Source organism: Vibrio sp. S17_S38 (assembly GCF_014694375.1).
Taxonomy (GTDB): Bacteria; Pseudomonadota; Gammaproteobacteria; order Enterobacterales; family Vibrionaceae; genus Vibrio.
Genome location: NZ_JAAUWW010000003.1, coordinates 1 through 57,671, shown reverse-complemented (window position 1 = coordinate 57,671; position 57,671 = coordinate 1). Strand labels below are relative to the sequence as shown.

Annotated in this window: 53 protein-coding genes and 1 tRNA gene; 25 read left to right on the top strand and 29 right to left on the bottom strand. The window is 39.9% G+C overall.

Annotated elements, in window-relative coordinates; translation table 11 throughout:
• Window positions 1-143 precede the first annotated feature (143 nt).
• Both glnB and HC725_RS03270 read left to right on the top strand, forming a co-directional pair.
• Complete coding sequence (gene glnB / locus HC725_RS03275) at window positions 144-482, top strand: nitrogen regulatory protein P-II (RefSeq protein ID WP_190330353.1); 339 nt, start codon at window positions 144-146, stop codon at window positions 480-482.
• A 103-nt stretch (window positions 483-585) separates the two neighbouring features.
• Complete coding sequence (locus HC725_RS03270) at window positions 586-1,470, top strand: endonuclease/exonuclease/phosphatase family protein (RefSeq protein ID WP_190330352.1); 885 nt, start codon at window positions 586-588, stop codon at window positions 1,468-1,470.
• An 82-nt stretch (window positions 1,471-1,552) separates the two neighbouring features.
• Here the strand turns inward: HC725_RS03270 and HC725_RS03265 are convergent, their stop codons facing one another.
• Window positions 1,553-3,091, bottom strand: coding sequence for a lytic transglycosylase (locus HC725_RS03265; protein WP_190330351.1), 1,539 nt, complete (start codon window positions 3,089-3,091; stop codon window positions 1,553-1,555).
• Window positions 3,092-3,360: 269 nt separating this feature from the next.
• Window positions 3,361-4,143 (bottom strand): hydroxyacylglutathione hydrolase, encoded by a 783-nt coding sequence (gene gloB, locus HC725_RS03260; protein ID WP_190330350.1) that lies wholly within the window; start codon window positions 4,141-4,143, stop codon window positions 3,361-3,363.
• Between the two features lie 38 nt (window positions 4,144-4,181).
• Between gloB and HC725_RS03255 the strand changes: the two genes are divergently transcribed.
• Both HC725_RS03255 and csdE read left to right on the top strand, forming a co-directional pair.
• Window positions 4,182-4,937, top strand: coding sequence for a methyltransferase domain-containing protein (locus tag HC725_RS03255; protein ID WP_190330349.1), 756 nt, complete (start codon window positions 4,182-4,184; stop codon window positions 4,935-4,937).
• 63 nt (window positions 4,938-5,000) lie between these two features.
• Window positions 5,001-5,426 carry a cysteine desulfurase sulfur acceptor subunit CsdE gene (gene csdE, locus HC725_RS03250; protein WP_190330348.1) on the top strand — a complete coding sequence of 142 codons (426 nt, stop codon included), beginning with the start codon at window positions 5,001-5,003 and terminating at the stop codon, window positions 5,424-5,426.
• 2 nt (window positions 5,427-5,428) lie between these two features.
• Here the strand turns inward: csdE and HC725_RS03245 are convergent, their stop codons facing one another.
• From HC725_RS03245 to HC725_RS03215, 7 genes are all read right to left on the bottom strand, one after another.
• Window positions 5,429-6,694: an aminotransferase class V-fold PLP-dependent enzyme gene (locus tag HC725_RS03245; protein WP_190330347.1), complete on the bottom strand. Its 1,266-nt coding sequence runs from the start codon at window positions 6,692-6,694 to the stop codon at window positions 5,429-5,431.
• Window positions 6,695-6,796: 102 nt separating this feature from the next.
• On the bottom strand, window positions 6,797-7,702 hold the full coding sequence (gene panE / locus HC725_RS03240; protein ID WP_190330346.1) for a 2-dehydropantoate 2-reductase: 906 nt from the start codon (window positions 7,700-7,702) through the stop codon (window positions 6,797-6,799).
• A gap of 126 nt (window positions 7,703-7,828) precedes the next feature.
• On the bottom strand, window positions 7,829-8,647 hold the full coding sequence (locus HC725_RS03235) for a nucleoside-specific channel-forming Tsx family protein (protein ID WP_190330345.1): 819 nt from the start codon (window positions 8,645-8,647) through the stop codon (window positions 7,829-7,831).
• A gap of 350 nt (window positions 8,648-8,997) precedes the next feature.
• The gene (locus tag HC725_RS03230; protein WP_190330344.1) at window positions 8,998-10,338 is read right to left on the bottom strand and encodes an AmpG family muropeptide MFS transporter; all 1,341 of its coding nucleotides are present in this window, start codon (window positions 10,336-10,338) and stop codon (window positions 8,998-9,000) included.
• 93 nt (window positions 10,339-10,431) lie between these two features.
• Entirely contained in the window at window positions 10,432-10,977 is a 546-nt protein-coding gene (locus HC725_RS03225) for a peptidylprolyl isomerase (RefSeq protein WP_190330343.1), read from the bottom strand.
• Complete coding sequence (locus HC725_RS03220) at window positions 10,977-11,576, bottom strand: YajG family lipoprotein (protein WP_238928413.1); 600 nt, start codon at window positions 11,574-11,576, stop codon at window positions 10,977-10,979. The genes HC725_RS03225 and HC725_RS03220 overlap by 1 nt, the downstream gene beginning before the upstream one ends.
• 5 nt (window positions 11,577-11,581) lie before the next feature.
• Window positions 11,582-12,733, bottom strand: coding sequence for a methyltransferase (locus HC725_RS03215; protein WP_190330342.1), 1,152 nt, complete (start codon window positions 12,731-12,733; stop codon window positions 11,582-11,584).
• Between the two features lie 199 nt (window positions 12,734-12,932).
• On the opposite strand from HC725_RS03215, the gene bolA reads away from it, so the two are divergent.
• The 10 genes from bolA to dinB all read left to right on the top strand — a co-directional run bounded on the left by bolA (window position 12,933) and on the right by dinB (window position 22,231).
• Window positions 12,933-13,241 carry a transcriptional regulator BolA gene (gene bolA / locus HC725_RS03210; protein ID WP_190330341.1) on the top strand — a complete coding sequence of 103 codons (309 nt, stop codon included), beginning with the start codon at window positions 12,933-12,935 and terminating at the stop codon, window positions 13,239-13,241.
• 493 nt (window positions 13,242-13,734) lie between these two features.
• A complete protein-coding gene (locus HC725_RS03205; protein ID WP_190330340.1) occupies window positions 13,735-15,075 on the top strand; it encodes a Na(+)-translocating NADH-quinone reductase subunit A in 1,341 nt (446 codons plus the stop codon).
• A gap of 3 nt (window positions 15,076-15,078) precedes the next feature.
• Window positions 15,079-16,323 carry an NADH:ubiquinone reductase (Na(+)-transporting) subunit B gene (locus HC725_RS03200; RefSeq protein WP_190330339.1) on the top strand — a complete coding sequence of 415 codons (1,245 nt, stop codon included), beginning with the start codon at window positions 15,079-15,081 and terminating at the stop codon, window positions 16,321-16,323.
• Window positions 16,313-17,086, top strand: a complete 774-nt coding sequence (locus tag HC725_RS03195) for a Na(+)-translocating NADH-quinone reductase subunit C (protein ID WP_190330338.1) — start codon at window positions 16,313-16,315, stop codon at window positions 17,084-17,086. Before HC725_RS03200 ends, HC725_RS03195 begins: the two co-directional genes overlap by 11 nt.
• Entirely contained in the window at window positions 17,086-17,718 is a 633-nt protein-coding gene (locus HC725_RS03190; RefSeq protein ID WP_190330337.1) for an NADH:ubiquinone reductase (Na(+)-transporting) subunit D, read from the top strand. The genes HC725_RS03195 and HC725_RS03190 overlap by 1 nt, the downstream gene beginning before the upstream one ends.
• A 5-nt stretch (window positions 17,719-17,723) precedes the next feature.
• Entirely contained in the window at window positions 17,724-18,320 is a 597-nt protein-coding gene (gene nqrE / locus HC725_RS03185) for an NADH:ubiquinone reductase (Na(+)-transporting) subunit E (protein WP_190330336.1), read from the top strand.
• Between the two features lie 32 nt (window positions 18,321-18,352).
• Window positions 18,353-19,579 (top strand): NADH:ubiquinone reductase (Na(+)-transporting) subunit F, encoded by a 1,227-nt coding sequence (nqrF, locus tag HC725_RS03180; protein ID WP_190330335.1) that lies wholly within the window; start codon window positions 18,353-18,355, stop codon window positions 19,577-19,579.
• A gap of 192 nt (window positions 19,580-19,771) precedes the next feature.
• Window positions 19,772-20,764, top strand: coding sequence for an FAD:protein FMN transferase (locus HC725_RS03175; protein WP_194687862.1), 993 nt, complete (start codon window positions 19,772-19,774; stop codon window positions 20,762-20,764).
• Window positions 20,765-20,781: 17 nt separating this feature from the next.
• Window positions 20,782-21,015 (top strand): (Na+)-NQR maturation NqrM, encoded by a 234-nt coding sequence (gene nqrM / locus HC725_RS03170; protein WP_190330333.1) that lies wholly within the window; start codon window positions 20,782-20,784, stop codon window positions 21,013-21,015.
• 157 nt (window positions 21,016-21,172) lie between these two features.
• Window positions 21,173-22,231: a DNA polymerase IV gene (dinB, locus tag HC725_RS03165; RefSeq protein WP_190330332.1), complete on the top strand. Its 1,059-nt coding sequence runs from the start codon at window positions 21,173-21,175 to the stop codon at window positions 22,229-22,231.
• 98 nt (window positions 22,232-22,329) lie between these two features.
• On the opposite strand, the gene HC725_RS03160 is transcribed toward dinB, so the two are convergent.
• Window positions 22,330-23,802 (bottom strand): beta-Ala-His dipeptidase, encoded by a 1,473-nt coding sequence (locus HC725_RS03160; protein WP_190330331.1) that lies wholly within the window; start codon window positions 23,800-23,802, stop codon window positions 22,330-22,332.
• Window positions 23,803-24,426: 624 nt separating this feature from the next.
• Here HC725_RS03160 and HC725_RS03155 point away from each other — a divergent pair.
• The 7 genes from HC725_RS03155 (at window position 24,427) to HC725_RS03125 (ending at window position 31,055) form a co-directional block, all read left to right on the top strand.
• On the top strand, window positions 24,427-25,722 hold the full coding sequence (locus HC725_RS03155; protein WP_190330330.1) for an NCS2 family permease: 1,296 nt from the start codon (window positions 24,427-24,429) through the stop codon (window positions 25,720-25,722).
• A gap of 106 nt (window positions 25,723-25,828) precedes the next feature.
• Complete coding sequence (gene gpt / locus HC725_RS03150; RefSeq protein WP_190330329.1) at window positions 25,829-26,293, top strand: xanthine phosphoribosyltransferase; 465 nt, start codon at window positions 25,829-25,831, stop codon at window positions 26,291-26,293.
• A 97-nt stretch (window positions 26,294-26,390) separates the two neighbouring features.
• Window positions 26,391-26,669 carry a GNAT family N-acetyltransferase gene (locus HC725_RS03145; RefSeq protein ID WP_190330328.1) on the top strand — a complete coding sequence of 93 codons (279 nt, stop codon included), beginning with the start codon at window positions 26,391-26,393 and terminating at the stop codon, window positions 26,667-26,669.
• 79 nt (window positions 26,670-26,748) lie between these two features.
• Window positions 26,749-27,993, top strand: a complete 1,245-nt coding sequence (gene frsA / locus HC725_RS03140) for an esterase FrsA (RefSeq protein ID WP_190330327.1) — start codon at window positions 26,749-26,751, stop codon at window positions 27,991-27,993.
• Between the two features lie 82 nt (window positions 27,994-28,075).
• Window positions 28,076-28,465 (top strand): sigma factor-binding protein Crl, encoded by a 390-nt coding sequence (gene crl, locus HC725_RS03135; protein ID WP_190330326.1) that lies wholly within the window; start codon window positions 28,076-28,078, stop codon window positions 28,463-28,465.
• Window positions 28,466-28,640: 175 nt separating this feature from the next.
• Window positions 28,641-29,768, top strand: coding sequence for a glutamate 5-kinase (proB, locus tag HC725_RS03130; RefSeq protein WP_190330325.1), 1,128 nt, complete (start codon window positions 28,641-28,643; stop codon window positions 29,766-29,768).
• Window positions 29,769-29,807: 39 nt separating this feature from the next.
• The gene (locus tag HC725_RS03125) at window positions 29,808-31,055 is read left to right on the top strand and encodes a glutamate-5-semialdehyde dehydrogenase (protein WP_190330324.1); all 1,248 of its coding nucleotides are present in this window, start codon (window positions 29,808-29,810) and stop codon (window positions 31,053-31,055) included.
• A 269-nt stretch (window positions 31,056-31,324) separates the two neighbouring features.
• Here HC725_RS03125 and lipA read toward each other — a convergent pair whose 3' ends face one another.
• From lipA to leuS, 12 genes are all read right to left on the bottom strand, one after another.
• Complete coding sequence (lipA, locus tag HC725_RS03120; protein WP_190330323.1) at window positions 31,325-32,290, bottom strand: lipoyl synthase; 966 nt, start codon at window positions 32,288-32,290, stop codon at window positions 31,325-31,327.
• Window positions 32,291-32,295: 5 nt separating this feature from the next.
• A complete protein-coding gene (gene lipB / locus HC725_RS03115; protein ID WP_190330322.1) occupies window positions 32,296-33,003 on the bottom strand; it encodes a lipoyl(octanoyl) transferase LipB in 708 nt (235 codons plus the stop codon).
• 247 nt (window positions 33,004-33,250) lie between these two features.
• Window positions 33,251-33,520, bottom strand: coding sequence for a DUF493 family protein YbeD (ybeD, locus tag HC725_RS03110; protein WP_190330321.1), 270 nt, complete (start codon window positions 33,518-33,520; stop codon window positions 33,251-33,253).
• Window positions 33,521-33,802: 282 nt separating this feature from the next.
• Window positions 33,803-34,990 (bottom strand): serine hydrolase, encoded by a 1,188-nt coding sequence (locus HC725_RS03105; RefSeq protein WP_190330320.1) that lies wholly within the window; start codon window positions 34,988-34,990, stop codon window positions 33,803-33,805.
• A 127-nt stretch (window positions 34,991-35,117) separates the two neighbouring features.
• A complete protein-coding gene (locus HC725_RS03100; RefSeq protein WP_190330535.1) occupies window positions 35,118-35,900 on the bottom strand; it encodes a septal ring lytic transglycosylase RlpA family protein in 783 nt (260 codons plus the stop codon).
• A gap of 4 nt (window positions 35,901-35,904) precedes the next feature.
• Complete coding sequence (rodA, locus tag HC725_RS03095; protein WP_190330319.1) at window positions 35,905-37,026, bottom strand: rod shape-determining protein RodA; 1,122 nt, start codon at window positions 37,024-37,026, stop codon at window positions 35,905-35,907.
• Window position 37,027: 1 nt separating this feature from the next.
• Window positions 37,028-38,929, bottom strand: coding sequence for a penicillin-binding protein 2 (mrdA, locus tag HC725_RS03090; RefSeq protein ID WP_190330318.1), 1,902 nt, complete (start codon window positions 38,927-38,929; stop codon window positions 37,028-37,030).
• 6 nt (window positions 38,930-38,935) lie between these two features.
• The gene (gene rlmH / locus HC725_RS03085; RefSeq protein ID WP_190330317.1) at window positions 38,936-39,406 is read right to left on the bottom strand and encodes a 23S rRNA (pseudouridine(1915)-N(3))-methyltransferase RlmH; all 471 of its coding nucleotides are present in this window, start codon (window positions 39,404-39,406) and stop codon (window positions 38,936-38,938) included.
• A 99-nt stretch (window positions 39,407-39,505) separates the two neighbouring features.
• On the bottom strand, window positions 39,506-39,823 hold the full coding sequence (gene rsfS / locus HC725_RS03080; RefSeq protein WP_190330316.1) for a ribosome silencing factor: 318 nt from the start codon (window positions 39,821-39,823) through the stop codon (window positions 39,506-39,508).
• 119 nt (window positions 39,824-39,942) lie between these two features.
• A complete protein-coding gene (gene holA / locus HC725_RS03075) occupies window positions 39,943-40,965 on the bottom strand; it encodes a DNA polymerase III subunit delta (RefSeq protein ID WP_190330315.1) in 1,023 nt (340 codons plus the stop codon).
• Window positions 40,966-40,970: 5 nt separating this feature from the next.
• Window positions 40,971-41,714, bottom strand: coding sequence for an LPS assembly lipoprotein LptE (locus HC725_RS03070; protein ID WP_190330314.1), 744 nt, complete (start codon window positions 41,712-41,714; stop codon window positions 40,971-40,973).
• Between the two features lie 203 nt (window positions 41,715-41,917).
• The gene (gene leuS, locus HC725_RS03065) at window positions 41,918-44,512 is read right to left on the bottom strand and encodes a leucine--tRNA ligase (RefSeq protein ID WP_190330313.1); all 2,595 of its coding nucleotides are present in this window, start codon (window positions 44,510-44,512) and stop codon (window positions 41,918-41,920) included.
• Window positions 44,513-44,660: 148 nt separating this feature from the next.
• Here leuS and HC725_RS03060 point away from each other — a divergent pair, with 148 nt between their 5' ends.
• From HC725_RS03060 to HC725_RS03050, 3 genes are all read left to right on the top strand, one after another.
• Complete coding sequence (locus HC725_RS03060; RefSeq protein ID WP_190330312.1) at window positions 44,661-45,143, top strand: zinc ribbon-containing protein; 483 nt, start codon at window positions 44,661-44,663, stop codon at window positions 45,141-45,143.
• 223 nt (window positions 45,144-45,366) lie between these two features.
• The gene (gene dcuC, locus HC725_RS03055; protein ID WP_190330311.1) at window positions 45,367-46,734 is read left to right on the top strand and encodes an anaerobic C4-dicarboxylate transporter DcuC; all 1,368 of its coding nucleotides are present in this window, start codon (window positions 45,367-45,369) and stop codon (window positions 46,732-46,734) included.
• Between the two features lie 393 nt (window positions 46,735-47,127).
• Window positions 47,128-49,089: an LTA synthase family protein gene (locus HC725_RS03050; protein WP_190330310.1), complete on the top strand. Its 1,962-nt coding sequence runs from the start codon at window positions 47,128-47,130 to the stop codon at window positions 49,087-49,089.
• A 117-nt stretch (window positions 49,090-49,206) separates the two neighbouring features.
• Here HC725_RS03050 and lnt read toward each other — a convergent pair whose 3' ends face one another.
• From lnt to miaB, 5 genes are all read right to left on the bottom strand, one after another.
• Entirely contained in the window at window positions 49,207-50,715 is a 1,509-nt protein-coding gene (lnt, locus tag HC725_RS03045; protein WP_190330309.1) for an apolipoprotein N-acyltransferase, read from the bottom strand.
• 22 nt (window positions 50,716-50,737) lie between these two features.
• Window positions 50,738-51,646: a CNNM family magnesium/cobalt transport protein CorC gene (gene corC, locus HC725_RS03040; RefSeq protein WP_190330308.1), complete on the bottom strand. Its 909-nt coding sequence runs from the start codon at window positions 51,644-51,646 to the stop codon at window positions 50,738-50,740.
• Between the two features lie 120 nt (window positions 51,647-51,766).
• The gene (gene ybeY / locus HC725_RS03035) at window positions 51,767-52,231 is read right to left on the bottom strand and encodes an rRNA maturation RNase YbeY (RefSeq protein ID WP_190330307.1); all 465 of its coding nucleotides are present in this window, start codon (window positions 52,229-52,231) and stop codon (window positions 51,767-51,769) included.
• An 8-nt stretch (window positions 52,232-52,239) separates the two neighbouring features.
• Entirely contained in the window at window positions 52,240-53,376 is a 1,137-nt protein-coding gene (locus HC725_RS03030; protein ID WP_190330306.1) for a PhoH family protein, read from the bottom strand.
• A gap of 70 nt (window positions 53,377-53,446) precedes the next feature.
• Window positions 53,447-54,871: a tRNA (N6-isopentenyl adenosine(37)-C2)-methylthiotransferase MiaB gene (gene miaB / locus HC725_RS03025; RefSeq protein WP_190330305.1), complete on the bottom strand. Its 1,425-nt coding sequence runs from the start codon at window positions 54,869-54,871 to the stop codon at window positions 53,447-53,449.
• A gap of 268 nt (window positions 54,872-55,139) precedes the next feature.
• Here miaB and HC725_RS03020 point away from each other — a divergent pair, with 268 nt between their 5' ends.
• Window positions 55,140-56,321: a 2-octaprenyl-3-methyl-6-methoxy-1,4-benzoquinol hydroxylase gene (locus HC725_RS03020; protein WP_190330304.1), complete on the top strand. Its 1,182-nt coding sequence runs from the start codon at window positions 55,140-55,142 to the stop codon at window positions 56,319-56,321.
• 28 nt (window positions 56,322-56,349) lie between these two features.
• Here HC725_RS03020 and HC725_RS03015 read toward each other — a convergent pair whose 3' ends face one another.
• Both HC725_RS03015 and HC725_RS03010 read right to left on the bottom strand, forming a co-directional pair.
• Window positions 56,350-57,408, bottom strand: a complete 1,059-nt coding sequence (locus HC725_RS03015; RefSeq protein WP_190330303.1) for a beta-propeller fold lactonase family protein — start codon at window positions 57,406-57,408, stop codon at window positions 56,350-56,352.
• Window positions 57,409-57,573: 165 nt separating this feature from the next.
• Window positions 57,574-57,658, bottom strand: a tRNA-Leu gene (locus HC725_RS03010).
• Between the last annotated feature and the right edge of the window lie 13 nt (window positions 57,659-57,671).

Below are 57,671 nucleotides of genomic sequence, written 5' to 3'. Positions count from 1 at the left end.
GTAGACAAGTATTTGATTCAATTATCTTCAATGGAATGAGAACTAAACGTAATTATTATTCTTTTTCAGATAACGCTCTCTTTTCAGTAATCTATAGTATGAGTATACTGAACCAATATTTCAGGAATTTAGGGATAAACATAATGAAAAAAATTGAAGCAATCATCAAACCATTTAAGTTAGATGATGTACGTGAAGCGTTAGCTGAAGTTGGCATTACCGGTATGACGGTGTCAGAAGTGAAAGGATTCGGCCGCCAGAAAGGGCATACAGAGCTTTATCGTGGCGCTGAGTATATGGTCGACTTTTTACCAAAAGTGAAACTAGAAATCGTTGTTTCAGATGATGTATTGGACGATTGCATTGATTGCATTATGAAAACGGCACAAACGGGTAAAATTGGTGACGGCAAAATTTTTGTTTCAGAAGTCTCACGTGTAATTCGCATTCGTACTGGTGAAGAAGACGACGAAGCGGTTTAAATATAGATCACCTCTATGTACTTGACGAAGGGAGCATTACGCTTCCTTTTTGTTTATCTACCACCTGAAAATTACCTTCCTCAATTATTAAAGGTTATTGGGTATGAAAATAAAACGCATTAAATGGTCGTTGGCTGTGATTACGGCATTGGTTTTAATTGGGTTTACTGCGTTTTCGTGGGTGTTTTCCGTACCAGATAAGCCGCAACTTATTTCTATTAACCATGATACTGAGCGCAGTGATTGGTATTGCCATCAAGCCAAGCAAACTGAAAAGTCTCAACAATCCCAGCCATCGATTGATCAAAATGGTGATCTTCATGTTTTAGTCTGGAATATTCATAAGCAACTTGATGAAGGTTGGCAGCAAGCATTGACGGCTTATAGCCTACAAAGTCAGCTGATGTTATTACAAGAGGCGAGCTTAACACCTGAGTTGAACCGTTGGATTGATGATCAAGTTTGGGGAGCCAGTTATGTTAATGCTTTTAAGATTTTTGATGTTAGTGCGGGAGTATTAAACCTATCGCAATCATTACCTAATAATGCTTGTGCTTATACCGCGCTTGAACCGTGGATCCTTCTTCCTAAATCTGCTTTGTATGCGCAGTATTCTTTATCAAATGGTCAGCAACTAGGTGTGGTGAATTTGCATTCCATTAATTTCACATTGGGGACGAAAGACTTCCAATCACAAATTACCCATTTGAGTAAAGCAGTGAAGAAGCACATCGGGCCTTTAATTATTGCGGGTGATTTTAATACTTGGAGTGAGACTCGAACTAACGAGGTGGGGAGATTAATGATTAAGCTCGGAATGCATGAGGCTCGCTTTGCTCCTGACAATCGTCGCCGATTTATTAATGGATTAGCGTTTGATCATGTTTTTTATCGAGGATTAAAATTGATAAAAGCGACATCGCCTCAGACTACTGCTTCAGATCACAACCCTATGTTGGCTCATTTTCGATTAATCAACGATCAATAAAATACAAAAATCCCCAATATTGGATTATGTGCCAAGGATTGGGGATTTTTAATTTATGTTGTATAGGTTTTCTGTCGATTGTCTAAACGCTACCAACTTTGGTTACATCTACATAAAGTTTCAATTTTTGACCCGGCTTTAAATACTTTTCTTCTGCGATTCCGTTCCATTCAACAATATCTGTTGATTTAACTTTAAATTTCTCTGCAATATCGCCAATGGTATCGCCAGAGCGAACATTGTAATAAACGGTTCTTATTATTGAACCATTCTTATTGCCTTTCCAGATGACTAATTTTTGCCCGCTTCGCAATGAATCCTTTGGTGCCATGCCATTCCAGCGAGCTAAAGCATCGACTGTTATATTGTTTTTATGAGCAATAGACCAAAAACTATCGCCCTTGGTAACGATGTAATTCGTTTTATATTTTCCGCGAGTAACGGATTGAGTTTTGGCTAAACGATTTTGAGCACTTAATGCGTAGGCTTGATTATTTTGAGTCGAACGCGGCACAAGTAAATACTGCCCAATACGAATGTTCGCACCTTGTAAGTCATTTGCTTGTTGAATGACTTTGGTCGTAGTTTGATTTTTTTGTGCAATGACACTTAATGTATCACCTGATTTTACTTGGTAACGTATTAACTTGATGCCCTTACCGCGGTTTTCGGCAGCTTTTTGGTTAAATTGATCGACGTTATCAATCGGGATTAAAAAGTCATGCGGTCCATCAGGCGCTGTGGCCCATTGGTTAAAACCAGGATTATAACTTTGCAACTCTTTGACTGAGATACCTGCATACTGCGCGGCAATCGCGAGATCGAGCTGCTCTTTCGGATCGACACTGGCTAATACCGGTTTGTTATCAATGACCGGAATTTGCACTCCATATTCTTCTTCATTTGCTAAAATATCGGCTAAAGCAAGTAACTTGGGTACATAGCTACGAGTTTCTTTTGGTAAGTCCAATGAGAAAAAATCCGTTGGTTTCCCTGCGTTTTTATTTTTTCGTATAGCACTAGATACTCGACCACCACCGCTATTGTAAGCTGCAATGGCATTCTCCCAGTCTCCATCAAATCGATTACCTAAGTAGGTCATATAATCGAGCGCCGCATCGGTTGCCGCACTAACATCACGTCGGCCGTCATACCAATAATTTCGTTCTAAACCAAATCGGTCGGCCGTCATCGGAATGAACTGCCATAAACCTGCGGCACTACCGAAAGAGTAAGCAAATGGGTCAAATGCACTTTCGACGACAGGAAGTAAGGTTAGTTCTAACGGTAGTCCGCGATCTTCAATGCGCGTCGTGATCATATATAGAAAAGGCGCGGCACGTTCTGAGACAGTTTTTAGGTGATCCGGGTGAGTTAAATACCAAGTACGATAATAGTTAACTGTTGGATCATCATCTGGGATCGGCAGTGTAAACTGCATTGATATGCGTTTCCAAAGATCAGCTTGTTCTTGTGGCGTGAGCTGCTTTGGTGGCTCAAACGGTACTGCTTTAGTCGCAGTGGTTGCTTCTTTATCCGAAATTGTAGCGCTATCATTGTGAGAAGGAGCGGTTTGGCAGCCCGCTAATAGCAGTACCAGTATCCAGATAAACGGTTTCATTCATGTCGCCTTTTCAGAAATGGTTGCAAATAATACTTGTGTTAGTGATTTGCTGGCAAGTGAGAAAAGATAAAAATAGCATAAATTTTTATTTATTCAGCATATTCAATCGTTACTGATTGTTTTTATTTATCTAGAAAATGTTCAGGTGTAAGAGGATGCATGGAGATGAAGTATTAATGGAAGTAAATTGTTATCGATATGAAAATCCAATGTTGCTGCTTTGCTTGCAGTAACATTGGATGGTTTATGCGTTTAAACGTAAAGATTTAGAATTCATTTTTCCAATCACGTAATGCACTAAAAACAGATAAGGCTGAAAGATCGCTGGTTCTTTTTGAAACTGCCTTCATGACATTAGGTTCTTGGCAACGCAAAAATGGATTGACCCATTTTTCTTGACGCAAGGTAGTTGGAATAGTCGGTTTTTCTTGTGCTCGTAGACGGTTCACTTCATCACGATATTGATGTAATAAATCATTTTCGGGTTCGACAGCGAGCGCAAAAGAGAGGTTAGAAGAGGTGTATTCGTGAGCGCAATATACTTCTGTTTCTTGCGGTAATGATGCCAGTTTTTGCAACGAATCGTACATTTGTAGGTAAGTCCCTTCAAATACACGACCGCAACCAGCTGAAAATAGTACGTCGCCACAAAAAAGCTTACCATCCCCCACATAGGCAATATGACCATTCGTATGCCCTGGGACGTCGATCACTAGAAATGTTTCCCCAAAGATATCAATATAATCGCCACCTTCTACCGATTGGGTCAACATCATAACAGGATCATTTGCAGGTCCAATGACTTTTGCTTTTGGATAATGACGTAGAAGTTCTGCGACACCGCCAACATGGTCAGCATGATGATGGGTTATAATAATCGTATCGAGTTGTAAATTTTGACTCTGTAATTCGGCAAGAGCTGGTGCAGCTTCGCCCGGGTCAACTAGTGCGCAACGTTGATCATTACCTTGAATTAACCAGATGTAATTATCATTAAACGCTGGGATGTTTTTAATCGTTAGTCCAGCCGTATTTGTTTCTGTTAACATGGGTAAAACTCCAATCTTGCCGCGAAGAGACGTATTGTATGAAGCCAGCACGAAGTCAAAAATCTTTTTCTCAGCCGTATTCATGGCAGCAATTGAAAAGTGCTGAATGGGCTTTTGACTCGATCCAAACTCGTCTTGATGAATGGTGTCCAAAACTGTTTGGCTACCATATGTTAAAGCTTGGCGGTTTAAGTTGTGAGCTTGAAACAAGTAATTGTAATATTAAGCATCAGATTCATCTTGATATTACTAACTCTCGTCATACCGTCATTGCAGATGCTTTTGACTTACCTTTTGTTGAAAAAAGTATCGATACAGCCTTGATTTGTCATCAGCTTGACTATTGTAGCGATCCTCATCGCTTGTTGCGAGAAGTTGATCGAATAATTATTGATGACGGTTATATGATCCTAACAGGCTTTAATGCTATGAGTATTTTAGGCTTTGCAAGAATGCTTCCTTGGCGGAAAAATAATCTGCCATGGAGCGGTAGAATGTTTACACCTTATCGTATTAAAGATTGGTTGGGCGTTCTTAACTATGAAATTATTGACTCTGATTGCTATGGATTATTCCCATCACGAAAAGCAAATAGCCCATTGAGAACATGGCTAGAGCATAGTTTAGGTCGTTGTGCTTCTTCATTTGGAAGTGCTTATTTTATTGTTGCTAGGAAGCGTACTTGTCCACTTCGCCCAGTGAAGCCTAATTGGAAATCAAAACGGCGTTTAGCACCTGCAAGTGTCAGCTTTAATAACAACGTTGCGGATAGTTCGACGTTTGATGAAAAATAGGCATGGTTGAATGCTGCATTCTGGTTTTAAAATCTGGCGAGAAATATACATTAAAGGTAAAAAATGATTTGTTCTACTCATCCATTTGGGACTGAAATTACGTCTCAATCTGTTATTGAAACCATGCAATCTTTGACTAATTGGGAAGATCGTTATCGCCAAGTCATTATATGGGGAAAGTTATTGCCTAAAATGTCTCAAGATATGAGAGTTGATCAAGATTTGGTGTCAGGCTGTGAAAGCCAAGTATGGTTAATGTCTGAATTTGATGGCAGCGTTTGGCATTTTATCGCTGACTCAGATGCTCGTATAGTCCGAGGTTTGATTACTTTGGTTTTAGCTGCTTTTAATAATCAAACACCTCAACAGATTTCAAGCTTTGATACTCAAGCATATTTCGAACAATTAGGTTTAGTTGAGCATTTGACGCAAACCCGAGGTAATGGCTTGCGTGCCATTGTCGATAAAATTCAGGCAATAGTTCAATAGGTTTAAAGTAAATCAATACTCTTGGTTAGTGCGTTGAGAAAGGCGCTAATATCTTGTTTATTATTATAGATGCCTAATGACACACGAACTGTACCATTTATCCCTAGTGCCTCCATCAGTGGGTGAGCACAATGGTGACCAGAGCGCACCGCAATATTTTGTTGATCTAATAATGTCGCGATGTCTTGATGATGAACTTCTTCATGATCAATCGTGACTTTAAAGCTGATCACGCTACTGCTGGTTTGTAGCCCTATAACTGTAACTTCTTCGATCTCATTTAATCCATCGACTAATTGCTGGTGTAAAGCATCCTGATAGGCGGTGAGTTCCGCATGATTAAAATGTTGTAACCAGCCGATCGCGGTGGCTAAAGCAATCGCACCTGCCACATTCGGTGTGCCAGCCTCAAATTTTGCTGGAAGCTCTGCGAAAGTGGTGTGTTCAAAGCTGACGTGTCGCACCATTTTTCCTCCACCGTGCCAAGGCGGCATGGCTTCTAATAAATCGAGCTTGCCATAAAGCACACCAATACCAGTTGGCGCATAAAGTTTGTGGCCAGAGAATACATAGAAATCACAATCAAGATTTTGCACATTGACGGCTTCATGAACTATGCCTTGAGCGCCATCAATAACAACGACCGCGCCATATTCATGTGCTGCTTGTGTTATTTTCTCTATGGGTTGACGTGTACCCGTTACATTGGTGATATGAGCTGCGGCGACAATTTTAGTTCGTGTACTTAATAGTGATTCAAATACCGACATATCCCAGTGGCAATCCTTCGTCATCGGCACTTTTATGACTTTGGCACCGGTTTGTTTTGCCACAATTTGCCAAGGTACGATATTAGCGTGATGCTCCATTTCGCCAACTAAAATTTCATCATCTGCTTGTAGTGTGCTGCGGGCATAAGTTTGCGCGATAAGGTTAATAGCTTCAGTTGCTCCACGTGTCCAAATGATTTCTTTACTATGCTGAGCATTAATAAAATGTTGAACTTGGTTACGAGCTTGTTCGAATTGAGCGGTGGCATTGGCAGTTAAGCTATGACTTCCACGGTGTACATTGGCATTTTGTTGGCGGTAGTAGTGACTAATGGCGTTGATCACACAAAGTGGTTTTTGAGTGGTAGCTGCACTGTCTAAATACACTAATGGAGACGTTGTATTTTGTTCTATGGAATTAAATGCAGGAAACTGGCGACGAACAGCCTCTATATCAAAACAGATATTGCCACTATTAAACGTATTCTTACCATCCATAAAACTCTAACCATATACACAAAAAAGCTAAGACGGCGAGTATAAATCAAATCATGGAGCAGCCCAATATAAAGCCGTTTTTTATGTGGATTTATTGTCAAGTTATTGAGTTGAGTATTGTGCTTCAAGTTGTTTGATTTGGGAAAAAAGTTGCTGATTCATTGGGGTTTCAATAGCATGCAATTTTGCTGCACGGATCAAGTGGCCAGTTATGTAATCAATTTCAGTTACTCGCTGATGAGCTACATCTTGTTGCATGGAGGAGTAATTATCAGCGGTAGTTAAAATGACATGATTGATAATTTTGGTCAGTTGATCGGCGGAAACCTTAATACCTTCGGCATTCATTACTGGGACTATTTCTTGTATTAAAAGATCTAAGGTTGGCGTGAATTGCCTTTGTGTTAATTCACCATTTTTACATTGATGAATTGCAGTAACAGGGTTGATGACACAGTTAATAGCAAGCTTATTCCACAACGCGGTTTGAATGCTTTCTTCCCAATTAACGGGTGATAATGCGTTATTTAATGCCTTAAGAACATAGTGGCTGATTATGTTCGAGTTATAAGGACCAATCAATGTTCCCCCTAAACCTGTGTGTTGAACATGGTTGGGTTTTGGTCGAAAGGCAGCTTGAGTTGTGGTGGCTAGGTAAACCGGAAAATCAGCAAGTTGGCTTTGTAGATTATCAACCGCACCCATTCCATTGTGAATAAAAATAATTGAGGTAGTGATTGGTAAATAAGTCAGCAAAGGAGATATAGCTTGAGTAACTTGAGTTGACTTCACTGTTATCAGCAGGCATTCACATTGTGTTAGATAGTCATGTTGATTGGTTGGAAATGTGTAAACAGAGTCATTGTTAGAATTCATGTCGAGAGTGACTTGGGCTGTTTGTTGGTCTGGGTTTCTGGTGAACACACAAACTTGATGACCTGCTTTTTGTAATTTTACTGCCCACAACGATCCAATCGCGCCTAATCCTACAATGCCTATGTTCATCATATCTTCCTTGAGTAATTATCCATCAGCTTAACATTGTGATCGCGTTATTTTAATCAAATCCAGCAAGAAAAAAAGCGCAGGCTATAGAGCCTGCGCTATTTTAAGTATTAACCAATAAAAGATTGATTAGAACTTGTAAGTCACGTCGAAGTAGTGAGCAAATCCATTAGTATCTAGACCATATGCGCCATCTTTAATACCGTAAACATTGTGGTAAGCTTTTAAGCCATAACCAACTGCGTAATGTTGGCTGTGCCAGTAGATGCCATTAAACATCGCACCACCATTGCTTGCAGTTGAATACTCATCTTTCATGCCAAATTGGTAATCGATATAACCTTGGTAAGAAATGAAAGTATCATTGCTGAAAGTATAGAAAGGTTTAAACCAGTTAGTAGAAATTTGGTAACCATTCCAATCTTTTTGATTAGAATCGTAAGTAGCGTATAGATTTAGGCCCATTTTACCAAACCAAGGCACATTTACGTCTGAACCAAGACCGATTTTTTGGGTATTAACAGCGCCATCATTTTTTGTGCCGCCATCCCATTCCATTAACGTTGCGACATATAGCTCTTGAACTGGACCAAATGATAAATCTTTACCTGTAATGGCATCAATTGACATACGAGGTGCAAATTTCATAAAGATTTTTTGCGAGTCATCGCTGCCTTTATCGTTATCGCTATTATCATTACTCGTTAGGTTGAAAACATCAACGTAGCCATAAAGATCAAAAATTCCAGAGCGACCACCAAATTCCATTTCTAGATAATCATGGCCAGAATTACTATCTGATTTAGCCTGAGGTTTCTCATTTAAAGCGTACATCAAATTAAACTGAACGAATTTATAATCATTCTTATGGATATCATCAGAGTAGTCAGCAGCTAACGCAGGGGCAGAAGCGGCAACTAAACTAAGAGCTAAAAGTGTCTTGCGCATAAGTGGGCTCTCTTATTAGTAAATGGTGGTTTGCATCTATCCGTGATGCAGTGTTCCTTTAATGGCGCTGATAATATAGTTTTAAATCCCATTTGTAAGTGATAGATCATGCAAAACCACATTTTTATTGTGATAAAGATCACGGTTACGTGATCTCATTGGAACTTACCCTAGAAAAGTGACTGTAAAACTGAACAAGTAACAAAAACGCCCAAAGCAAGCGATTGCATTGGGCGTTTTGTATTTAGGGGGCTGAGTTTTTATATTGATATTGTTCAGTGTGTGTCTTGGTTTTTTATATCAATTTTCTGAATGCTACTGTTTTGTTGAAGACTATCGTTTTTTGAATATCAGCGTTGGTCTTTGGCCTTTTCTAGCAAGTTATGAAAATAGTGTCGTAACGAATACAGCATGATCAAACTTGGTATCACCATTAAAGCGGTAATGATAAAGAACAGTGGCCAGTTATTTAAGTAGTCCACTAATTCACCGCTGAAGGACGCTAGAGTTGTACGGCCAAAATTACCTAAAGAAGCGAGTAATGCATATTGAGTCGCAGAAAATGCTTGGCCTGTCAGCACGGTTAAGAAAGAGACAAATGCGACGGTTGAAAATGCAGTGGTGAAGTTATCAACCAAAACAGTGGCCAGAAATAAATGCTCGTTTGGCCCAACCGATGCCATCCATGCAAACATTAAATTACTGCTCGCCATTGCGATACCACCGATCATTAATCCTTTTACAATGCCAAACCGAACGTTAAACATACTGCCAATAAAAGTGAACAGCATGGTTGCACCCCAACCAATCAGCTTGGAATAATCACCAATTTGTTCGTTGCTAAAACCGACTTCTTTGTAAAAGACAATCGACATACGACCAAGGAAGGCTTCACCAATTTTGAACAGAAAAACAAATAGCAAAAGGGTCACTGCGACTTGGGCACCATTACGACGAAAGAAATCAAGGAAAGGTTCAATTAAGGTGACGGATAACCAAGCAGTGATTTTCGACTTAACTACTTTATTATGGCGTTGTTCTGCTTGATGTTGAAGCTCATCGCGTTGGGTAATGGGTTCACGAGTGAACAGAGTAAATAGCATGAGTAGAATAATAACGGCAGTCATACCATAGTAAATATTATTCCAACCTAAAATATCTGCATTGGCAAAGGCAAAATAGCCGGGCAGAGAATAGCCGGTCCACCATCCAATTACAGACATGGCAGAAGCTTGAGGGAGTTTGCTGTGACTTTTTGAAAAACTATCAATCCGAAAAGCATCAATCGCAATATCTTGTGTGGCAGATGCGGTTGAAATCGCCAGCGCAATTGCTGACATCAAAATAAGGTCATTAGCAGGATTTAGCCCCGCGATATAAAAAGTGCAAATTAAAATGATCGTTTGACACAGAAATATCCAGCTGCGACGTTGGCCGAGGAATGGGTATAGAAAAGGTAATTTAACGCGATCAACTAAAGGTGCCCACAAGAAATTAATCGCATAAACGGCAAATACTGAACCAAAATAACCAATAGCAGTACGGGTTAGCCCTGCATCGGTGAGCCATCCGGACATGCTTGAGCCAATTAAAACCCATGGGAAACCACTCGAGCAACCTAACATGAAAATCCATAATAGGCGCTTGTCTAAATAGGATTTAAAGGTTTCTTTCCATGTCATTGAAGCCATTCAATACTCCTTAATGGGCGAGCAGATAAAATAATCGAGCCATCAAAGTTATCGATGATGGCTCGATTGAAATCTATAGTGGATACGAGAGGGCTATTTCACTACTGTCATGTTAGTGATCAGAATTGGAGTGACAGGAACATCTTGCATGCCGCGTTGTGAGCTAGTTGGTTTTTGTGCCATTTTTTGAACGACATCAAAGCCTTGAGTCACTTTACCAAAGACGGCATAGCCTGGGTTGCTACGAGCGTAATTTAAAAAATCATTATCAGTCAGATTAACAAAAAACTGACGAGTCGCTGAATTTGGATTATTAGTACGAGCCATTGCAACGGTTGCCGTATTATTTTCTAGGCCATTGGAGGCTTCGTTACGAATTGGTGAGTATGATGATTTCTGGTTAAGATCCTCATCAAAACCGCCACCTTGAGCCATAAAGCCCGGGATCACACGGTGAAATTGAGTGCCTACATAGCTGCCATCATCGACATAACGTAAAAAGTTTTTAACCGAAATAGGCGCCATCTGCTGATTAAGATCAATGGTGAAGTTACCGACAGTGGTTTCAACTTTTACCAGAGGCGCGGCAATGCTTGATACGCTAAATAGTATTAAAAGAGAAAATACGATCTTTTTCATTAAAAGTTACCTTTCATATAATTAGTCAGTTCAGAATCTTTGGCAATATTGGCTAACACGTTACTTGATACGCGGTTAATGACTTCTTCAACATCAGCAATGCTGGCTGTAAATGATCCTGTTTTGTTCCCTGTTCCTTGGTAACTTTTTACAAATTTACCATTAGGTGTCTCCGCGGTAATTTGAATCACAACTTTTCCGCTAATCGCAAATTTCATCGATTTTTGATCGACCTTTGCAACGGCATCCACAATTTTGATGTTTAATGTGTTGTTGCTGTTTTTGGTTTTTGCAAAGCCTTGAGAGTAAAACTGTTGATAAATAGCGCTAGTATAAGCTTGACGTACATTTTGCTTGGCATGCAATGGTTGTACTTGTTCTTGGCCATCCATTTTTATTTCAGCAATATATTGCGCGGTGCGGATATCTTGGCTAGTTAGCGTAAAGGTTTTTCCGTTAACTATTTGTTTAGCACTCAATGTTGATGATGGCGTGAGATTAACCAAATCATTTTGAGATACGCTGGCACAAGCCGATAATAATACGCTTGCCGTAACGATGAGTATGGTTTTTAATTTTTTAGCAGAGTACATTTTCATTATTACTATCCTTTATTAAGGTCATTGTTTTTAATGGCTTCAATGATCATGAATTTCGAATTTTCAGCCACAATAGAGACTTGAGAGTCGCCAAATAATCTTTCCAGTTTTATATGGTAATCAAGATGACGGTTACCTACGACCAATAATTTGCCATCATGGTTCAATGTATCTTTGGCATCACAAAACATTTGCCAAGCAATATGATCGGTAATCGCATTTTGTTGATGAAAAGGAGGGTTACAAATAACCAAGAAGCTGCTGTTTTGTTTCATGCCATCTAAGCAGTTGTTGGCTAATACTTGGATGTTACGCTCAGAACCCAGATTTCGTTCAAGGTTTTTCTTGGCCGATGCCACAGCCATAAAACTTTCATCTATACAGGTGATTCGAGCTTGGGGATTAAGTTGCCCAGCCTTAATTGCCAAAATACCATTACCACAGCCTAAATCGATAATATGACGTAGATCTTCGATTTGTGGTAAATGATTTAGCATGAAGCGCGCGCCAAGATCTAAGTTTTCACCTGAATATACATTGGCGTAATTAGACAAGACTATATCTTCACCATCAACCGGCCACTCACATTCTGCCGCAACAGGTAAAATGGATTTGCAGTTTGCATTTGAGAATACAAGCCGATGCTTTTTCCATGCAAGGGAGGTTGTGGTGACACCGAGGTATTTTTCAAATAAGTCTAAAGTAGAGGTATGGATCTCTTTAGCTTTATTAACGCCAATAATACGGCAGTCGGCAGGTATTGAAGCTCGCAGTTTTGAAAGCTGCCAAGTCAGTAGACGGTTACTTTTAGGTAACTGCATGATCACGAGATTAATGTCGCTTGGGATGTCATCAAGGCAATTGAGGAACTGTATTTTATTACATTGATTTCGTTGTAGATTTTTTAGTGTTGCTTTGTGAGATATGAACGAGTCACTCATCATAGTGACATTATGTTTATCTGAAAACCAACATGACAACGCGCCAAAGCTATCATTTAAAATGAGAATGTTTTGCCCTAAAGAAAGGGGGGCTTCAGTTATATGATTGATGAGATATTCGTCGCCAGCATCCCAAGCCTGTAGCGTTTCATTAGATCGCTTAGGGAAGCGATAAAGGTCAAGTTTACGATCGTGTAAAGTTAATAGTGTTTTCATCTTCAATCTATAATAATTAGCCGTAATGGGCTGCGTTATGTGGGCACAAACAGTATGATAACACGTTAGAGATAATGAATGCGTATCTCGATTATTGAATCATAACGAAAAATGACATTGTGGCTATTTAGACATTGGTGCGAGCTAATCGTAATAAAGCATCGATGAATCTGCGCATTAACAGAAAGAAGGGACAGATATGATCCAAGATACGATAGAGAAAAAACTGCAAGCTTCTTTTAACCCTAAGTACCTTGAAGTACTGAATGAAAGCAATATGCATAATGTTCCACCGGGATCAGAGAGTCATTTTAAAGTTGTTATCGTAAGTGATGAGTTTGAAGGTAAACGGTTGATTATGCGTCATAGGGCTGTCAATACCGTACTTTCTGAAGAGTTAAGCAATCATATTCATGCCTTGTCGATGCATACCTATACCAATACAGAATGGGAAGCATTAACTAGTGGAATCCCTGCATCCCCTAAATGTGCTGGTGGTGGGAAATAAAGAGGTATTTTTAGAATAAATAAAACGATATCAATGTGCTAAAAAATTTATTCAGCTATTATTATGTGCATTGTTCACAAGGTGAGCGTAGTGACTGATTTTTATACACAGCTATGCAGTAAAATAACCTAATTTGTCTTGATGTTTGGGTTATCGCCAATTTTTTCTCACAACTTAAATCGTTTATTATATTTGTGCAGCGCCTCAAAAATATGAATTTTAGGGCATTATTTATGTCTGGTTTGGGTCAAAAAAGAGTAGGAATAATGTGAATCATCATGGCGTGCCATTCTAAAAAAGTGTTAGAATATGACCCCTGTGGGTTTGTTTATCTCAAAAACTTATCCAAAAGGCCTCAAGTAGACCTTTCTATGCGGATGTTGCGATTCTGATCACATAGAGTCAGAACTGGACACAATAAAATAAAATGTCGTGTCTCAAGTCGCACAATACAAAGAATCCTATTTCCTAAAATAAAGTAGTGCAACTGCGTATGATTACAATAAAAAAGGGTATGGACCTTCCAATTTCTGGAACTCCAGCCCAAGTGATTAGTGATGGTCCTACCATCAAAACTGTCGCCTTGCTTGGCGAAGAGTACGTAGGCATGCGTCCAACAATGCATGCTCGCGTAGATGATGAAGTGAAAAAAGGCCAAGTTCTTTTTGTTGATAAAAAGAATCCTGGCGTTCAGTACACTTCACCTGCAAGCGGTAAAGTTATCGAAGTCAATCGTGGTGCAAAGCGTGTGCTTCAATCTGTTGTGATTGAAGTGTCGGGTGATGACCAAGTGACTTTCGAAAGCTTCACTATCGATCAACTAGCGAAACTTGACCGTAAGGTTATTGTGTCGCAATTAGTTGAGTCTGGTATGTGGACTGCTCTGCGAACTCGTCCGTTCAGCAAGGTTCCTCTCATTGAATCCAACACTCAGGCAATTTTCGTAACAGCCATGGATACTAGTCCATTGGCTGCGGATGCTGCGGTGATAATTAATGAACAACCAGAAGCATTTAAAGCAGGTTTAGATATTCTTTCTGTTTTAACTGCTGGTAAAGTTTATGTCTGTAAAGGAAATCAAACGTTACCAAATTCTTCTCAATCGAATGTTGAAGAGCACGAGTTCTCTGGTGTGCATCCTGCTGGTTTAGTCGGTACGCACATGCATTATTTATACCCAGTAAGCCTAACTAACGTTGCGTGGAGTCTAAATTATCAGGATGTGATTGCATTCGGTAAGTTATTCCTAACTGGTGAAATTAATACTGATCGTGTTATTTCTCTAGCGGGTCCTGCAACTAAAAATCCTCGTCTTATTCGTACTCAAATTGGCGCAAGTCTAGATGATGTTACTGAAGGCGAAGTATTGCCGGGTGAAGTTCGTGTTATTTCTGGTTCTGTATTGTCTGGTACTCAGGCTTCAGGCCCACACGCGTATTTAGGTCGTTATCACATGCAAGTTTCAGTTTTGCATGAAGGCCGCGAAAAAGAGTTCTTAGGCTGGGCAATGCCTGGTAAAGATAAGTTTTCAATTACTCGTTCATTCTTAAGTCACTTATTTCCAAGTCGAGTTTTCAATATGACGACAACGACCAATGGTAGTGACCGTGCAATGGTGCCAATTGGTAATTATGAGCGTGTTATGCCTTTGGATATCGAACCAACATTGTTGCTTCGTGACTTATGTGCTGGTGACTCTGACAGTGCTCAACGCTTGGGTGTGTTGGAACTTGCAGAAGAAGATTTGGCATTGTGTACCTTTGTATGTCCAGGCAAATATGAATATGGCGAATTACTTCGCGATTGCCTAGATAAGATCGAGAAGGAAGGGTAATTCATGGGCCTTAAGAAATTTATTGAAGATATTGAACCGCATTTTGAACCAGGCGGTAAGCATGAGCGTTGGTTTGCTTTATATGAAGCGGCTGCAACTTTAGCTTATACACCAGGTACTGTAACAAAACGCAGTTCTCATGTTCGTGATAGCGTTGATTTGAAACGCATCATGATCATGGTATGGCTTGCTGTTTTCCCTGCAATGTTCTGGGGGATGTACAACACAGGTCATCAAGCTATTGATGCTTTAAATCACATGTATTCTGGTGATCAATTTGCATCTATCGTTGCGGGTGACTGGCATTACTGGTTTACCGAGATGTTGGGTGGCACATTAGGAGCAGGAGCTGGTTGGGGTAGCATGATGATGCTAGGCGCAACTTACTTCCTACCTATTTACGCAACCGTATTCATTGTGGGCGGCTTTTGGGAAGTATTGTTCTGCATGGTACGTAAGCATGAAGTCAATGAAGGTTTCTTTGTTACTTCTATTTTGTTTGCGTTAATTGTCCCACCAACGCTTCCTCTTTGGCAGGCCGCTTTAGGTATTACCTTTGGTGTTGTCGTTGCGAAAGAAATTTTTGGTGGTACAGGTCGTAACTTCTTAAACCCTGCACTTGCTGGTCGTGCATTCCTATTCTTTGCTTATCCTGCTCAAATTTCAGGTGATGTAGTTTGGACTGCGGCTGATGGCTTTTCAGGAGCAACTGCTTTAAGTCAATGGGCTCAAGGTGGTCATGGTGCTTTGGTTAATACGGTAAGTGGCCAGTCTATTACTTGGATGGACGCTTTTATCGGTAATATTCCAGGTGCAATTGGTGAAGTTTCTACTTTGGCACTGATCCTTGGCGGCTTGATGATCGTTTATATGCGAATTGCATCATGGCGTATCATTGCAGGTGTGCTGATCGGAATGGCAGCAGTAGCAACAATATTTAATGTTATTGGCTCATCGACGAACCCAATGTTTGCAATGCCTTGGTATTGGCACCTTGTTTTAGGTGGTTTTGCTTTCGGTATGATTTTCATGGCAACCGATCCAGTTTCGGCCTCGTTTACCAATAAAGGTAAGTGGTGGTACGGTATTTTGATTGGTGTAATGTGTGTGTTAATTCGAGTGGTTAACCCTGCTTATCCTGAAGGGATGATGCTGGCAATTCTATTTGCTAACTTGTTCGCACCATTGTTTGATTACTTTGTCGTTGAGAAAAACGTCAAAAGGAGATTAGCTCGCTATGGCAAATAATAACGATAGCATTAAAAGAACGCTGATTATTGTTATTGCATTGAGCCTAGTGTGTTCAATCGTAGTATCAACGGCAGCGGTAGTGTTAAAACCAAAACAAGTCGCAAATGCTAAACTTGATGTGCAAAGTAATATCGTTGCTGTTGCTGGCTTTGAAGCTAAAGATGCGAATGATATACAAGCTATTTACCGTCAGCACATTGAACCGCGTTTAATCGATTTTAAAACGGGTGAGTTTGTTGATGGTGATGCGACTAAATTTGATGAACGCGCTGCAGCTAAAAATGTAGATGAATCAATCAAGTTAACACCAGAACAAGATAAGGCCAAAATCATTCGTCGTGCGAATCATGGCATTGTTTACCTTGTGAAAAACGACGATAAAGTGACGGAAGTTATTTTACCGATGAATGGCACTGGTTTATGGTCGATGATGTACGCTTTTGTTGCGGTTGAGACTGATGGTAATACAGTTAAAGGTATTACTTATTACCAACAAGGTGAAACTCCTGGGCTTGGTGGTGAAGTTGAAAACCCTAAATGGCGTGATCAGTTTATTGGCAAGAAACTGTTTGATGAAAACAATCAGCCAGCCATTAAAGTTATTAAAGGTGGCGCGCCACAAGGTTCAGAACATGGTGTTGATGCGCTTTCTGGTGCAACATTAACCAGTAATGGTGTTCAACATACTTTTGATTTCTGGTTAGGCGATATGGGTTATGGTCCATTCCTTGCAAAAGTACAAGCGGGAGAACTTAACTAATGGCGAGTATTAAAGAATTTAGAAAAGTCGTTATTGCTCCGATTGTTGATAACAACCCGATTGCACTTCAAGTGTTGGGTGTGTGTTCAGCGTTAGCCGTAACAACGAAATTAGAAACCGCATTCGTTATGACGATTGCAGTAATGCTAGTAACAGCATTCTCTAACTTCTTTGTGTCCTTGATGCGTAATCATATTCCAAATAGTGTGCGTATAATTGTCCAAATGGCAATTATTGCATCTTTGGTAATCGTGGTTGATCAGGTTCTACGTGCTTACTTTTACGATATTTCAAAACAGTTATCTGTTTTTGTTGGCTTGATTATTACCAACTGTATCGTAATGGGGCGTGCTGAAGCGTTTGCAATGAAGTCACCTCCAATTCCTTCTTTTGTTGATGGTATTGTTAATGGCTTAGGTTACGGCTTTGTATTGATCGTGGTTGGCTTTTTCCGCGAATTACTTGGTTCAGGAAGATTATTTGGTATGGAAGTATTGCCATTAATTAAAGACGGTGGCTGGTATCAACCTAATGGTTTGATGTTACTTGCACCTTCTGCATTCTTCTTGATTGGTTTCTTGATTTGGATTATCCGAACTGTGAAACCTGAACAAATTGAAGCGAAGGAGTAGTTGTCGTGGAACATTATATTAGCTTACTAGTTCGCTCTATTTTTATTGAGAACATGGCACTGTCTTTCTTCTTAGGCATGTGTACTTTCTTAGCAGTATCGAAAAAAGTTAAGACGTCTATTGGTCTTGGTGTTGCGGTTGTTGTGGTTCTAACGTTATCGGTACCATTGAATAACCTTGTTTATACCTATGTACTTAAAGATAGTGCACTAATTGACGGTGTTGATCTTAGCTTCCTTAATTTCATTACTTTTATCGGTGTGATCGCGGCTTTAGTACAAATTTTGGAAATGGTGCTTGATCGCTTTTTCCCACCTTTGTATAACGCATTAGGTATCTTCTTACCGTTAATTACTGTGAACTGCGCCATTTTTGGTGGTGTATCTTTCATGGTTCAGCGTGATTACAACTTTACTGAGTCTATTGTATATGGTTTCGGTTCTGGTTTAGGTTGGATGCTTGCAATTGTTGCTTTGGCTGGTATTCGTGAAAAAATGAAATATTCAGATGTACCACCAGGACTTCGTGGTTTAGGTATTACCTTTATCACTGCTGGTTTAATGGCGCTAGGCTTTATGTCTTTCTCTGGTATTCAACTGTAGGGTAAGCACCCAATAAATAAGGAAAATAGTCAATGGACATTATTCTTCTTGGTGTCGGATTGTTTACTCTGATTGTACTAGTTTTAGTTTTAGTGATTTTGTTTGCTAAATCGAAATTAGTACCAACAGGTGACATTACGATTTCCATTAATGGAGATCCAGCGAAAAGTATTATTACTTCTCCTGGTGATAAGTTACTAAGCGCAATGTCGAGCAAAGGTATCTTTGTATCGTCTGCGTGTGGTGGTGGTGGTTCATGTGGCCAGTGCCGCGTGAAAATTAAATCTGGTGGTGGTGATATTCTGCCAACAGAATTGGATCACATCAGTAAAGGTGAAGCTCGTGAAGGTGAACGTTTAGCCTGCCAAGTAGCAGTGAAAAACGACATGGAAATCGAACTTCCTGAAGAAATCTTCGGTGTTAAAAAGTGGGAATGTGAAGTTCTTTCTAATGGCAACGAAGCAACTTTCATCAAAGAACTTGTGCTTAAGATCCCTGATGGGGAAGAAGTACCGTTCCGCGCTGGTGGTTATATTCAGATTGAAGCTGAACCACATCACATTAAGTATTCTGATTTTGATATTCCAGAAGAATATCGTGGTGATTGGGATAAATTTAATTTGTTCCGTTATGAGTCAGTGGTTAAAGAGCATTCTATCCGAGCATACTCTATGGCTTCATACCCAGAAGAGCGTGGCTTGATTAAGCTTAATGTGCGTATTGCGACCCCACCACCAAATAACCCAGATGTAACACCAGGTATTATGTCTTCGTATATTTGGTCATTGAAACCAGGTGATAAATGTACTATTTCAGGTCCATTTGGTGAGTTCTTCGCTAAAGATACGGATGCAGAAATGGTCTTCATCGGTGGTGGTGCTGGTATGGCTCCAATGCGTTCTCATATCTTCGATCAGCTATTACGTTTACAATCAAATCGTAAGATGTCTTACTGGTATGGTGCGCGTTCTAAGCGTGAAATGTTCTACATTGAAGATTTCGATAAGCTTGCTGCAGAGAATGACAACTTCGTATGGCATTGCGCTCTGTCTGATCCGATGGCTGAAGATAATTGGGATGGCTACACTGGCTTCATCCACAATGTGCTTTATGAAAACTACTTGAAAGATCATGAAGCGCCTGAAGATTGTGAGTACTACATGTGTGGTCCACCAATGATGAATGCTGCCGTTATCGGTATGCTGAAAGATTTGGGTGTCGAAGACGAAAACATTCTATTAGATGACTTCGGTGGCTAATTGTTGCTAACGGATTGATATTAATGGCTGACTTAATTAAGTCAGCCATTATTTTTTAATTTGAAATAATGAGAAATAACGTTTTTATCGAATTGATTTAATAGTTATTTCTGATTTTTTATTACATTAAGGAGTAAGCAAGTGAAATTAAGTGCTATTCATCTTGCTAATCGAGCGAAATACTCGCTTACACTGGTTTTGTCTATATTTGTTTTAGTTGGCTGCTCTAAGCCACCTCAGCAAGTGCACATTTCAGGCCCAACAATGGGAACTGGATACAATGTTAAGTACCTAACTGAAAGTAATCCGCTAGCTCCTGAAGATATCCAAAAAGAAGTCGATAAAGTTCTGGAAAAAGTAAACGATGAAATGTCGACCTATCGACCTGATTCAGAATTAAGCCAGTTTAACCAGCATCGTAGCAGTGAGCCTTTTACTGTGTCTGAAGATACCGCGACTGTTGTTCGCGAAGCTTTACGCATCAATAAAATAACGGAAGGGGCTATGGATGTGACGGTTGGCCCAATTGTTAACTTGTGGGGATTTGGTCCTGAAGATCGTCCAGATCATACGCCAACTGCTGAAAAACTTGAGCATCGCCGTGCTATTACTGGTATTCAACATTTATCTGAGACAGGAGATACTTTAATTAAAGATATTCCTGACCTGTATGTCGACTTATCAAGTATAGCTAAAGGACGTGGTACTGATGAAGTGGCAGATTATTTAGAGTCGATTGGTATACTGAATTATATGGTCGAAGTGGGTGGAGAGATCCGTGTTAAAGGACATAATCGTGACGGTGTTGCGTGGCGTATAGCCGTTGAGAAGCCTGTATCCAATGAGCGCTCAGTAGAAAATATAATTGAACCTGGTGATATGGCGATAGCCACTTCTGGTGATTATCGTAATTACTTTGAAGAAAATGGCGTCCGTTATTCTCATATTATTAACCCTAAAACAGGCAAACCAATTAATAATAAAGTTGTATCGGTCACGGTATTAGATGCATCATGTATGACAGCTGATGGCCTTTCAACAGGATTGATGGTATTGGGTGAAGTGGAAGGAATCCGTATTGCGAATAAAGAAAATATTCCAGTGTTGTATATTGTTAAAACCGACGATGGCTTTAAAGAATATGCATCAGAAGCATTTAAGCCTTATCTGAACGATAAGCAATAACAAACGAGGATTTTATCATGACAACGTATTTGATCACTTTTTTAGTGTTTGTATTGGTCATTGCCGCGATGTCTGTCGGCTATATCTTTCAGAAGAAGGTAGTAAAAGGCAGTTGTGGTGGTTTAGGTTCAGTTGGTGTTGATAAGGTTTGTAACTGCCCAGAGCCTTGTGATGCTCGCAAAAAGCGTGAAGAAAAAGCCGCCATTCGAGCACAAAAATTGGCAGAGTGGGAAAGTAACCGTATTCAATAATTTTTATTTTGAGTTGTCATTATGGCCTTTACTCTTAATTGGGTAAGGGCTTTTTTGTATATGTATCATTTTAACCCACAACTTTATTAGGCTTTATTACTGAACTCCGCTATCATTGACACTGTTTTTATATACAGTCTTTTGGTGGTGCTGTTTTATGGATACTAAAAAAATTATTCATATCGATATGGATTGTTTTTACGCTGCGGTTGAAATGAGGGACTTTCCGCAATATCGAGAGGTTGCTCTTGCGGTTGGTGGCAATGAAAAACAGCGCGGAGTGATCAGTACTTGTAATTATAAAGCGAGAGAATATGGCGTACGTTCTGCTATGCCGACGGCAAAAGCGTTTCAACTTTGTCCTAATCTTGTTTTAGTTCCTGGCAGAATGTCTGTATATCAAGCCGTTTCAAAGCAAATTCGTGCCATTTTTGAGCGTTATACACATTTAATCGAACCTTTATCATTAGATGAAGCTTACTTAGATGTCAGCCATTGTTTGATACATCATGGTTCAGCAACCTTAATTGCACAGGCTATACGACAAGATATTGAAAGAGAGTTAAATTTAACCGCTTCGGCAGGTGTAGCGCCATTAAAGTTTTTAGCTAAAATAGCATCTGATCTTAATAAGCCTAATGGTGTCGCAGTCATCCCCCCAAATAAAGTCCAATCAACAATCGATGAGTTGCCATTAGAAAAAATTCCGGGTGTTGGGAAGGTGAGTATCGCTAAATTACATAAGGCCAATTTATATACTTGCCTTGATGTGAAGCAAGCTAATTATAGCGATTTGTTACGTCAGTTTGGACGAATGGGAGCATCTTTGTGGCAGCGCAGCCATGCTATTGATAAAAGAGAAGTGGTGATTGAGCGGCAAAGAAAGTCGGTCGGTGTTGAGAGAACTTTTAGCGTTAATATCCAGTCTTATACTCAATGTTGGCAGGTAATTGAAGATAAGCTATACCCTGAACTCGAAAAACGTTTATTAAAAGTGAGTCCGGATAAGCAAATTTTGAAGCAAGGTATAAAGGTGAAGTTTGCAGATTTTCAACAAACCACGATTGAACATAGTTATAAGTATTTAAACTTGGGTGATTTCGAATCGTTATTAGAGGATATTTTAAAACGTAGCCATGGCCGGGAAATCCGTCTACTCGGCTTGAATGTGATGCTAAAGCCTGATGAATTGAATCAGCAGTTATGTTTATTGTAGAAGGGAGCGCAATAGTCCCTAGCGGCTAACAATGCAAATGAGCTTGCTAATATAGACAAGCTAAGCAATGCCTCTGAACTAGGGACTCAGTTTATATTTTATGCTTTTTCTGGGATGTTTTCTAAAATGGCAATCATTTGTTCCCAATAAAGCGCTACACTCGCGATCTCTACTTTCTCATCAGGTGAATGTGGAAATTTAATCGTAGGACCAAATGAGATCATATCCATTTCAGGGTAGGGTTTTTTAAATAAACCGCACTCTAAGCCAGCATGAATAACCATGATATTTGGTTTTCGTCCGTAGATCCCTTCATAAACATCACGGAATATATGCATGATTTCAGAGTCTGCATCTGGTTTCCAACCCGGGTAAGTACCATCGAGTTTTAATGTTGCGCCCGCCAGCTGTGCGAGTGAGCCTAGCGTGCTTTCAACCATTTCACGGCCCGAATCAATAAGAGAACGAACCAAGCATAAAATGGTAATTTTATCTTCTCCTGTGGTAATAACACCAACATTTAGAGAGGTTTCAACAACACCTTCGATATTGTCATCCATACGGATCACACCATTTGGACAAGCATTTAAACTCGCAATGAAACGATTTTGATCTTGTTGGTTTAATGGTGCTAGTGCACTTGTGTCATTGGTTAATTGAGATTGAAGCGTGGTTTCAACCTTACCTAACTCTTGTTTAACAGTTTGTATATATTGCTCAAAGGCGGACGCTAATTCGGCCTTGTTTTTTGACGGTACTGCAACAATCACAGAGGCTTCGCGCGGGATAGCATTTCGTAAGCTACCACCTTGGAATTCAATGACTTCAAGGCCAAGTGTTTCAGCAGATTCGGCTAGAAAGCGACCAAGGATTTTATTGGCATTACCACGGCCAGTGTTAATGTCACAACCAGAGTGACCTCCTTTAAGGCCTTTTATTGTTAGTTTTTGCTGTATAGCATCACTTTTAAGTGCAGTGCGTTTAATATCAAAGATTAACGAGGCATTCACACCGCCAGCGCAACCCATGTACACTTCACCTTCTTGCTCTGAGTCGGTATTAAGTAGGATATCAGCGCTAAGCCAGTTTTTTTCTAACCCAAAAGCGCCAGTCATACCCGCTTCTTCATCAATTGTGAGTAATACTTCTAGTGGCCCATGCTTTATATCATTTGATGCTAATACGGCTAAGCAAGATGCCATGCCCATACCATTATCTGCACCTAAAGTCGTTCCTTTAGCCGTTACCCAGTCACCATCAATATAAGGTTGAATAGGGTCTAGCGCAAAGTCATGGTCGGTTCCTTCATTTTTTTGAGGAACCATATCAATGTGAGCTTGTAGAGCAACGGATTTTTTGTTTTCTATTCCTGCTGTTGCTGGTTTTTTTATGAAGACGTTGCCAGTTTGATCACGACGTACTTCCAAGCTTTGTTCTTGTGCCCACGATACAATGTATTGAGCTAATGCTTCTTCATGTTTTGATGGATGAGGGAAAGAACAGATTTTGTCAAAAAATTGCCAAACAGGCTGTGGGGATAATTGGCTTATTTCAGAATGAGGTTTAGACACAAATAACTCCTAATGCAGTAAATACAGTGGAAATGAACGGGATTAATCCGAATATTCTAGAATAATGCACTTTGAATGCGAGGATGTACAGGGGTGTTAAGTTTCGCTAAAGACTATTTTTTATGTATAGATGGGGTAAGTTTACATAAAATCGATAAGCTGTAAGAATTTTAATTACCTAAAAAGGTGACTTTAGTCACTCTTGAATCCTTTTAATATTCTATTACAAGTTTTTATTGTAATTAAATTACGAATTTAGTATATTTACATCACTATTTGATATCAACTGCTCATGCGGGTGATACTTGATTACGATATAGTAAGTTTGTGCTTCAATATTGAAATATGTTGTTCGATTTGGACGATATTTTGATACACCTAATACTTACTTTAATTGTGTGCTAAATACCCCTTATCATTAAGAATTATTCTAGCCGTTTCGGCTTCGTTTAGTTCTACTGCCACCTGTTTTAGGTGGTATTTTTTTATCTGTTAATAAATACCTCAATAAACCTAGATACAGTTTGCTTTGTGCCCTTTTTTTTGGAAAAATACCCCTCATTTTGACAATCGATTGCGCAATCGATTGTAGCCGACGGATCGTTCACTTTTTAGGAATAAAACATGTTAGAAAAGTACTTTAAGCTATCAGAGTATGGTACCAACGTTAAAACTGAGATTTTGGCAGGAATGACTACCTTTTTGACGATGGCTTATATCATTTTCGTCAACCCTGCTATTTTATCAAGCACAGGTATGGATCATGGCTCTGTCTTTGTGGCAACTTGCCTTGCTGCTGCAATTGGCTGTTTTATTATGGGGCTTTATGCTAATTATCCCATTGCCCAAGCTCCTGGAATGGGGTTGAATGCTTTCTTTACTTATACCGTTGTATTAGGCATGGGACACACATGGCAAATGGCGTTAGCTGCTGTATTTTGCTCTGGTGTGTTATTTATTCTTTTAAGCTTATTTAAAATCCGTGAGTTGATTATTAACTCTATTCCGGTATCTCTACGTTTAGGTATTTCTGCTGGTATTGGTTTGTTCCTTGCGTTAATTGCTTTGAAGAACGCTGGCATTGTTGTCGGTAACCAAGCGACTTTAGTTGGCGTAGGTGATTTAACCTCTATCCCTGCAATGCTTGGTGCATTAGGCTTTGTACTGACTATCGTGCTTGTTCAACGTGGTTACCGCGCAGCAGTTATGATTGCTATTTTGGCCACCACGGCTTTAGGTATTCTTGTCGGTAATGTTGAATATCACGGCATTGTTTCTATACCGCCAAGTATTGAGCCAACTTTCTTGCAGTTGGATTTCTCGACTATCACTGATGTTGGTATGATCTCGGTTATTTTTGCTTTCTTATTTGTTGACCTATTCGATACCGCAGGAACTCTTGTTGGTGTGGCCAATAAAGCTGGTTTTATTGGTAAAGATGGCAAGATCCCTCGTCTAAATAAAGCCTTACTTTCTGATTCAACAGCAACCGCTATTGGTGCTTTGTTAGGTACATCTAATACGACGTCATTTGTTGAAAGTACTGCTGGTGTTGCCGTTGGTGGACGTACAGGTTTAACAGCGGTTACTGTTGGCGTTTTATTCTTATTTGCATTATTCTTCTCGCCATTAGCCGGTATGATCCCAGCTTATGCAACGACTGGCGCATTGTTTTATGTTGCTATATTAATGATGTCAGGCTTAGTTAATATCCAATGGGATGACTTAAGTGAAGCTGCTCCTGTTGCTGTCGTCTGCTTATTAATGCCTTTAACATTTTCAATTGCGGAAGGTATCGCAATGGGTTTTGTAACTTATGCAGCGATTAAGCTATTAAGTGGCAAAGCACGAGAAGTACATGTGGGCGTGTGGATTCTAGCGGCTATTTTCTTATTGAAATTCATTCTTACTGGTGCGTAATCGTTTTTGATACGGATTAGAACTATAAAATAAATGGCCCAACTATTAAAAGCTATCATAGAAGGTGGTAGTTTTTAATCAACAGGGCATAAAACAGGTTTATATTATGAGTAATAAATTTATCGTTACTTGGGACAATATGCAGATGTATTGTCGTCAACTTGCTGCTAAACAAATGCCAGCAGAGCAATGGAAAGGTATCGTTGGTGTAAGCCGCGGTGGTTTGGTCCCAGCTGCAATTCTAGCGCGTGAGTTAGGTATTCGTTATGTTGATACGATTTGTATCTCAAGCTACGACCATGACCATCAACGTGAAATGAAAGTGCTTAAAACTATCGAAGGTGATGGTGAAGGTTTCTTAATCGTGGATGATTTAGTGGATAGCGGTGATACCGCTCGTCATATTCGTCAAATGTACCCAAAAGCTAAGCTAATTTGTGTGTGTGCAAAACCTGCAGGCCAAGAGTTAGTTGATGACTACATTGTTGATATTGCGCAAGACACTTGGATTGAGCAGCCTTGGGATATGACTCTACAATTTGAAGAGCCAGTAAATCGCAAGCAAAAATAGTTTCTTTGCTCTATATTGAAGCCCCATACAATATTCTCATTTGAGAGGGTTGCATGGGGTTTTTGTGTTTATGGACAAAATAGAGAGAGGAAAAAATATGGCCGTGTTTACTCATGATCAACAGTTAGGGCGCTATCAAGTGGAAGTCGAGCCTAATTATTGGGCACGTTTAGATTATCATTTAAATGGCGATACTTTGGTTATTACTCACACTTTTGTACCTGATGAATTAAGAGGGAAGGGGTGTGGTAAAATTTTAATGGAAACGGTATTAAACGATATTGATGCGTTAGGTAAAAGAATTTTACCAGTATGCAGTTATGCCAAAGTGTACTTGCAACGCTACCCTCAATGGCAACATCTCTTAACGGATTAACGCAGATGTATCTTTAAATATCAGTTAAAATACCTTATCCCTATCAGATTGAAGTCTGTGGACTTTTAAGGAATACAACTTGGAAGAGCAAAGCAAGAATATATCCGAATCTATATTTAATAAGCATCAACATGCCAGCGAAACTTCTAGCTTGGTTCAGTATTTAAAAGATAGCCAAATTCAGTTGGACTTAACTCAAGAACGGACACAAAGCGCGTGGTATAGAACATTACGCCGTGTAGAGTGGAGTTGGCAGGGATTAGATCCTATTGAGACTGAATCGGTATTAGCTAGAATTGCTAGTTCTCCTAATCAGCATCAACATCCAGTATGGCTTGATACTATTGCCGGCTATCGTCCAGGCAACTGGTCGTATGAATGGACTCAGCAAGGAATGCTTCATCAAAATAAAGCGACGGCTCTGAAAGGTGAGGCGGCTTCTGATGAATGGTACATTGCAAGCTTGTGTTTTAGCATTGCTAGTTACCCACACCTGAATGCTGATACGTTATCTCTCCAAGCTCAAATTCTAGTCAATAAAGCGTATTCTCAAGCGATGGAACACAGCCCGTATATTATCAAAAAACTCAAGATTCCGTTTGATAATAAAACCATTGACGCAAGTTTGCATCTTCCACATACCGAAAGGCCATTACCTGTAGTAATTGTTTGTGCAGGCGTTGACACATTACAAACAGATATGTGGCGTATTTTTCATGATTATCTCGCACAACATGAAATCGCAATGTTAACCATTGATATGCCGGGCATTGGGACGAATACGTATTGGAAGCTTACTGAGGATTCGTGCCGTTTACATCGCGCTGTACTTAATGATTTACGTAATATTCCATGGGTTGATCATTTTAAGGTCGGTCTGATCGGAATGCGATTTGGCGGCAATTTAATGACTCGTATGGCATTTTTAGAGCCAGAAAAAGTACACGCTTGTGTATCATTAGGAGCGCCCATTCATGGTTTATTATCGACTCCTGATAAATTTTCAAATATGCCTAAAATGCATCTTGATGCCATTGCATCTCGTCTAGGTCGCAAGTCAGTAGATATAGCGAGCTTGGCTAAGCAAATGAGTGCTTGGTCGTTAAAATCGCAAGGTCTATTGGCCAGTAGGAAAACACCAGTTCCCATCTTAGCATTAGGTTTAGAAGGGGATCCTGTCGGCAGCAAAGAAGACAATCAAAGTGTGGCTCGATTTAGTCAAGGAGGAAAAGCGATGCAATTGACGGCTCAGTCGATTCATCAAGGCTATGAGCAAGCGCTCAAAATTGCAGTTGATTGGTTAAATGATGCTCTAAAAGAGTGACAAATATTGGTAAATGGTTAACCATGGTAAAAAACATTTATGCAACAAATGATTGCATTTATATAATAACGTGGAGAATCCTATGACCGCTATTGCTGCTGAACCGACACACTTTCGTTTATTGACGACCTTGAAGGCTATTGGACCTTATTTGAGGGAGTCAGAGTGTCAACCGGGAATGTACTTGTTTGATTGTCTATCTGTTTGCACTGATGAGCAAAAATCTCCAGAACTGCGTGAATTTTGGGGATGGTGGCTGAAACTAGAGAAAAACGAGAAAAATTTTGTCGCTAATTATTCTTATGGCCAATATGATGAAAAAGGCCAATGGATAGACGTTGCTATTCCATTGAAAGCTCAACCAGAAGTTGAAAGAACATTGGAAGCTTTTCATCAAAAGCTGAGTAATTCTTTATCCTGTCAGCATTCATTTACACTTAGTTTGCATCAAGATTCGGTCGATATGGCGTAATATGATTAAAGTTTGAATAATAAATTCATCCAGAAAAATAGATTTTTATTCTCGACCAAAATATATTCTTCATAAAGGCGCATTGTTGCGCCTTTTCTTCTTGTTTAATTTGCTCTGTATTGATAAAACAAAGGGTAACAATCCTATTACTTAAACGTCTATTGACAGGAAATACATGTCAGCTCAAATACATCATGAATCTTATACTGTTGTCATTAAACTTGGTACAAGTGTGTTGACCGGCGGTACATTAGAAATCAATAAAGCTCGAATGGTGGATTTGGTCCGTCAATGTGCAGACTTAAAAGAAAGAGGCCATAAGGTTGTGGTGGTTTCTTCTGGTGCGATTGCCGCTGGCCGTGAGCATTTAGGATATCCCGCATTGCCGAATTCAATGGCAAGTAAGCAATTATTAGCTGCTGTTGGGCAAAGTCGATTGATTCAAGTATGGGAGTCATTATTTGCTTTATATGGTATTAAAATAGGTCAAATGTTGCTGACTCGAGCTGATTTGAAAGACAGGGAACGGTTTTTAAATGCACGCGACACTATCAATGCGCTAATTGATTACAATATCGTTCCAATCGTGAATGAAAACGATGCAGTTGCGACCTCTGAAATTAAAGTTGGAGACAATGATAATTTATCGGCATTAGTAGGCATTTTATGTGGCGCTGATAAATTGTTATTACTCACCGATCAATCTGGTTTATTTACGGCTGATCCACGCAAAGATCCAAAGGCTGAACTTATTCGTGAAGTCAAAACCATTGATGAAACGTTAAGACAAATCGCAGGTGGCAGTGGCACCACACTAGGAACGGGCGGTATGGCAACAAAATTGCAAGCGGCAGATATTGCGCGTCGTTCTGGTATCGAAGTGGTTATTGCAGCAGGAAGTAGCCCAAATGTGATTTTGGATGCGGTAGGTGAACATCCTCAAGGAACTCGTTTTCTTCCATTGGCAGAGTCATTAGAAAATCGTAAACGTTGGATTTTAGCAGGACCTGCTTCGGTGGGGGATCTGATCATAGATGATGGTGCTTCTAAAGCGGTGATTGAGCGAGGAAGTAGTTTATTAGCCAAAGGTATTATTATGATTGAGGGAAGCTTCTCTCGTGGTGACGTGGTTCGCTTACGTAATCAATCCGGGCAGTTACTTGCGAAGGGGATTGTGAGTTATTCAAATAGTGAGCTAGAGCAAGTTATTGGAAAACATAGTAAAGATATAGAAGCCATTCTAGGTTATGAATATGGCTCAACTATTATCCATCGTGATGATCTTGTTGTGATTCAAGAGTAAGCGCTCATTCACTTATATTAATGTTATTAAGGGCAGATTGTGGACTTAATTAAAATGGGCCAAGCGGCCAAAAAAGCTTCATTTCAATTGGCAACTGCGTCGACCGCTCAAAAAAATAAAGCATTGGCAATCATTGCAGATGAACTTGAAGCTAATGCAGCTGAAATTTTAGCTGCGAATATCAAAGATATCGAGTTAGGGCGGGCTGCTGGTTTAACTGATGCATTGCTTGATCGTTTATTGCTTAATCAGCAACGATTGTCTGATATTGCCTCTGATGTAAGAAATGTTATTCATTTGAATGATCCTGTTGGCTCCGAAATTGATAGTAAGATACTTGAAAATGGCATGTCTTTAGCACGCCGTCGAGTACCACTTGGCGTGGTGGGTGTGATTTACGAAGCTCGCCCCAATGTAACCATTGATATTGCTGCGTTATGCCTTAAAACGGGGAATGCGAGTATTTTACGTGGTGGAAAAGAGACATTTTTTTCTAACATGGAATTGGTCAAGGTGATTCAAGTAGCACTAGAAAAAGCAGGATTACCGATATCTTCTGTACAATATATTGAAAAGCCAGACCGTGAGTTAGTTTCTCAACTGCTTAAACTTGATGATTATGTTGATATGATCATTCCACGCGGTGGCGCTGGTTTGCATAAAATGTGTAAAGAAAACAGCACTATTCCAGTCATCATTGGTGGTTTTGGTATCAGTCATATTTTTGTTGATGAAAGTGCTGATTTAGTCAAATCGGTTGCGGTAGTTGAAAATGCCAAAGTACAACGACCATCGGCGTGTAATTCTCTGGATACGCTATTAGTTCATGAAAAGGTGGCGAAAGAATTTCTTCCAATGCTAACTGCTAAAATTAATCAACAAGTCACATTTGTGTTGGATAACAGTGCCAAACCTTTCATTAATACAGATAATCAGCGTGATGCGGTGGAAGGCGATTTTGATACCGAGTGGTTAAGTTATACATTAGGTATTAAAGTGGTGAAAAATATCGCTGAAGCAATTGATCATATGCAAGTCCATAATGCCAGTCATTCAGATGCTATTATGACTGAATCACTACGCAATGCTGAATTATTCATAAACTCTGCAGGCTCTGCCGCTGTATATGTTAACGCCTCTACACGCTTCACCGACGGTGCTCAATTTGGTTTAGGTGCAGAAGTTGCAGTATCTACTCAGAAATTGCATGCACGTGGCCCTATGGGCTTAGAAGAGCTAACAAGCTATAAGTGGGTTGGAAAGGCAGATTACTTAATTCGTAAGTAGACTGTTTATAAGATGGGTATTAGTTGTAAGCAAAAAAAAGCCCAGATCAAAGTGATTTGGGCATAAAACAATTTTAGGAATTAATATGAAAAAGCAGAAGTAGGATACATTTTGGTTAACTTGACGGCCGTAACCAAAATCAGAATCTTGCTTGCTACATATTATATGACTGACCTTTTACTGATAAGTTCAAAATTAAATTCAAAAAATTAAAAAGGCGAATGATTCATAATGAATTATTCGCCTTTTAGTATTTAACTTATTGATAGTTATTTAATTTCAATGCCTTGCGCCTGCATGTCCGCATGATAACTCGAACGAACAAATGGTCCACATGCTGCGTGAGTGAATCCAAGTTCAAGAGCGATATCTTTCAATTCATCAAATTCAGATGGTGGGACATAACGTTCAACTGGTAAGTGGTGGCGGCTAGGTGCCAGGTATTGCCCAAGAGTTAGCATGGTCACGCCATGCGCCCGTAGATCTTTTAATACTTCAATAATCTCTTCTTTAGTTTCACCAAGCCCCATCATTAAACCAGATTTAGTTGGAATGTTTGGGTGCTGCTGTTTGAATTTTTGAAGTAATTGCAATGACCATTTGTAGTTAGCACCAGGTCGCGCACGGCGATACAAACGAGGTGCAGTTTCAAGGTTATGGTTGAATACATCCGGTGGATTATCTTTCATTAAATCTAATGCCACATCCATACGCCCACGGAAGTCAGGCACTAAGGTTTCAATTTTGATATGTGGGCTATGTTCACGAATGGCTTTATTACAATCAGCAAAGTGTTTTGCACCACCATCACGTAGATCATCACGGTCAACAGAAGTAATTACCACGTATTTTAACTTCATGTCTTTAATGGTTTGCGCTAGCTTTTGAGGCTCATTGGTCTCTGGAGCATTTGGACGGCCATGGGCAACATCACAGAAAGGGCAGCGACGTGTACAAATTGCGCCTAAAATCATAAAAGTAGCTGTGCCATGGTTAAAGCATTCCGCTAAGTTAGGACACGATGCTTCCTCACAAACAGAATGGAGATCATTTTTACGCATTGCAGCTTTAATTTCTTGAATACGAGTACTATCGGCTGGCAGTTTAATTTTCATCCATTCAGGTTTACGCAAAACGTCGGTTTTTTCTACCGTCACTGTTTTGGTTGGGATGAGTGCCATTTTATCAGCGTCACGATATTTAACGCCCTGTTCCATTTGAATTGGTTTGCTCATGCTACCTACTTATCAAAGCTTTTGCTTTCTGTGGTGTATTCAACTTGGTCGTAACCAAGTAGCTCTGTGATTTTTTTCATTAAAACAATTTCAACTTCATTGATGTTATTTGGTCCATCCACATCTTTTACTTGTACCATTTCCATACCAGCATATCCGCATGGGTTGATGCGAAGGAAAGGGGTAAGATCCATATTAACATTGAGGGCAAGGCCGTGAAATGAGCATCCTTTTCGAATGCGTAGCCCAAGAGAGCATATTTTTCTTGCGTCTACATACACACCCGGAGCATCCGCTCGTGCAGCTGAATCAATACCAAAAGTAGAGAGTGTTTCAATGACAATATTTTCAATATGAGTAACTAGTTCACGAACGCCAAGCTTTTTACGACGTAAGTTTATTAAAAAATAAGCAACGATCTGACCTGGACCATGATATGTCACTTGTCCACCTCGGTCACTTTGTACCACTGGAATATCACCAGTATTGAGTAAGTGCTCTTGTTTACCTGCTTGACCTTGAGTAAATACTGGATTGTGCTCGACTAACCACACTTCATCAGAGGTTAAATCATCTCGTTCATCGGTGAATTTATGCATATCTTGCCAAACAGGGGCATAGTCTTGTTTGCCTAACTGCCGGATGGTCAATTTTGTTTCAAGTAAAGAATTACACGGATTGAGAGTGAGAGGTGAATCCGATTCGTTGCACATAAATCGTTTATCCTTAATCCGGCTTGATAGTATTAAGCTGATTTTCTTCAAATTAAATTGATTGAATAGAGTCTGAATCTAATAATTTTAATGGCTAATGGCTAATGGCTAATGGCTAATGGCTAATGGCTAATGGCTAATGGCTTTAGATGCATAGTATAAACCCCTTTAGCTAGACTAACTACGGGTAAGCGGTAGGGGTATTATTTAATTGATACAGGTATCACTCAATCTGGTTTGTTACACTCTAAAGAACCATTCGAACAATATCGATTTCACCTAGCTCTTTGTAGAGAATTTCGACTTGCTCAATTGATGTGGCGGTGATGGTAACAGAAACCGCATTGTAAGTTCCTTTAGCACTAGGCTTTACACTTGGAACATAATCACCTGGCGCATGTTTTTGGATAACAGCGAGAATAAGATCGGGCAATTCTGGTTTCGCATAGCCCATTACTTTGTATGAGAACTTACATGGAAACTCGAGTAAATCTTTTAGTTTTGCTTGCTCTTGCATAGTGACTCCAAAGAAACATTGAGCATGAAAGGCCGCATAGTAAATCTATTAAGCTGAAATCTCAACCTTAGATATTGAGTAGTAAGGTTGGTTTTTGTTATCAATGTATTAGATAAATACGGAGGGTTATTAAAATTTTGTTTATATAATAAAAACTTATTTGATATTTTATAGGAATAGTGAGGAGGCGAATATTTTTCATATAGGGAATTAGAAAACAAAAAAAGCCACCGAAGTGACTTTTATTTAGAGGCTAGTTTTATTGCTTTTTAAGCGGGTTGATTAGAACCAGCTTTTGAACAATAAGACAATATAATCAATTAAGCGGCTAAAAATACCACCTTCATTAACGTCTTCTTGAGCAACTAATGGGTATTGAGCCACATCGCTGTCGTTCAATTGGTAGAAAAGCTTACCTACCACTTGGCCTTTTTTGATTGGCGCTTTTAATTCTTTATCTAGGACAAAGCTTGCCGCTAAGTTTTTCGCTTGTCCGCGCGGTAGAGTAACGTAAGTATCTTCATTAACACCTAAAGATACCTCGCTCTTATCGCCCATCCAGATTTTTTCTCTCACAAACTCTTCACCCTTTTTATGAGGAGAAACTGTTTCAAAGAAGCGGAAACCAAAGCTTAATAGTTTTTTACTTTCAGCTTTGCGGGCATTTTCACTTTTCGTTCCCATTACAACAGAAACAAGACGCATATTACCTTCGGTAGCGGATGTAACTAAGTTGTAGCCAGCACCACTTGTGTGGCCGGTTTTTATACCATCAACACGCATGCTTTTATCCCAAAGTAATCCGTTACGGTTATATTGGGTTATTCCGTTGTAAGTAAATGATTTTTGAGAATAAATCTTATATTCTTCAGGGACGTCACGGATGAGAGCAGCCCCTAAAATAGCCAAATCGTGCGCAGTAGAGTAGTGCTCATTGTTATCTAGACCATGAACATTCACAAAATGTGAGTTTTTCATGCCGATTTTTTGTGCCCATTGGTTCATTAAATCGACGAAAGAGTCTTGTGAGCCAGCGATGTGTTCTGCCATTGCCACACAAGCATCATTGCCTGAGTCAACAATGATACCTTGATTGAGTAAATCAACACTGACGGTTTTACCTACTTCAATAAACATTTTTGATGAGTCAGGGAAGTTTTTCGCCCAAGCTGCTTGACTGATCACAACATCATCGTCACGAGAAATGCTACCAGTTTTAATTTCCTGACCGATAACATAGCTGGTTAACATTTTCGTTAAGCTAGCGGGATAACGACGCTCATCCATGTTTTTTTCAGCAAGAATTTTACCTGAATGGTAATCCATCAAGATGTAGCTGGCTGCGGCAATGTCTGGTGCGTTAGGCACAACAATTGGATCGGAAGCTGAGGCATTAAGTGACACTAGTGATGCTGATAATGCTAATGACGGGATTAGCAATGATTTTAAATATTGAACAGTATTTTTCATGAGATATATACATCAATGTTGTAGGTGAACGTAAATTATCCGCATCTTATCAGATTTATTTTTGTAAATCAGAACAGATATAGATTGTGTTTTCGAAAATGAAAATAAAAAGTTTATGTTGTACCGTTTATTTCCGAGTTTGGTGCTTCATAAAAGCGGTCCTGTAGCCTGAGCTTTGTAATTTTAGTAATACTGCATTAGCTGAATCTTGGTCTTTCCATGGTCCAAGCATAATACGGTTTATTTTGTTCGTTGTTTGTACGTTGTAGGTAATCGAATAGCTTTGACCTAATTGCTTCGCTAAAGTTTCCGCTTTACTTTTATCAGAGACTGCAGCGACTTGGATCAAGTACTCTTCCTTGGAGTAGGCTTGATCTACTTTTGTCTTTGCTGTTGTAATGTATTCAACTTTAACTGGTGCTGTGCCGGCTTGGTATACGCCTAATTTATAAGCGGCTGCATAGCTTAAATCAATAATCCGTCCATCATGGAAAGGGCCGCGATCATTGACTCTTACTATGACGGTTTTACCATTTGCCGTATTGGTTACTTTGACATAACTAGGTATTGGTAATGTTTTATGTGCCGCGGACATGGAATACATATCATATACTTCACCATTAGAGGTTAGGTGACCATGAAATTTCTTTCCGTACCATGAAGCATAACCAGTTTGAGTAAAGTTTTTTGTATCTTTAACTATCTTATAATTTTTCCCACGTAAGGTGTAATCACGATTTCCGCTACGGCTGAAGGGCTCATATCTTGGATGTGCATCTTCAACATGTGCAACTGATAATGGTTTTTCAGGCGCTACGTCATCATTAAGTGAGTATCTATTACTAGAGGATGAACACCCAACTAAAACCAGTAGCAAGGTGAAAAGTAAATAGGTTGAAATGCGTTTAATCAATTTAGTTCGCCTTAGAAAGCATTTTACGATGTGTGTGAATAGACATAAGAATACCAAAACCTGCTAATAGGGTAACCATTGAGGTGCCACCATAACTGATTAGAGGTAACGGTACACCGACCACTGGGAGAATGCCACTCACCATCCCAATATTGACAAAAACATAAACAAAAAAGCTTAATACAACACTTCCACTCATCATTTTACCAAAGGCAGTTTGAGCCTGTGTGGCAAGATATAACCCGCGTACGATAATAAATAGGTAAACTGCGAGTAGGAAACAAACTCCAATCATTCCCCATTCTTCTGAAATAACAGAGAAAATAAAATCTGTATGGCGCTCAGGAACAAATTCTAGTTGTGATTGAGTGCCATGTAGCCAACCTTTACCTGTCAAACCACCAGAGCCAATGGCTATTTTACTTTGTATTATGTGGTAACCAGCGCCTAATGGGTCAGATTCCGGATCAAATAAGGTTCGAACGCGAACTTTTTGATATTCGTGCATCAAAAAGAACCAAAGGATAGGGATAAATCCCCCAATAGTTAAAGCCGCCGCTGCGATAATTCGCCAGCTTATTCCTGCCAGAAAAATAACAAAAATACCAGAAGCAGCAATAAGGATTGATGTGCCTAAGTCAGGCTGTTTTGCAATAAGAATGGTAGGTAGGCACACGAGAACTAAAGAAACGAGCAACGTTTTAAAAGTAGGTGGCAAAGACTGTTTACCAATATAACGAGCAACCATTAAAGGAACGGCAAGTTTCAGCAGTTCCGATGGCTGAAAACGGACGATACCTAAATCTAACCAACGTTGAGCACCTTTTGAGGTTTCTCCAAAAAAGAGCACGCTGAGTAAAAGCATCACGCCAATGACGTATAGTATTGGTGCTAATGATTCAAATGTTCTAGGTGTAATCTGAGCCAGGAAGATCATTACACCGAGTGAAAGCAACATGCGCATGGCTTGACGGTCCATCATTTCAAGGTTTTGCCCACTGGCGCTGTACATAATGACAAGGCCGATTACCATCAGCACTAAAATCCCAAGTAATAATGGTAGGTCAATATGCAGTCTTTCAAAGAATGCGCGGTTTTTTCCATCGGATAAATTCATGCTCATATTATTTTTTATCCTGTGAAGAGTCGGTTTCATCATTATTCAAGATGACATGGTCGAATATCTGTCGAGCAATTGGGCCACCAACGCCCGATCCTCCCCCTGCATTTTCAAGTACCATCGAGACAATGACTTTAGGGTCTTTGAATGGGGCAAATCCCATTAATAATGCATGATCCCTAAGATGTTCTGCGATTTCATCCGCATCATATTTTTCGCCTTCTTTTAACCCATACACTTGAGCTGTACCCGATTTAACGGCTGCTTGATATTTTGCGCCATAGAAAGAACGTCTTGCAGTACCCCTATTACCGGTTGCTACTAGATGCATGCCTTCTTCTGCAAGATCCCAATAAGATTCTTTTACCCCTGTAATTGATGGGTAAGTTTTAATCGGGCTGAGTACAGGCGTGGCTGACGGTGACGTTTTATCTATCGTTGCACGCAATAAGTGAGGAGCCCGAACCTTGCCATGTGAGACCAAAACTGACAGCGCTTTTGCTATTTGCATAGGCGTAGCTGTCCAATAACCTTGGCCAATACCAACAGGGATAGTGTCACCTTGATACCATTGCGTACGATGGCGAGCACGTTTCCATTCACGAGTCGGCATATTGGCACTGCTTTCTTCATGTAAATCGATTCCAGTAAGCTCACCATAACCAAATTTGTTCATCCATGTTGATAGACGATCAATACCAAGATCAAAGGCAACTTGATAGAAGAAGGTATCAACAGATTCCTCTAGTGCTTTCTTTACATCAACAACTCCATGGCCCCAGCGACTCCAATCTCGGTAACCCTTATGGCTACGAGCATTAGGGATATACCAAATCCCCGGATCGTTACGAGTCGTTTCAGGTGTGATAACGCCTTCGGTAAGAGCGGCGACTGCGATGAGGGGTTTAACCGTGGATGCTGGTGGGTAAATACCTAATGTGGCACGGTTGACTAATGGACGATCTGGGTTGTTGAGTAACTGGTTGTAAGCTTTACTACTAATACCGTGAACAAAGGCATTAGGGTCATAACTTGGGCTTGAAACCATCGCGAGTACGCCGTTATCTTTAGGATCCAGAATAATTATCGATCCACGACGTTTGTCCATTAAATGAAAAGCGTATTGTTGTAAATCAATATCAAGGTTTAAGACTAGATCTTTACCTGGGATAGGGGGAACATATTTTAATGTACGGATGACACGCCCACGGCTGTTTACTTCAACTTCTTGATAACCCGAAGTGCCATGTAGTGTATCTTCATAAAAACGTTCAATCCCTATCTTGCCAATATCGTGAGTAGCTTGATAATTAGATATTTTATCTTCTTCAGTTAAACGGCGAATATCTCGATCGTTAATTCGAGAAACATAACCTAAAACGTGGGTAAGCGCTGAACCATAAGGGTAGTAACGTTTTAATACCGCAGTGACTTCCACTCCAGGAAATTGATATTGGCGAACTGAAATTTTTGCGACGTCTTGTTCACTTAATTGAGTTAAGAGAGGGACAGAGCTGAAGCGTCGTGTTTGTAGACGTTCTTTTTTAAAAGTTTCAATTTGTTCATCGCTGATCGGAATTATTTTACGTAAACCCGCGATAGTTTGATCTATATCCGCGACTTTTTCTGGTGTAATTTCTAAGTTAAAAACAGGGCGGTTAGAGGCGAGTAATTTCCCATTACGATCGTAAATCAGGCCACGGTTAGGTGCGATAGGGACAATTTTAATACGGTTATCATTAGAGCGAGTTTTATAATCTTGATATTGTTCGACTTGGATATAGTACAAATTACCCAATAAAACGCCGACCAAAGCTAAAATACCAATAAATGCCACTATCGCACGGCGAGTAAAGAGTTTAGCTTCAGCGGTGTAATCGCGAATTTGGCTACGTCTGCGTCTCATTATCGATTATTCTCGGTGATAAGGGTGATTAGTTGTGACGCTCCAAGCGCGATATAAGCTTTCTGCCATAATCACTCGCACAATTGGATGGGGTAGTGTTAATGGTGATAATGACCAACTTTGATCAGCAGCAGATTTGCATGCAGGAGATAAACCTTCAGGACCTCCAATCAAAATCGAAACATCGCGTCCATCGAGTTTCCATGAATCTAATTGTGTTGCAAGTTCGATGGTATCCCAGCGTTTCCCTGGAATATCTAATGTTATAATGCGATTGCCTTTAGGTACAGCCGATAGCATAGCTTCACCTTCTTTTTGCAAAATCCTAACAATATCTGCATTTTTACCTCGTTTCCCTGCGGGTATTTCAACGAGATCAAGTGGCATATCGCTGGGGAAGCGGCGTTGATACTCATGAAAACCAGCTTCAACCCATTTGGGCATTTTGGTTCCGACTGCAATGAGTTGGATCTTCATGTGGGATACTCCATGATCTTGTTGCTTGACCTCTATCTATTTAAAAATAAAGACTTAAATTGATAGAGGCTTAAAGGATGAGCGTTGGGTGTGTTGTTATTAGCTCCACAGCTTCTCTAATTGATAGAGTTCACGGTGTTGCTGTTGCATTACGTGGACCATAACTGAACCCATATCAACCACAACCCATTCACCTTCGCTTTCACCATCCATACCAAGTAGATCAAGGCCTGCTTCCTTTGCTTCACTTGCAACATTTTGAGCGATAGAAATAACATGACGCTTAGAGGTACCTGTACAGATAACCATAAAATCTGTCACACTGGATTTTTCAGTGATATCTAAAGTAATGATGTTTTCTGCTTTCATGTCATCAGCTTTATCGGCTAAAAAGTCTTTTAATTCGTTTATTTGCAAAGTGAAACCTCATTTATAAAATAATAATGCAAGCTGACGTGAGCTGCGGGGCAATAATAATAAAAAGTCGCTAAGAATAACATGGATAATTGTAGTGAAAAGCATACTTCCTGCGAAGGCTACAATTTAAAGGTGTTGGTAGGTTGGCAAAACATTAATGAGAGTTGGGCAAGTTGAGGCCAATACTCTTGGCTAAAGGTTGTTTTTACATCGATCTCTAATTTGGTTAAATGCTGTATGAGTATTTGCAGATGCTGCATATTTAAACGCTGTAATGCAGCTGAATAAAATGGTCGTTTATTTTGCCAGATACGATGTTGGTCAAAAACATGAGATATGGACTGTCGAGCAAGTAGACTTTGCTGCATGTCATGTAATAAAAACAGCTCTTTTTGAACCGTTCTTAATAAAATAATGGCTTCTTCACCTTCAGCTTCAAGTTGTCGTAAAATACGTTGTGATCGTTTTTCTTGGCCTGAAAGTAGTGCATCGGTCCATTGGAATGGGGTGAAATGATTGTGGCGGACTAAAGCGGACTCTACTCGTAATAAAGTAAGTTTACCATCCGGATAAAGTAATACTAGCTTCTCTAAACTTTGAGCTAAAGCAAGTAAATTACCTTCATGCCATTGGGCGAGCATTTGTGTTGCTTCTGCATCTGGAGTGAGTTTTAGCTTTTGGCATCGTTGTTGAACAAATTGTGGCAAATAGCGTAATTCAGGGCTATTACATGAAATAAGAATGCCTTGAGTGTGCATTGCTTTAAACCACTTGGTACTTTCTTGCGCACGAGTGAGTTTGTTACCAATAATGATCAGTAAAATATCAGGATGTAGCATGGTTGATAAATTGACCAATTCTTTAGCGGCCGCGGCACTAACACCTGCGTCCGGAATTTCTAATTCGATTATTTGCAAGTTTGAGAATAAGCTTAAAGCTTGGCAGCAATCGTAAACATGACTCCAATCTAATTGTTTATCTAAGCTAAACCGTTGTCTTTCTAAAAAGCCTTTCTGTTTTGCATCACGGTTGATCAAATCTCTACTTTCTTGAAGTAATAACGGCTCGTTGCCCATCACTAGATAAACGTTGTGTTGTTTATGTTTTAAATGATCAGCAAGTTTATCTGCAAAAATGCGCATCGTAATTATTGGTCTTGATCGTTAGTTGGTTCATCATTGGTTTTTGCATCATCAGCTTTTTCGCTGTCAGTTCTCGAGTCATCTGATGTTGAATTTTTCTGCATATCTTCTGAGGTTACTTCTTTCGTTGTACTGGTTTGCTGAACACCATTATCAAGATCTTGAGTTATGGTGGCGCTAGTATCTTTCACTTCAGTTGGAAAGTCTTTTTGTTGACTAGGGTCTGGGCTACCTACTGCAATGAGCTGGGTTTTTAATGTTGCCATTTGGCGTAGTATTTGTTGGGAGGCTTGAACTTTCATTTCTTCTAAAATGACATCTTTTTCTACCGACTTTGCCAAGGCAGCCATTGGGTTATCAAGGTAACTACGAGTGATATGAATATTATAAGTTTTTGTGTTGTAGCCTGGCACTGTGACTTTATAGCTGGTGTTATAAAATAGCTCATACTCTGCGGCGCGGGCATTCTGATAGAGTGAAAGCGTTCGATCACCATCACTATCGTTAATGATATAAAGATTTGCGACATTCACTCCGGGAGGAACAACTTTAACGCCATTTCTTGTTAATTGTTTTTTGACTTCACGAGTGATCATCGCATAGTCATCAAAACTGGTAACCGATAAAGTTTCCACTTCATCTGGAAGTAAATAATTGCCACGGAAATGAAAACCACATGCAGTGGTCATCATGGCTAAAGTTGCAATGATGAAAATACGGAAATGTGTATTAGAAAACAAACGAGTCACCAAGTTATACCTCTGTGGCTATAGAGTAGGATTGAAAAACTTATCTTATTAACTCTATGTGAAGATGCAATTTCAATTATTTTGAGTATAAATATAATTAAGAAGCAAGAAAAGTGAATAAGATAAGCGTAAGCAGAAGTTGGTATACAACTACTTACGCTTCAAATTGACTATTTAATAGGATGGGAATGCATCCGCAGTAATTAATTAGCCACAATATTCAGCAGTTTACCCGGAACATAAATAACTTTACGTACCGTTAAACCATCAGTGAATTTAATGATATGTTCATTGGCCATTCCTAACGCTTCAACTTCTTCTTTGCTTGCGTCAGCTGATACTGTGAGTTTGGCTCGTAATTTGCCATTGACTTGAACGATGATCAGTTTCTCATCTTCAACCAAGGCTTTTTCATCAAATGTTGGCCAGTCACAAGTATCGACTTTGTCGCCGCCTAACGCTGCCCACATTTCAAAACAAATATGTGGCGTGATTGGGTACAGCATACGAACTACGGCTTTTAATGCTTCATCTAGGATAGCGCGATCTTGCTCATTGGCTTGAGGTGCTTTACCCAGCTTGTTCATTAATTCCATGATGGCAGCAATGGCGGTATTAAACGTTTGGCGGCGATCAATATCATCGGTTACTTTTGCAATCGTTTTATGTACATCACGACGAAGTGCTTTTTGATCACCAGTCAATGATGTTGTATCAACGGCAACAGCATTACCTTGAGATGTGTGCTCACCGACTAGTTTCCAAACACGTTTTAGGAAGCGATTGGTCCCTTCAACACCAGACTCTTGCCATTCCAATGTCATATCAGCAGGAGAGGCGAACATCATAAATAAGCGAACGGTATCGGCGCCGTATTTATCAACCATTTCTTGCGGATCAATACCATTATTTTTCGACTTAGACATTTTGATCATGCCTGAGTGTTCAACGTTACGACCTTGATCATCCACTGCTTTTTCAATGCGACCTTTGCCATCACGCTCAACAGTGACATCTGTTGGTGCAACCCATTCTTTCGTGCCTTTTTCATTGGTGTGGTAGAAAGCATCTGCTAACACCATACCTTGGCAAAGTAATTGTTTGAATGGTTCATTGGACGTGACATAACCAGCATCACGAAGTAGTTTGTGGAAGAAGCGAGAATATAATAGATGCATACACGCATGCTCAATACCACCAACATATTGATCAACGGGTAGCCAGTAGTTAGCTTTTTCAGGATCTAAAATATCGTCTGCTTGTGGGCTGCAATAACGTGCGTAATACCAAGATGACTCCATAAAGGTATCAAAAGTATCGGTTTCACGCAGAGCATGTTCACCATTGAACGTTGTTTCTGCCCATGCTTTGTCGGCTTTAATTGGGCTTGTTACGCCATCCATAACAACATCTTCCGGTAAAATAACAGGAAGTTGATCGGCCGGAACAGGGTGAACGACACCATCATCAGTGGTCACCATTGGAATTGGTGCGCCCCAGTAACGTTGACGAGAAACGCCCCAATCACGCAGGCGGAAGTTAACGGTTTTCTTCCCTTTATTTTCGCTTTCAAGTTTTGCAGCAACGGCATCAAATGCGGCTTGGAACTCAAGACCATCAAACTCAGCAGAGTTAAAGAGTGCGCCTTTTTCAGTATAAGCAACTTCTGAAACATCTGGTTGATTGCCTTCGCTATCTAAAATAACTGCTTCAATGTCTAAACCGTATTTAGTGGCAAACTCAAAGTCACGTTGATCGTGAGCAGGGACTGCCATCACTGCTCCTGTGCCGTAATCCATTAATACAAAGTTAGCAACGAAGATTGGTACTTCACGACCATTTAATGGGTGAGTAGCTTTAAGGCCAGTATCCATGCCTTTCTTTTCCATCGTAGCCAGTTCAGCTTCAGCAACTTTAGTGTTTTTACATTCGTCAATAAACGTCGCTAATGATGGATTACTTTGCGACGCTTGGGCTGCCAAAGGATGACCTGCAGCGATAGCAACATAAGTTACGCCCATTAAGGTATCGGGGCGAGTTGTGTAAACTTCTAGATCGGCTTGATCTGTTACTTTAAATGACAACTCAACGCCTTCAGAGCGGCCAATCCAGTTGCGCTGCATGGTTTTTACCATCTCAGGCCAACCATCTAGGTTGTCTAAATCATCCAGTAATTCTTGTGCGTACTCAGTAATTTTAATGAACCACTGTGGAATTTCTTTTTGCTCAACTGGAGTGTCACAACGCCAGCAACAGCCATCTTCAACTTGTTCGTTAGCTAAAACGGTCATGTCGTTCGGACACCAGTTTACAGAAGATGTTTTTTTGTAAACTAAGCCTTTTTCATACAACTTAGTGAAAAATTCCTGTTCCCAGCGATAATATTCCGGTGTACAAGTAGCGAATTCACGAGTCCAGTCGTAACCAAAACCTAATAATTTAAGCTGGTTTTTCATGTATTCGATGTTTTCGTAAGTCCAAGGTGCCGGAGCTGTTTTGTTTTTTACTGCCGCATTTTCAGCAGGAAGGCCAAACGCATCCCAACCGATTGGTTGCATAACATTTTTGCCTTGCAGACGTTGGAAGCGAGAAATTACATCACCGATGGTGTAATTACGAACATGGCCCATATGCAGACGTCCACTTGGGTAAGGGAACATAGATAGGCAGTAGAATTTCTCTTTATCGGCATCTTCAGTGACTTCGAAGATTTTATTATCATCCCAATATTGTTGAACTTTTTGCTCAATGTCTTGTGGGTTGTATTGCTCATTTAATTTAGCTACTGGTTTTTGCATCTGGGAGGGTATCCGGTTTCGTAAATTTGTGAGATCGGTTAGATCAGGTCATACTTGATGAGCATAGAATACCTTAAAGCGGTGATGCTCAACAATAGCCAGAGCAATAAATGGCGATGCATTGAAAAATAATAGACAGGAGTTTCCGATGCCAAAGCGTAAACACGATTACAAACAGGTTTTAGACCACTTGATCGATAACGTAAATAAAACGCCAGCAGAAGCTGATAAAGCAGCCGATACCTCTAAAGGAATGCTTGATGCTGTTAAAGATATGACCAAAGATGAATTGGAACTTATCAAGCAGTATGTGAAATCGGATTTGAAAGAATTCTCTGATAGCTATCAAAAGAGTAAAGAAGGGAGAGATGATGATCCATTTATGACCGTAGTAGCTGAAACGATCTGGGAAGGCTTATTAGAAATTACGGATAGAACGCAAGTTGAATGGCGTGAAGTATTCCAAGATATTGAACACAAAGGATTATACGAAGTCGGTGATATTATTGGGCTTGGAGCGTTAGTGTGTGAGAAGTGTGGTCATAGACAAGAATATACACACCCTTGTGAGATTAAACCTTGCCTACAATGTGGCAATGATGCTTTTGCTCGAGTGCCATTAAAACCTTAGATGTTATTGATTAAAACCTGCGTTTAATGTTTCATTTTGTGGTGTTGATGGACGTTGTTTGATTCAATCTATTAATGTCATCTGAATAAATTTCGTGTTACAAAGAAAAAATTGATAGAGATTAATATTTGCTATTGATTCATCTGATAGGTTGTTTGCCAATAATATTAAAAACGATGTCTGATACTTAAATCTCATCGCATAATTGAAAAGGCAAACAACTATGTTAGAACTGATTATTGGTTTTGCTGTGACCATTGTCGTGGGTTACTTCATTGTAAAAGGATATAAACCAACGGGCGTTTTATTGGCCGCGGGTACATTGCTACTACTAATCGCTCAACCTCTTGGCCACTCTGTTCTTCCTCAAGGAATGGAATCAACCGGAAACTTCTTCACGGATTCATTACTATTTTTAAAAGCGACATTGCAAAGTTATAGCGGTGGTTTAGGTCTGCAAATTATGTTGCTGTGTGGTTTTGCAACTTATATGACCCATATTGGTGCTAATAACATTGTGGTTAAACAGTTTTCAAAGCCGCTCTCTTTTATTAAATCGCCTTATATCTTATTGGTTGCAGCTTATATTGTTGCGTGTTTAATGTCTTTAGCTGTGAGCTCGGCCACCGGTCTAGGTGTTCTACTGATGGCCACGCTATTTCCGATGATGACAGCGATGGGAATCTCTCGCCCTGCTGCGGTTGCGGTATGTGCGTCTCCAGCCGCGATTATCTTATCGCCAACGTCTGGTGATGTGGTTATTGCTGCACAAAAATCTGGCATACCATTGCATGTGTTTGCAGTTGAAACTGTATTGCCTGTTTCTATCTCTGCCATTATTGTGATGGCGATTGCTGCGTATTTTTGGAATAAATATCTAGATAAAAAAGATAATACGCCAATGGAGAAAGTAGATATCTCTCATATGGACACGAGTGCTCCAGCTTATTATTCATTACTGCCATTTTTACCAATTGTTGGTGTGTTTTTATTCAATGGTAAGACGATCTCTGGTTTATCATTAGATATTTATACTATTGTCGTGCTGTCTATTTTTATTGGCGCAGTCGTACATTATGTTTCTAATCGTTTTAATGGAAAAAAAGCGCTAGAAGATCTTGAAGTGTGCTATCAAGGTATGGCAGAGGCCTTTAAAAGCGTGGTCATGTTATTAGTCGGTGCTGGTTTGTTCGCACAAGGCTTGATGTCGATGGGTGCTATTGATAATTTATTAGCGCTTGCCAATAATGCAGGTGCTGGAGCGGTGGCGTTAATGTTGCTATTGACTGCTATTACTGTCGCGGCTTCTGTTGCCACGGGGTCTGGTAATGCGTCTTTTTATGCTTTTGTTGAGCTTGCACCATCATTAGCCGCTAAAATGGGCATTAACCCTGCATTTTTAATTATTCCAATGTTACAAGCCTCTAATCTTGGCCGTACTATTTCACCTGTTTCTGGTGTTATTGTTGCAACATCAGGTATGGGTAAAATCAGCCCGTTTGATGTAGTAAAGCGTACCTTTATTCCTGTGATTTGTGGGTTGGCAACCGTGATTATTGGCACGGTATTCTTGGTACCTATGATGGCCTAATCTGTTTTATATTTGATGATATCCACTGTTTTATCGAACAGTGGATATTTTTTTGAACTTTCTAGGGTAAAGAGGACCAAATGTTTTAGCTTACAGCGTGATATAAAATGATTTTAGGGTTTATTAAATGTCGATTTTTATACATGGGTGATAGACGAATTAGAGCTGATCGATTCTATTGATCTGATAATCAAATCATTGGCGAGCTGATTATAACGCTTATAAAAATCATCGAAATGAATCAAATGTGGAAGTATTAGCTCCCATTTGAGTATTATTACTACTGGATGCTCTCTTTATGTGTGGCTTTGCATAAAACTGACATAAGTTCATGGACAGGGTCAGTCTATAGATGCTAAGTATGCGCTCCTTTTTTAACTAATGAGAATTTTAATGGATATTGCAAAGCAACTTTTAGGTGTGCTATTTCCTATTATCGCCGTTTTTATCGCCGGTCTTATCATTTTAACCACCTCACGTATCGCTTTGTGTATCTGGAAAAAAGATCGGGTTAAGAAGTCGAATGGTCTGAAGACGATTTTGATCTCTGGACTGCGTATGGATGTGGTCACACTCTGCTATTTACTAATATTACCAAGCTTATTGACCTGTTTATTTACCGGGTTTGAAGCCATTAGTGGTGTTTGGCTAACCGCTTTGCGCATTTGGTTTGTTGCAGGGTTATGGTTGTTGGTGTACATGGAAATCTCTACGCCAACTTTTATTGAAGAATACGATGTCCGTCCGAACCGATTTTTTGTTGAGTATTTGATTTACCCAAAAGAAGTGATGAGCATGCTTTGGACTGGCTATAAGCTGGAACTATTTCTGGGCTTCATCGTGACAGTATTAACGCTGTACTTCGGGTGGATGTTCAGTGGCGCAATTGTTTCGGATATTTCAAGTCCAGCTTGGTATTGGCGACTACCTTTAGGTTTAGTTGCAGTAGCGTTATGTGTGTTAGGTGCGCGTTCTAGCTTTGGTCATCGTGGTATTAATCCTTCGATGATTGCTTTTTCAAATGATAATTTAATGAATGACTTTGCTTTAAACTCGACTTATTCGGTGCTTTACGCAATTAAGTTGATGAGAACAGAAGAAGATTCATCAAAGTACTACCCGAAAATGGAACATGACAAGGTGGTGGATTTAATTCAAAAATCGACTCATGTTGAGCAATCACAATACACGCATCAAGAGTTGCCTACGTTAGTTCGCCGTCCGGCTAGCTATAAAGGAAAGCCAAAAAATATCGTCATTTTGTTGCAAGAAAGTCTAGGATCGCGTTTTGTTGGTGGGCTTGGTGGTTTACCTCTAACACCAAATTTGGATGAGATAATTAAAGAAAGTTGGTATTTTACTCGTTTATATGCAACTGGAACTCGTTCTATTCGTGGTATCGAAGCGGTAACCAGTGGCTTTTCTCCAACTCCAGCCAATGCCATTGTTAAGTTGCCAAAAGGCCAACAAGATTTTTATACCATTGCTCAAACGCTTTCTCATAATGGCTACCATACTCAGTTTATTTATGGTGGTGAAAGTCATTTTGATAATATGAAAGGTTACTGTTTAGGCAATGGGTTTACCGATATTCAAGATCTCCCTACCTTTATTAAGCCACAGTTTGTTGGTTCATGGGGGGCATGTGATGAAGATTTATATGAGAAAGCACATCAGCAATTTACCGAATTAAATAAAAGCGATAAACCGTTCTTTAGTTTTGTATTTACTACGACTAATCACTCCCCATTTGAATATCCTGAAGGTAAAATTGAGCCTTATAATTCACCTGCCGCCACACGTGAAAATACGGTAAAATATTCAGATTTTGCGTTTGGTGAATTTATCAAGCAAGCGAAAGCCTCTGATTACTGGGATGATACTATCTTTGTTGTTGTTGCCGACCATGATTCTCGTGTGAGTGGTGATCAATCCATTCCTGCGGATTACTTTAAAATTCCAGCCATTATTTTTGGTGGTGGAGTTGAAGCAAAACAAGATGATCGTATTGCTAGCCAAATTGATTTACCACCAACATTATTATCTCTCGCTGGGATTGATAATTTTGGCCCTATGATTGGTCATGATTTAACTCAAGACATTGAAACTTCTAAGTTACGTGCCATGATGCAATTTCATAATACCTTTGCTTGGATGAACAATGATAATCAAGCTGTAGTCTTTCAAGCAAACAAACCAGTTGAAACCTATCAATACGATACTCAAACTCATGATTTGAATCCGATGACCTTATCTCAAGATATTATTGATACGGCAAATGCCAACGCATTGTGGGGAAGTTTAGCCTATAGAAATGATTACTATCATTGGGGGAAAGTGAAACTGTCAATGTAATTGAATCAGTAAAATAACGGATGTTGATAAATAAAAAGGTGGCGTATCTTGAAGGATACGCCACCTTTTTGATTCCATAGTAATAACTTTACAAGTGCTGAGCGAGATGATTGATCTCTAGTTTCGTTTTAACCATATAAAGATAAATCCTACAGCCGACCATAAATACAGCAACCAAGAGCCTAAAGAACGATAGGGTGTGTTACCTGTAGTTGACGTTACCTCTGCATTCAATACGGCGGTTTGAAACTGTGGGATTTGTTTCGTTATATGGCCCTTGTAATCAGTAACTGCCGTAATACCGTTGTTGGTAGCACGGATTAATGGTTTTCCAAGCTCTAAAGCCCGCATACGAGCGATTTCCATATGTTGTATTGGGCCGATAGAGTCGCCAAACCAAGCATCATTCGATAAGGTTAGAATGAAATCCGTATCATTGGTGACGTTTTGCCTTACTTGCTCGCTGAAAATAATCTCATAGCATAGAGCCGCTAATAAATGTCGACCATTGGCAATAAGGTTGGGCTGAATAAATGCGCCACGTTGGAATGAGGACATTGGTAAATTAAAGAAAGGTGCGATTGGGCGTAATAAATCACCAAAAGGCACGAACTCACCAAAAGGTAGCAAATGGTGCTTGCTGTAACGCTTGGCCGTATCGTAATTGTATGGACCTTGGTCATCTTTACCTAACGTTAATACATTATTGTAAAAGTGACCTAAATTATCTTGCGACAACACGCCTGTTATCAACGCTGTATCATTATTACGTGCGGCGGTGTCTAAATTTTTCAAGAAGGCCGGTAAGTCGGATTCTAATGCTGGAATGGCTGCTTCTGGCCATATAACAATATCTGCTTTCCAGTTTTCACGGCTCATATCTGTATATTTCATCAGTGTTGGCCAGCGATGACTTGGTAGCCATTTTTGCTTTTGATCGATATTACCTTGAATAAGAGCAAATGAAGTTTTCGTATCAGGGTTGGGTGTAACCCACTGAATTTTATTTAGTCCATAACTTAAAGCAAAAATCCCGACAGGAATACAAAGGTATTGCCATTTTTTGGACAATAAAGCATAGCTCACACCGCCAGCAATCAGCCAGATCATCAAGGTGATTGCTTCAACGCCAGAGACAGGAGCAAAGCCATTCAAAGGACTATCTATTTGGCTGTAGCCGAGCCATAGCCAAGGAAAACCGGTGAATACCCAGCCGCGTAGCCAATCGGTTATTAGCCATAAAATAGGAGCCGCGATTAATAATCGACGTCTATTAGTTTGTGGAAAGAAGCGGTTAAGCAAGCCGCCAAATAAAGCCGGATAAATGGAAAGGTAAGAAACCAGTAATGCCATTAAAAACACACTGGCTGGCTTGGGCATTCCACCAAAGGTATCAATACTAACGTGAACCCAATTAATACCTGTGCCAAATTGGCCTAATCCCCAAGAAAAAGCGATCCAAGCACCAGCTTTAGTGGATTGTTTATTGAGAAGTAGGAGGAGTAAAAAAGGGCTAACAAGTGCTATAGGCCAATAACTAAAAGGGGCAAAAGCAAGGGTGGTCAATGCGCCGATGAAAGCGGCCAAAAGAGGCCGCCCTATGCGCAGAAGAAAAGAATTATTCATTCGTGATTATGACTTCTACTATCTAAGGATTCGCTTGCTCAGGTTCAATATTAGCTTCTGAGTTATTTGGAATCGTAACTTGGAGTTGATTTACTCGGCGGTTATCACAGGCAGTTACTTTAAAAGTATAGCCATCAATTTCCACTGATTCGCCACGTTCAGGTAAGTGACCAAAATTAATCATCACTAAGCCACCGATAGTATCAACTTCTTCATCACTGTAATTTGTATTAAAGACATCGTTAAAATCATCTATGTCCGTGAGGGCTTTTACTGAGAAAGTATGCCTATTTAACTGGCGGATATCGGCGCTTTCTTCATCGTCAAACTCATCTTCAATCTCGCCAACGATTTCTTCTAAGATATCTTCAATGGTGACTAAGCCTGAAACACCACCGAATTCATCTACCACGATAGCCATGTGATAACGTTCTTCTCTGAATTCTTTTAGTAATCTATCAACACGCTTACTTTCTGGCACAACCACTGCAGGGCGAACCACTTCACTAAGGGTGAATGGTGTGCTGTCTGCTACTAAGTAACGTAGTAAGTCTTTCGCTAATAATATTCCTTCAACGTGATCTTTATCTTCATTGATAACAGGATAGCGAGAGTGGGTTGCATCAATAATTAATGTTGCAAGAGAATCCAAGTCATAATCACGACTGATAGTGATCATTTGAGAACGTGGGATCATAATATCCCGTACGCGCATTTCTGAAATTTCCATCACTCCTTCAAGCATGTCTCGTGTGTCAGGATCGATTAAATCGTTTTCTTCTGAATCACGGAACACTTCCACAAGCTCTTGGCGATCTTTTGGATCACCTTGAAACAATTGAGCTAAACGGTCGAAGAAGGACTTTCTACTGGGACCTTCAGATTTGTCGTTCTTACCTTCCGAATGAGAAGGTGAGTTATCATTGTTCATGTCTACTCTTTAGTTATTACTATCAACAGCGGATAGCGCGCTTTAGATTACTAATTATAGGAGGTAGTGACCCAAAATAGTGTTGGCTCACTCAGTACCTTCTATATGAAAGACGCTAGTTTACTCTTTTTCAGAGAGGTAAGGATCATCAAAGCCAAGTTTTTGCATGATTTCAGTTTCGATGCTTTCCATTTCTTCGGCTTCTTCATCTTCGATATGGTCATAACCTAACAGATGAAGCGAGCCATGTATAACCATATGTGCCCAATGGGCATTAAGCGGTTTATTTTGTTCGCTAGCTTCCCTTTCCACCACTTGTTGGCAAATGATTAAATCGCCTAATAAATCGATTTCCACTTCGGGTGGCGCTTCGAATGGAAAAGACAACACGTTGGTGGGTTTATCTATTCCGCGATAGTCACGGTTTAATTGCTGGCTTTCATTCGTGTCAACAACACGAATCGTTACTTCCGCTTGGGGTTGGAATAGTGGGATGACCGCATCTAACCACTGTTGGAATTGATCTTGACTCGGTAAGGCATCGCCATTTTCGACTACGATTTGAAGATCGAGTTCAATACTCATAAGGTAATCTAATCCTTTGCTTTTGATTGTACTTGAGACTCAGTATTTGAACTTGTCTCAATAGTTGCTTTAGCATTATTAAAAATAGCGGCAGCTTGTGCTTCTCGCTGTTCTCGTTCTTTACGATGGCGCTGTTCGGTAAGTTGGCGTTCTTTTTGGTCTTTGCTTTCCCATTTCTCGTAGGCATTAACAATGCGAGCCACAACAGGGTGACGAACCACATCATCAGCAACAAAGAAATTAAAGCTTATTTCATCTACTTCAGATAATACTTCCACTGCATGACGAAGGCCGGAACGAGCACCACGAGGCAAGTCAATCTGAGTCACATCCCCGGTGATCACCGCACGAGAATTAAAGCCAATACGGGTTAAGAACATTTTCATTTGTTCAACAGTTGTATTTTGGCTTTCATCTAAAATGATAAAAGCGTCATTTAAAGTTCGTCCTCGCATATAGGCAAGAGGAGCGACTTCAATGACATTACGTTCAATGAGTTTTTCAACCCTTTCAAAGCCAAGCATTTCAAACAATGCATCGTATAAAGGGCGAAGATATGGGTCAACTTTTTGGCTCAAGTCTCCTGGTAAGAAACCCAGTTTTTCTCCTGCTTCAACTGCAGGGCGGGTTAATAGGATCCGGCTGATTTCTTGGCGTTCGAGTGCATCAACTGCCGCGGCAACAGCAAGGTAGGTTTTGCCTGTACCGGCAGGGCCAATACCAAAAGTAATGTCATGGGTAACGATATTGACCAAATACTGCCCTTGGTTAGGTGTACGTGGTTTGATAATACCTTTTTTTGTTTTGATAAAGACTTCTTTACCGTACTCGATCACTTGTTCTTGCTGCTGTTCTAAAATACCAGACTCTTTTACTGCAAGATGAATTTTTTCCGGTTCAATATCTTGGATTTCACCACGAATAGGTGAGGTGTCTACATATAAATCTTTAAGAATATCTAAACCCGCAGCGGCAGTATGAGGTTTGCCCATAATGGTGAAAAAATTTCCACGATGGTTTATCTCAACGCCTAATCTACGTTCAAGATGTTTGATATTGTCATCAAAAGGGCCGCATAAACTAGAGAGTCTGCGGTTATCGGAAGGTTCTAAGTTGATTTCAAGCGTGACGATTTTATTGCTCACTGTTTCCCTCTCAAAGTTAGCGGCTCAATAATTTGAACCGCTATTAGCTTAATTATAGAAGGATATGGAGTTAAGGAACGAAAGTCACAACCCCTAAATCATCCTCTTTACGTGTTTTTTTGATCATTTCTGCTGGAGACACTGCAGAACGCAAACCCATTTCAGCTTCTGTGCGTACTAATATACCGCGCAGTGAGTTCGGTAATACTTCTGTGATTTCTACATCAACAAACTGACCAATCAGGTTCGGTGAACCTTCGAAGTTAACGACACGGCTATTTTCAGTACGTCCACTAAGTTGCATCAGGTCTTTTTTCGATGGTCCCTCAACTAGAATGCGTTGTGTTGTACCTAGCATCAAGCGAGAGTATCGCATAGCCTGAGTATTTATTTGTTGTTGCAGCTCATACAATCTGTCTTTCTTCTCTTGTTCCGGAGTATCGCAAGGATAATCAGCGGCTGGTGTACCAGGGCGTGGTGAGAAGACAAAGCTGAAACTCATATCAAAATCAACTTCTTTTATAAGCTTCATGGTATCAGCAAAATCTTGTTTTGATTCCCCAGGGAAGCCAACAATAAAGTCAGAACTGATTTGAATACCAGGACGAGCTTTACGCAATTTACGAATAATAGATTTGTATTCGATAGCCGTATGAGGGCGCTTCATCATGGTTAATATTCGGTCTGATCCACTTTGAACCGGTAAGTGTAAAAAGCTTACTAGTTCAGGTGTATCTTCATAAACAGCGATAATATCATCGGTAAATTCTAATGGGTGGCTTGTGGTAAAGCGAAGACGATCCACACCATCAATAGAGGCTATTAGGCGAAGTAATTCAGAAAATGAACAGATATCGCCGTCAAATGTTGGCCCACGATAAGCATTTACGTTTTGACCCAGTAAATGGATTTCACGAACGCCTTGCTCGGCAAGTTGGGCGACTTCAAATAGTACATCATCCATTGGACGGCTGACTTCTTCACCGCGTGTATAAGGAACAACACAGTAAGTACAGTATTTTGAACAACCTTCCATGATTGAAACGTAAGCGGTTGGGCCTTCTGCTTTTGGCTCTGGCAAATTATCGAATTTTTCAATCTCTGGGAAAGAAATATCCATAACAGGACCAGATTTAGATTGAGATTGTTTGATCATCTCAGGCAAACGGTGCAATGTTTGTGGACCAAAAATAACGTCAACATAAGGAGCGCGCTGGCGAATATGGGCCCCTTCTTGGGTTGCTACACAACCGCCCACACCAATAATCACACCTTCTTTTTTATCTTTTAACGTTTTCCAACGACCAAGCTGGTGGAACACTTTTTCTTGTGCTTTCTCACGAATCGAACAGGTATTAAGGAGTAATACATCTGCTTCCGCTGGATCTTCGGTTAGCTCATATCCATTTGCGGCACCTAGTAAATCGGCCATTTTAGATGAATCGTATTCATTCATCTGACAGCCCCAAGTTTTAATTAGCAGTTTCTTACTCATTATCACATTCGCTCGTATTAAATCAGGTTTGGGTTGAGCTTTTGCTCATCATAATTGTGCAGATTAACATTGCAACAGCTGCGCTAATCTAGCAAGCCGCGTATTGTACTGCTTTAAATCTCAGCTGACTAGATCTAAGCGCAATAAGGGAGTTTGACGTATTTTTATTGTGGGTTTATTTATTTTGGAATCAGAATAATTTGAATGAGATAGCGGAAAATGCCGGTGAAAGAAGTAGAATAGAAAAAAATAGTGAATGGTAGTTTATATGTCTCAGTTTGATGTTGTTGTGATTGGTGGTGGTATGGTCGGTGCAGCAGTTGCACTTGGCCTTGCAAAACAAAAAAAACGTGTTGCGTTGGTGGAAGGATTGAAGCCGGCAACCTTTGAGACTTCTCAACCCATGGATTTACGGGTTTCCGCTATTTCAACAGCATCGGTTGATTTATTGCAACAGCTTGGCGCTTGGCAAAATATCAAGTCTAAAAGGGTACTGCCTTATCTCGGTTTAGAAACTTGGGAAAATTCTGAGTGTCGCATTCGTTTTCACGCTCATGACCTGAATTTAGATAAGTTAGGCTATATGGTCGAAAATCGATTATTGCAGTTAGGTTTGTGGGAGGAATTTGAGCAATACCCTAATCTAGAATTGTTTTGCCCTGATAGCCTTGATTATATTGAGTTTCATGAATCGTATAATCAAGTCGTCTTATCATCAGGGAAAACACTTGATGCTCTGTGGGTGGTGGGTGCAGATGGCGCTAATTCTAAAGTACGCCAGCAAGCGAATATTGGTGTCACGGCGTGGGATTATCGCCAGTGCTGCATGTTGATCAATGTCGAACTGCCATCTCAAGATAATCAAATCTTGCGTGATACAACATGGCAATGGTTTACGCCGAGTGGGCCACGTTCATTTTTGCCATTAGCCCCACTTGCTAATGGACGAGAACAGGGCTCGTTAGTTTGGTATGACTCACCAAAACGAATCAGACAATTACAAAATCTGCCATTAGATAAGCTGCGTGAAGAAGTATTGGAGAACTTTCCTGCTGAATTAGGTGATATTAACGTGTTGCAAGCGGGTTCATTTCCATTAACTCGTCGTCATGCTCAGAAGTATTTTGCTAAACGTTGTGTGTTAGTGGGAGATTCTGCTCATACGATTAACCCATTGGCGGGGCAGGGCGTGAATCTTGGCTTTAAAGATGTATGGATGCTACTTGAAACGATTGCTGATAAGGGCTTAGAGTCTGAACAAGCTTTTGTTGATTACCAAAAACGCCGTCGAACAGATAACTTAATCATGCAAACGGGGATGGACTTCTTTTATACAACGTTTAGCAATGATATCAAACCCTTAAAACTTATTCGTAATGCTGCGCTAAAAGTTGCGCAGCATTCTGGGGATATCAAAAAGCAAGTCCTCAAATATGCATTAGGCTTATAAATTCATTCTATGAGTCGGTCATATCCCTTTATATCAAATCGTTAAATTTGACACATACTGGCATAGTTACCATTGTGCTATGCCCAGTTGGAGCAAGTGTTCCATCGACATTGTTTCGCCTGAAACTCACTATATTATTACTATTTTGGTTAACAACGACCAACCATTCTCCGCTTGGTGAAATTGCGAAATCACGTGGGAAATCCCCGCCACAATCAATGGAATATTGATAGTTTAATACCCTCGATTGATGATCTAGCTCAAAACAACTAATAATATTTTGACGGCGACCAGATAGATAAACAAATCGTTCATCTGGTGATAATTTTATTGCACCAGCAGCTTGTCCATTTAGTGTATTTGGAAAGGCACGTTGTTCGCTGTTGACTTGCCACTTCCCATCTTCCTGATGGATTAACACTAATTGCTCTGATAGTTCACAGAGTATAACTCCAATTTTTTCATCATGGGTAAATACGAGATGTCTGGGGCCTGAACCTTGGCTTAATTGTATTTCTTGACGTTGTTCAATGGCAAATAATTGAGCGATGTCATTAAATGGATAAAAAGAGACTTTATCTAACCCCAAATCAACGCTCACCAGTGTTTTCGTATGGTTAAGAATAAGCGCTTGATGTGCATGAGATACTCGAGGTGATTCCTCTATGGTTGAGCTATCTATAACTTGTATATGTTGTTTTAGCACCAATGAGTCATCGAGCTGGTAAACATCAATATGACCGCTGCCATATTGAGCCGTTGTGGCTAATTGATATTTGCTATTCACAGAAATAAAGCAAGGAGAGCATCCTGTAATATCTAGATTCGCTACTTTTGTAAGTAATGACTGTTGTTGTGAATATTGGCTTATTTGAGGTTGTTCGGTGGAATTGACCTCTGAAATTATATACATCTGAGATTGATTAATATCAAAATAAGAAGGATTAGGTATTTGTATGTTTAACTTGTGGGCGTTTAAATCTCCTGTCTGTGTATCTAAGTCGAGATCGTATAAACCATAAGGTGAGTTGGGAGTATAACAACCAATTTTGAGAGACAGGTTTTTAGAGCTTTGAGATGATTCCACTGCCGGACCTCTATTCTGAGATTAAAATGAGATCTTATGGTGCAAGAGGATGCAGATAATTGGAATGTATTTTTTAAATATTCATGCCATTAACACAGATAATTATGATTATTATTCAGATCAGAAACAGCAAAACCCACTAAAAAGTGGGTTTTGTTTGAATAATGGTGCGGTCGGAGAGACTTGAACTCTCACACCTTACGGCGCCAGAACCTAAATCTGGTGCGTCTACCAATTCCGCCACGACCGCAGCGCTTCTTTTA

Excerpts from the sequence above, each read along its gene's own strand:
- HC725_RS03215 (WP_190330342.1), bottom strand. The coding sequence starts at position 12,733 with ATGAAAACACTATTAACTTTACACGATCGTAAACTTGACCTTTATCGC.
- crl (WP_190330326.1), top strand. The coding sequence starts at position 28,076 with ATGACCGCTATTGCTGCTGAACCGACACACTTTCGTTTATTGACGACC.
- HC725_RS03265 (WP_190330351.1), bottom strand. The coding sequence starts at position 3,091 with ATGAAACCGTTTATCTGGATACTGGTACTGCTATTAGCGGGCTGCCAA.
- HC725_RS03050 (WP_190330310.1), top strand. The coding sequence starts at position 47,128 with ATGGATATTGCAAAGCAACTTTTAGGTGTGCTATTTCCTATTATCGCC.
- HC725_RS03190 (WP_190330337.1), top strand. The coding sequence starts at position 17,086 with ATGGCGAGTATTAAAGAATTTAGAAAAGTCGTTATTGCTCCGATTGTT.
- HC725_RS03220 (WP_238928413.1), bottom strand. The coding sequence starts at position 11,576 with ATGAAAATGTACTCTGCTAAAAAATTAAAAACCATACTCATCGTTACG.
- HC725_RS03245 (WP_190330347.1), bottom strand. The coding sequence starts at position 6,694 with ATGGATGGTAAGAATACGTTTAATAGTGGCAATATCTGTTTTGATATA.
- miaB (WP_190330305.1), bottom strand. The coding sequence starts at position 54,871 with ATGAGTAAGAAACTGCTAATTAAAACTTGGGGCTGTCAGATGAATGAA.
- ybeY (WP_190330307.1), bottom strand. The coding sequence starts at position 52,231 with ATGAGTATTGAACTCGATCTTCAAATCGTAGTCGAAAATGGCGATGCC.
- leuS (WP_190330313.1), bottom strand. The coding sequence starts at position 44,512 with ATGCAAAAACCAGTAGCTAAATTAAATGAGCAATACAACCCACAAGAC.
- lipB (WP_190330322.1), bottom strand. The coding sequence starts at position 33,003 with ATGTGCAACGAATCGGATTCACCTCTCACTCTCAATCCGTGTAATTCT.
- HC725_RS03195 (WP_190330338.1), top strand. The coding sequence starts at position 16,313 with ATGGCAAATAATAACGATAGCATTAAAAGAACGCTGATTATTGTTATT.
- proB (WP_190330325.1), top strand. The coding sequence starts at position 28,641 with ATGTCAGCTCAAATACATCATGAATCTTATACTGTTGTCATTAAACTT.
- HC725_RS03235 (WP_190330345.1), bottom strand. The coding sequence starts at position 8,647 with ATGCGCAAGACACTTTTAGCTCTTAGTTTAGTTGCCGCTTCTGCCCCT.
- HC725_RS03205 (WP_190330340.1), top strand. The coding sequence starts at position 13,735 with ATGATTACAATAAAAAAGGGTATGGACCTTCCAATTTCTGGAACTCCA.
- HC725_RS03020 (WP_190330304.1), top strand. The coding sequence starts at position 55,140 with ATGTCTCAGTTTGATGTTGTTGTGATTGGTGGTGGTATGGTCGGTGCA.
- panE (WP_190330346.1), bottom strand. The coding sequence starts at position 7,702 with ATGATGAACATAGGCATTGTAGGATTAGGCGCGATTGGATCGTTGTGG.
- rodA (WP_190330319.1), bottom strand. The coding sequence starts at position 37,026 with ATGAGCATGAATTTATCCGATGGAAAAAACCGCGCATTCTTTGAAAGA.
- gloB (WP_190330350.1), bottom strand. The coding sequence starts at position 4,143 with ATGTTAACAGAAACAAATACGGCTGGACTAACGATTAAAAACATCCCA.
- lnt (WP_190330309.1), bottom strand. The coding sequence starts at position 50,715 with ATGAATAATTCTTTTCTTCTGCGCATAGGGCGGCCTCTTTTGGCCGCT.
- bolA (WP_190330341.1), top strand. The coding sequence starts at position 12,933 with ATGATCCAAGATACGATAGAGAAAAAACTGCAAGCTTCTTTTAACCCT.
- nqrM (WP_190330333.1), top strand. The coding sequence starts at position 20,782 with ATGACAACGTATTTGATCACTTTTTTAGTGTTTGTATTGGTCATTGCC.
- HC725_RS03145 (WP_190330328.1), top strand. The coding sequence starts at position 26,391 with ATGGCCGTGTTTACTCATGATCAACAGTTAGGGCGCTATCAAGTGGAA.
- nqrF (WP_190330335.1), top strand. The coding sequence starts at position 18,353 with ATGGACATTATTCTTCTTGGTGTCGGATTGTTTACTCTGATTGTACTA.
- HC725_RS03255 (WP_190330349.1), top strand. The coding sequence starts at position 4,182 with ATGAAGCCAGCACGAAGTCAAAAATCTTTTTCTCAGCCGTATTCATGG.
- dinB (WP_190330332.1), top strand. The coding sequence starts at position 21,173 with ATGGATACTAAAAAAATTATTCATATCGATATGGATTGTTTTTACGCT.
- HC725_RS03060 (WP_190330312.1), top strand. The coding sequence starts at position 44,661 with ATGCCAAAGCGTAAACACGATTACAAACAGGTTTTAGACCACTTGATC.
- rlmH (WP_190330317.1), bottom strand. The coding sequence starts at position 39,406 with ATGAAGATCCAACTCATTGCAGTCGGAACCAAAATGCCCAAATGGGTT.
- dcuC (WP_190330311.1), top strand. The coding sequence starts at position 45,367 with ATGTTAGAACTGATTATTGGTTTTGCTGTGACCATTGTCGTGGGTTAC.
- HC725_RS03230 (WP_190330344.1), bottom strand. The coding sequence starts at position 10,338 with ATGGCTTCAATGACATGGAAAGAAACCTTTAAATCCTATTTAGACAAG.
- gpt (WP_190330329.1), top strand. The coding sequence starts at position 25,829 with ATGAGTAATAAATTTATCGTTACTTGGGACAATATGCAGATGTATTGT.
- HC725_RS03105 (WP_190330320.1), bottom strand. The coding sequence starts at position 34,990 with ATGAAAAATACTGTTCAATATTTAAAATCATTGCTAATCCCGTCATTA.
- glnB (WP_190330353.1), top strand. The coding sequence starts at position 144 with ATGAAAAAAATTGAAGCAATCATCAAACCATTTAAGTTAGATGATGTA.
- lipA (WP_190330323.1), bottom strand. The coding sequence starts at position 32,290 with ATGAGCAAACCAATTCAAATGGAACAGGGCGTTAAATATCGTGACGCT.
- HC725_RS03155 (WP_190330330.1), top strand. The coding sequence starts at position 24,427 with ATGTTAGAAAAGTACTTTAAGCTATCAGAGTATGGTACCAACGTTAAA.
- HC725_RS03200 (WP_190330339.1), top strand. The coding sequence starts at position 15,079 with ATGGGCCTTAAGAAATTTATTGAAGATATTGAACCGCATTTTGAACCA.
- HC725_RS03270 (WP_190330352.1), top strand. The coding sequence starts at position 586 with ATGAAAATAAAACGCATTAAATGGTCGTTGGCTGTGATTACGGCATTG.
- ybeD (WP_190330321.1), bottom strand. The coding sequence starts at position 33,520 with ATGCAAGAGCAAGCAAAACTAAAAGATTTACTCGAGTTTCCATGTAAG.
- holA (WP_190330315.1), bottom strand. The coding sequence starts at position 40,965 with ATGCGCATTTTTGCAGATAAACTTGCTGATCATTTAAAACATAAACAA.
- corC (WP_190330308.1), bottom strand. The coding sequence starts at position 51,646 with ATGAACAATGATAACTCACCTTCTCATTCGGAAGGTAAGAACGACAAA.
- HC725_RS03225 (WP_190330343.1), bottom strand. The coding sequence starts at position 10,977 with ATGAAAAAGATCGTATTTTCTCTTTTAATACTATTTAGCGTATCAAGC.
- mrdA (WP_190330318.1), bottom strand. The coding sequence starts at position 38,929 with ATGAGACGCAGACGTAGCCAAATTCGCGATTACACCGCTGAAGCTAAA.
- csdE (WP_190330348.1), top strand. The coding sequence starts at position 5,001 with ATGATTTGTTCTACTCATCCATTTGGGACTGAAATTACGTCTCAATCT.